The sequence below is a fragment of the Phormidesmis sp. 146-33 genome (genome assembly GCF_052939515.1).
Genome location: NZ_JBJPHU010000003.1, coordinates 56,945 through 114,615, shown reverse-complemented (window position 1 = coordinate 114,615; position 57,671 = coordinate 56,945). Strand labels below are relative to the sequence as shown.

The window sequence follows — 57,671 nt, the reverse complement described above, 5'->3', positions numbered from 1 at the left end:
TGCCTTTGCGAGCATAAAATTTGTCTCCGTCTTGCCAGACTCGATAGCGGTTTTTTTCTAATAGCTGAAGGGCACGATCGCTCAATGTTCCTTCAAATTCGGCACTCAGGGCAAACTTGCTGAATTGGCGGGGCTGTGTGTAAAACTTGCTGGTGTTGCGAGTAAACCATCTCAGGGCGGGTAGCTGACGCACAAAGGTACAGGCTGTCAAACTAGAGCCAAACAAAATCAACAGCGCCAAATACCACCAGGTGCGATAGACGTGATCAAAGCCAGCCGTGAGCAGCACCTTCCAGGTCAAGAAGCCAAACAGGGCGGGGTGTTCGGGGTAGTTTGATTGGTAAAATTCCAGGGATTGTCCCTGCTCGATCACAGTGCCTGCAATGCTGAAGACGGCGATCGCTAACAGCAAGACGATCGCTAACCTCAAATCTGCTAACAGCGGCAACAGTTCTTTTTTGAAGTAGCGTCTGGGCGGCCCCGATAGCTTGGTGAAAAAGGAAGTTTCTGTCGTCATTTTTATGAGAAGAATTTTATGAGAAGAAGTCTATTCTAGAAAGTAGGGAAAAAACGCCGAATCCGACCAGCAGCGCCCCACTAACGGGATTGATCCAGCCTGACCATTTTCGCAATTCCAAGATTTTTTTGATAGAAGCGGTGAAGGTTCCCGCTAACACTAAGGGCGCAACGTATCCCGCTGTGTAGCAAAGCAGTAAGCTTCCACCTAAAACGGGATCTTTTGTCGTCGCAATCCAGGTGAGCAGGGTGGCTAAAACGGGAGTGCTACAGGGAGACGCGACCAAACCGAACGTCAAGCCGATTAAGTACGATCGCACCCCTTTGGGCAGCTCTTCAGAAATCCAGTCGGTGGCTCCGATCGAGGGCAATCTCAACGGCAGCGCATTCAGCAAATTTAAGCCCATGATAATCGCGACAAGACTGACGGCGATCGGGAGTCCGATACCAATCTGGCCATACACCTGCCCAACGACTGTGGCAAAAATTCCCAGACCTGCCAGCGTAGTTGCCAGACCGAATGAAAACCAGAGTGACTGGGTAGCTGCCTGAAGCCGACTTTTGGTTTCGTAGCCGCCGATGTACCCGATCGTAATGGGCAACATGGACAGCGTACAAGGAGTCAGACTGGTGAGCAACCCCGCCCCAAAGATGATGCCAATGCTCACGGGAGTTATGTGATTTAACTGATTTGAGACGATCGTGTTGGCAAACTGAGATAGCTCGTAAAGTTGGGTTTGAATATCTAACATGGGAGCCGGGTGTAGAAGTGTGGGAGGGGCGGATTGCAGAAATCTCTTTGGCTTCGTGCTGAAGTCTTCTGCCCCCCAAGCTGCCAATTCTGGGGGACTTTGAGACAGGAATTTTTGCAGAAAGTGGACTAGTTGAATTAGAACAATCGACGGTTTAGTAAATTACTCTCATTCTACTGTCCGCCTCACGCCTCACGCCTCACTTAGCTCGCCGCGATCGCTCAGCCTTTTTAGGAAATGGAATCGTTTTAGAAGCAGGACGATCGGTGCGAGGCAAAGACACCACTTCCGCTTCACTGCTTTCTCGTGCGACTCGGATCAACAACGCCGCCGCCAGCAGACTAGCAATCATCGAACTGCCGCCATAGCTAAAGAGAGGAAACGGCAACCCTGTCGTGGGTAAAGCTCCCGTCGCGACCGCAATATTCAACAACGACTGACCGACCATCAGCACCATCACCCCGATCGCCACCAGTCTATGCACGATCGATCGCGCTTTTCGAGCCACCATCAGAGCAAACGTCGCATAGGTGAGCAGCAGTCCCATCAGCAAAATGCCGCCAATCAAGCCAAATTCTTCGGCAAACACAGCATAAATAAAGTCAGTGTATTGGATCGGTAGATAGAACAATTTTTGCTGAGATAAGCCAAACCCCGTACCAAACGTGCCGCCAGACCCAACCGCATACAGACTTTGAATCAACTGATAGCCGTCTCGCATCGGGTCAGCCCACGGATTGAGAAACGACATGATCCGTTTGCGCTGGTATTCTCGAAACGTCACGCTCACCATTGCCAAGAGCACTCCCGCTCCCGCTGTGCCACTCAAATAGAGGTAAGGCAACCCCGCCGCCAGCGCAATCAGCCATAGCGTCATGCCACAGAGCGCCGTTGTGCTCAAGTTTGGCTGAAGTAAGATCCCCACCAGCAGCACGCAGAAAATGCTGATCCAGGTCAAGCGCACTGCCCAAGAAAGCCGCTCCCACTGTCCAAAAATCCGCGCTCCTTGCAAAATCAGAAAGGGTTTGATCAATTCTGATGGCTGCATGAGAAAGGGCCCCAGCGGAATCCAGCGTGCTCCGCCATTGACCGACGTTCCGACTCCAGGCAGCAGCGTCACGACAATGCCCCCCAAAAAAATCAGCAGCAGCCAATCGGCAACGCCCAAAACATAGCGAAGGGGCACATGCACCAGCACGTTGAAGCCAATCATACCGATGGCGATCGCCAACATCTGCCGCTTTACGTAGTACAGTCCGTCTCCATACTCTGCATCGCCCACCGGATAGGAAGCCGAAAACATCACCGCCAACCCCACAAACAGCCAGAGAAAGGTCAACCATCGCAAAATTCGAGCTTCAAAGGCCCAATCTGCCGCAGTGGTATCTAAAAAAGGGATCAGTTGGCGCAATTTCACAGCGATCGTTCTCCCATCTAGTGATCTTTTGAGGGTCGAGTCTGAATTTTAGGGCTGAATCAGATTTCTAACTCAGTGTGAATTTTTAGAAAATCTAAACAAAAGTAAATTTGATGAAGTTGTTTCGCTTCGGTGTTTCGTCTTTTGTGCCCCAAGCTGCCAACTCTGAGGGACTTTTGGACAAGACTTCTAATTCAAAGTTCCTCATGGCTAGAGGGCTTTTTGAATTGACGACCCCTTGGCGGTATCTCGAAGCGCAGAACTTCATTCAATCTGCGTTAACTTCAAAACCCAAAACGGTTATCGGTTTCTCAGTTCTGCTTCGAGTTTGTCTACGTCGTCTCTGAGAAAAACGGTCAGCCGTCCCGAATAAGCCAGTCCCTCTGGAGTTTGGGCAATTTCTAGCCAATAGGCGTAGCGGCTTCCTTTGCGAAGTTCTCCCTGAAGTGCGGCGAGGAGCGGATTTTTTTGAGCGACGGCCTGCTGGATTGCAGTTTCGCTGGGGTAGGAATAGATTGGTTGGGCGCGATCGTAGTCCTGAAAAACCTCCAATCCATAGATCGCTCTCAGAGATTCCTGAAGCCGATTTTGAGTCACGCCGTTTAGCATGTCAAAGATTGTCAGCCGCTGACTGCGAATGATTCTGGCGTTAGGAGAAGACTTAATCCTCCCAGGCGGAAGCAGCGACGCTTCAAAGGTAAATCGTTGGGCCGCCGAAGCGCTTTTGGTGATCAAAAATTTCTCGCCTCGCCCCGGTCGCAAAGTCGGATTGGCCTTAATCCAGGCGGCCACCTCATCCGTCGTCTGTCCCGGTAGTGCCCTCGCGGGAGCAGCCACCAAACCCAACAGCACGATCGCCCACACCACAGATTTCAATCGATCGACCTTCATAAAAACTCCACCACAACAAGTCATCACTTTCCCCATTTCGAGACTCAAGACAAATCAACCTTTCATCCCTCATCCCTCATCCCTCATCCCTCATCCCTCATCCCTCATCCCTCATCCCTTTCTTCTACGGCTCGATCGCCACCTTCACCACTTTTCTCGCTTTCATGTCTTGAAACACCTGTTCTAAATTTTGAAGCGGTTGGCGATCGCTGATCAAAAGCTCAAACGGAATCGCCTCACTCGCAATCAGGGCCAGCGCCGATCGCACAAACTCTGGCGTATTGTGAAACACCCCTTTTAAGGTCAGTTCATTGTAGTGGAGTTGTTCGGTATTGACGGTAATTGTTGTGTCGCGAGGACAGCCCCCAAACAGATTCACGGTAGATCCCGGACGCGCACAAGCGATCGCCGTCTCCCACGCAGCCGGAACGCCCGTCGCCTCGATCACAATATCAGCGCCCCAGCCGTCGGTCAGATCTCGCACCAGACTCGGCACATCGACCTGTCGATAATTGAAAGTTTTTGCGGCTCCAAACTTTTCGGCAATCTGCAATCGAGGATCGCTACCGCCAAACACAAAGACTTCAGTCCGTTGAGCGAGAGCCGCCACAAACATCAGTCCGATCGCTCCATCTCCTAACAAAACAACTCGATCGCCGGATTTGGCATTCGATCGAGCGACTCCATGCAACACGCAAGCTAACGGTTCAGTCATCGCGGCCATCGCATCAGAGAGATTGTCTGGAATGGCTAAAAGATTTTGCTGAACGATCGGAGCAGGAATTTTCAAATACTTGGCAAAGGTGCCGTTGTTGAAGGTCAGATCGGTGCAGAGAGAATATTCTTGTCGCTGGCAAAAAAAGCACTTGAGACAGGGAGCCGAATTGTTGGCAACGACGCGATCGCCCACCTGCCAGCCCGATACGCCGTCTCCTAGCGCGACGATTTTCCCAGCCGCTTCATGACCAAACAACGTGGGTGGCTTGAGCATTTTGGCATGTCCGCCTCGTCGCCAAACCTTCAGATCCGTTCCACAGGTAGTCGCGGCTCCGACTTGCAGGATCACTTCTCCCGGTGCAGGCGTGGGATCAGGAACAGTCTCCAATCTCAGGTCTTCTTGACCGTACAGTAAAGCTGCTAACACGAGCGATCGACCTTCTTTACGCAATGTTCAAAAATCTTACTGGATCTTGCGCCAATTAGCTGATCTCCCTTGACCGAGCGTGAACCTAAGATCGGTGGCCAAATCTCAGTATATTTACCTGAAATGTCGCAACCTCAGTTTCAGATTTCTCTCTACGAAGAAGATTTTGCTTTATGGATTGAGCAAACAGCCGCCAGCTTGAAGAACGAAGCGTTTGATCAGGTAGATATTCCTCATATGATTGATGAACTCTCCGCTCTGGGACGCACCGAAAAGCGAGAACTCAGGAGCCGATTAGACTGCCTTCTAGTTCATCTTCTCAAGCGAGTCTTTGTGGATAGCAGTAGTAAAAATAGCGCGTGGGAACGAACGATCGCCGACCAGCGCAAACGACTCAAGTGGCTGATCGAAGATTCACCGAGTTTAATTTGCTACATTGACGAAATTTTTGCCGACGCTTACCAGGATGCGTTAGCCGAGGTGCAAAGCACGTATCGCAAGACTAGATTTCCTGATGAATGGGGGTGCGATCGCAGTGTGGAGACGCTACTTTCAGCCCAGTTTTGGCAAGATTAGATTTTGGCAAGCTTAAGAAATGCAGAATGAATTTAGCCTCTAAATTGACTGTTCATCACTCTGCAATCCTAAAGTGAATTCGATGGAGTTTTCTCGCTTCGTTGTTCAGCGCTTCTTGCCCCCCAACCCCCCAATTTTGGGGGACTTTGAGACAATAATTTCTCGTTCAAAGTCCCTCACTTGTGGGGGATTTAGGGGGCTGCGCGGATTGGTAACCGTAGCGAAGGATTACCATCGAATTCACGTAAATTGATGCGCTCCGTCAGCCTATTCGTAGATCCAGGAAAGGATTGTAGGCTGCCAGTTCACCAGTTCTTCTTCTTTAAACCAGAGTGCGATCTCACTTTGAGCCGTTTCGGGCGCATCCGATCCATGAATCAGGTTGCGACCAATGTTTGCGCCATAGTCACCCCGAATTGTGCCCGGTTCAGCCGTGAGCGGATTGGTTGCGCCGATCACTTTTCTTGCAGCCGCAATCACACCATCGCCTTCCCAAACCATCGCGACGACGGGGCCAGAGGTGATGAATTCAACCAGGCTGCCAAAAAAGGGACGTTCTTTATGCACTCCATAGTGCTGTTCTGCGAGTTCGCGGCTGACGTTCATAAACTTGAGGCCGACGAGGGTAAAGCCTTTTGTCTCAAAGCGACCAATGATTTCGCTAATCAGCTTGCGTTGTACACCGTCGGGCTTGATTGCTAGAAATGTCCGTTCCACAGAGGCGCTCCCAGGAGAGTAATTTTTACAAGATCAGATTAGCTTAGAACGGCGGCGATCGGGAGGGAGGAGGGAGGAGGGAGGAGGGAGGAGGGATGAGGATGAGGGAGGGCTGGCTTTAAAGTCTTCTAGAATTGGCAGCTTGGGGGGCAGAAGGCTTCGGCATCAAAGCGAAAAAGCCCATTATCGAGATCGATCGCTTTGAGTAACTCGCGAGGGGTCACTTATCTCGGAGATCGATCGCTGGAGAAAGGGGTTGCCGACGGCGACACGGGGAAGGCGATGCTTAAAACTACAGAGAATCTCCCAGGAAATGGTGCCGAGAGTCTTGGCCCAATCGTCCGCCAAAATCTGCTGGTTGCCATCTTGACCCAATAGCGTCACGACTTCGCCTTCTTGTAGAGCGGGAATGCTGCTCACATCCAACATAATCTGATCCATCGTGATCGAGCCGATTTGGGGCACCCGTTGACCTCGAACCAATACTGTCAAATGATTAGAAAGATTGCGAGGAATGCCGTCTGCGTAACCAATTCCGACTACAGCAATTTGCGTTTCTTTGTCAGCGACGAATCGATGCCCGTAGCTCACTCCGGTTCCTGGCTGAACGGTTTTGACCTGGGTGACTCGCGCTTTTACTTGCATGACAGGCTTGAGATCAATCTGACCTCTTAAATGGTCTGCGGGATAAAGTCCATAGATGACCAGTCCCGTTCTCACCAGGTCATAGTGCAGATTGGCATCGGTCAACGTGGCTGCTGAGTTGGCGAGATGTAGACGAGGGCGATGAGGATTGGGCGCAGGCGAAAACCCACAGGCTTGAATAGCAGTTTCGTAGCGCTGCTGTTGTTGCCGCATGATCGTGGGATCAGGGTCGTCAGCCGTGGCTAAATGAGAATAGATGCTGGCGATCGCCAAATTGGGTAATCGCTGTACCAACTGCACAAATTCAACTGACTGTTGCCACGGAGTGCCTAATCGAGACATGCCCGTATCTAACTTGATGTGAACGGGAAGCGGCGATCGCGACAGGTGACTCATCGCTTCGGCAAACACGAGGGCCTGCTTGGGCGTACACAGGGTGGGTTGAAGCTGCCAGTGAGCGATCGCTCGAATCTGTTCGGCTGTATGCGTTGCGCCCATGAGTAAAATCGGAGCGTTGATGCCCGCTTCTCGCAGCTCGATCCCTTCGGGAATGGTTGCGACTCCCAGCCAAGTGGCCCCACTTTGCAAAACGGTTTGAGCGACGGTGACGGCTCCGTGTCCATACGCATCGGCTTTGACGACGGCCATCAGCTCCGTCTGCGCCGCCAGCAATCCACGAATTTGCTGAATATTCTGTGAAAGCGCGACCAAATCAATCTCAACCCAGGCCCGCTCTCGCTGCATCAGAGCAATGCTGGAACTTTGATCCCAACTCAACATGACAGACTCCTCTTACACCACACACGATTTGATTTCTGCAATCGTACTTCTCCAAACTCTGAATGGTCTACCCACTCCACTCTGACTGTAAGACGCTTTTGTGAGAAATCTGGCAGTCTAAATCTGCAATCAGAGACAAAATAGAAGTTGAATCGGCGATCGCCATTTGTATAGAACGGGTAAATTTTTAAAGGCAGAACTTGTGTAACCAGCAAGAAATCTCCCCAATCTGGGAATCTTATGGGCAAGTAGGGGGCGATCTCTGCGTAAAATTGCGGGACTACCCCGCTTACTAAGTTAAAGACTTTAAAGATCATGGCCTGTTTAATCTCCGCATACTGAGGCAAACTGTAAACACTTGACAGGGGCGCATCGAATACACGGTACGGGACAAAACGCTACATGGAACTGATCGACCAGCAATACGCCAGAGATGGGGTAGGACGAAAATTTCTACGATGGATTAATCTTCGTCCAGAAGAAAGCGAACGCACGTTGCTCATGTTTGCGTTCTATACTACGACGGCGATCGGTCTGATGTGGCTCGAAGCCAGCGCCGTTGGACTCTTTCTCGAACAGTATGGTGCAGCCAATCTGCCGATCATCTATATTGCCAGTTCTGGAATTAGCGTCGGGCTAGGCTTTCTTTATTCGTGGCTACAAAAATATCTGTCACTGAGGCGAGTCATTGTCCTGATTGCGCTGTTGATGGCGCTACCGTTGTTGTTGTTGCAGTTTGGGCTGAGTTTTCCGGCGGGTGCGGCGATTAGTGGCATTATCGTTCTCAAAACGACGGTATTGTTGCTGCGACTGTGGCTAGAGGCGATTTATGTCTTGAATGACCTGAATGCGTCAATCACCGCCAATCAGCTTTTTAACATTCGAGAAATTAAGCGGACGTATCCCTTGATCAGCAGTGGGGTACTGGTCGCCGATATTGTCAGTGGTTTTTCATTGCCGTTTGTGTTGGCGGCGTTGCCTCGCGATCGCGGCATTCCCACCGTCATTGTGCTCTCATTTGTGATGATGCTGATCGGCGCAGGCATCTTGTCTTACCTGTGTCAAACCTACCAGCAGTCCTTTCCCGCTTCTCGACGCAGAAGAGACGATCGCCAGGTCGAAAATCGTCAGGAAGTTCGCGGTAAGATGCGGCGCTATGTCGGGCTGCTGGTTGTCTTTTTTATCATGGCGCAGGTGCTGTTGTTGCTGGTCGATTTTCAGTTTCTCAGCCAGCTTGAAAGACAACCCGAATTTTCTGCCCAAAGTGAGAAGATCGCCAGCTTTCTCTCCGTATTTAATGGCGCGCTGGGGATTTGTGAACTGATCGCTCAATGGCTGTTCTCAAGTCGCGTGATCGAGGCGGTGGGAGTGTTTCAGACGGTGATGGCCCTGCCTGTTGTCGTCGTACTAATGACGATCGGCATCGTGATTTGTGAAATCGTCGCGTCGGCACCCCTACCGATCTTTTTGGGACTGGTGATGCGTAAGTTTTTATACGAACTGCTGCACTACACCCTGTTTGCCAGTGTGAGTCCTGTGTTGTTTCAGCCAGTGCCCGAAGCCGTGCGGGGAGGACTCCAGGCTAATATTCGCGGCATTGCGGAACCGATCGCCACGGGTGCCACGGGCGTTGTTTTATTCTGGCTGGTCTGGTTGACGGAGCAAGGTGAAACGGAGCGGCAGTGGCAAAATTTGATTTTTGGGGTAATGATTCTCCTGGCGGTGGGCTGGTGGGTGGCAATCTACTTGCTCAAACAGGATTACGTCAAGCTACTCGTCTTTAGCGCCGGACGGGGACAACTCAGCGGATCAGATGTAGACTTACGAGAACTCAAACGCGCCGTGATCGAGGCACTAGACAAGCCCGGAGTCGAAGCGGACAAGCGATCGTGCATTGAGCTTCTCAGCCAGATCGATCCCAAAAACGTCGGTGAAGTGCTGGCTCCCTTATTAGACAAGCTCACGCCCAGCTTGCAGCAAAAAAGCCTGGAGGTGATGATCGCGCATCCCAGTCTGTCTCATCTGCCCTCGGTCAAAGATCTGATCACCCAAAAGCCTGCCCCCGAAGTCATGGCCGTCGCGCTGCGCTATATCTGGCTCACCGATGAAAATCCGGATATTCGTCAACTGCGATCGTACCTTCATCCCCAAATCGACCCGATCATTCGCGGCACGGCTGCGTCTCTCATGCTCAAGCAGGGCACCCCCACCCAAAAAGCGGAAGCGACGAATGCGTTGCGGCTAATGTTGACTCACAAGCACAAACAAGAGCGGGTGATGGGCTGTCGGGCGCTGGGTGAGGCGGTTTATTTGCAGGCGTTGCGGCTTTACATCCCCAATTTGTTACAGGATAAATCGCTGCCTGTGAGATGTGCGGTGCTGGAAGCGATCGGAGCCACCCGCTTAGAGGAATACTATCCGTCGCTGTTGAGAGGTCTGAGCTACAAATCGACGCGCAATGCTGCCCAGAGTGCCTTGGTGAAGCTGGAAAACGATGCCTTAACGATGTTGGTCAGTCTGGCCGAAGATGTCCACCAACCCAATCTGGTTCGTTCTCACGCCTGGAGCGCGATCGGGCAAATTGGTACCAGAGAAGCGATCGAGATTCTCATTGCCCACCTCAAAACCTCCTGGGGAGAAACGCGCCGCAATATTTTGAGAATTCTGCTAAAAATTCCTTTAGAAAAAGGGATCGAGGCGGTGCTGGATCGGCTGGGACGGCGAGGTGTAGAGCAGTTGATCGATCAGGAAATCATGTTTATCGGTCAGATCTATGCGGCACTGGTCGATTTGACTCCAGAACGGGCGCGCGGACAGGAAGCAGATCTGTTGAGGCGATCGCTGCGAGATCTTCCCAGTGATGGCATCGATCGACTCTTTTTGTTGATGAAATTTCTCTACTCGCTCAACTCGATTCAGGTGGCTTCTTTTAACCTTCAGTCTGGCTCAAAGTCTAATATGGCCCAGGGTTTAGAGATTTTAGACAACACCTTAGACATTCCCAGCAAACGTGCGCTGTTAGCGATTTTGGACAGCAACCGAGATGTAGACAAGCTGCAAAGTCTAGCGGGAATTGTGGGCTATGAGCCGATGAATCCGCACAATCGCCTTCGCTATCTGCTAGATTTGCGTCACTTTTTATCAGACTGGTCGCTGGCCTGCTGTTTTCATCTGGCGCGTCAGTCTCGTTGGAGCCTTACCAGTGAGCAGATTCTCGCCTGTCTCAATCATCCCAAAGGCTTTGTGCGCGAGGCGGTTTTGTCTTATTTACAGCTTGCCTCTCCCAGTGCGCTGATCCGAATTTTGCCTATGTTAGAAAATGACCCGGATCGTTTAGTCGCCAGCCAGGTCAAACAAATGATGGAAGGGCTAAATCTAGGGCAAATTCCCATCCGACGATTTCAAGACGACGACGATATGCCCAGTACGGCGGAATTGGAGCCTCTGTAATGAGGGATGAGGGAGGAGGGAGGAGGGATGCATCGTCTTGGACAGGTATGATTTTGAGGCAGGGAATCAGGGATGAATAATCAGCAGACAACGATGATGAATGGCCAAACGATCGTAGACAAGCTTTATGTGCATTACTGGATCAACAAGCGGCTAATCTCTAAACCGATCGCCCTACTTCATCCCTCATCCCTCATCCCTCATCCCTTCCTCATCCCTCATCCCTTCCTCCTCCCACTGTCATGCTAAATAGCTTTGAACGTCTGCTACTGGTTCGAGGAGTCCCCATCTTTCAGGAATTGCGGGATGATTTTCTCGTGCGGTTGGCTTCGATTATGGATGAGCGCTGCTTTAATGCCAAAGAGGTGATTATTACTCAAGGGCAGGAGGGGCGATCGCTCTACATCGTGGCGCAGGGCATGGTAAAGGTACATATTGGCGAACAAGAATTGGTGCAGTTAAAGAAGGGGCACTTTTTTGGGGAGATGTCGCTGTTTGATGCGGAGCCTCGGTCTGCGTCGGTGACGGCTTTAGAGCGGTGTGATTGTCTTGTCTTGACCCAACAGCAGTTATATGAAGCGATCGACGAAACTCCCGGTATCGCCCTGAATATTATTCGCATTCTCTCTCGTCGCATTCGCGAACTCAATCTCAAACTCAACGCCAAAGATCACGAATTGGGAATGCTCAAAAGCAAGCTGGATCAGGAGATTTATAACGAGCCTGCACCACGATCGCAAAAACTGAGATAGATGGGGCAATTTTCAAGAGGGATTAGGTCTCAGGAATATCCTTTGAGTAAAATCAGCCTACAAGGAGCAACTTTTATCCCTACATCAGAGCAAAAAACGCAGTGCTTCACTCTAGGTTGCTGGTTTACTAAACTTTACTTACAGGCATATGAACACAAAGCTGATCCATTACTCAATTGCTGGAATTCTTGCAGGAACCATCACACTTTTGAGTGGAACTGTATATGCTCAAGAAGTGCCCAATCTTAAAAAAGAAATGCCCTACGCACAGGCAAGAGAACTGTTGATCAATAAAGGATGGCGAGCGATCGAGATTCCAATCCTCCAACGTGGCGATCAACTCTTTGGTGCAACAAAGTACATCGTCAAGGAGCTTGGTTATAACGAAGTCGTTGATTGCTCAGGAACCGGAATGGGATTCTGTCGCTTTGAGTTTGAGGGGCCTGATGGACGCAAATTAATTGTCATCACAGTTGATAACCAGAAAAAACAGCAACCGATCGTATATCGCTGGTCAATTGAAGCGCACGACAAAGCGATCGACTAGTTCCAGTTTTTCGGTAAATCCAATCAACCCAAAGATCAGGTCAGGAGTTTTACTTTATCGGCGATCGTAACCAGCGTTCCACAAGTTTGAGGCTTGCTTCAGTACTGAGGCTCAGATAGAAACGAACCTCTGTGGTTGGCCATTGTTGCCCCTCTAATGTGAAGAGTAGATATGTAGATTAATCTCTGGAGAATGTGAATCACCGAGTCCGTGCCCCTTTCAGCCAAACTCAGTATAATCCCCATAAACCACTGCATCTTAACAGACTCTTAACAAAACTCACTTAGATAGCAAGACTATCGCCAAATTGAATAAGCTTTGTTATGGTATGCAGTACAGTAAGTTGCAGGCTCTACCCAAACGCTCGATCGAGGATTATTCTCGATTTTGTAATCTTGGCATCTTTACGAAATTTTGCGTAAGTGTATACATAGTGAGGCTAATACACCAAATTACGCAGATTAGGGCTTAAGCGACCCAGCAAAGTTGTGGAGTCATAGTTGTGGAGTCATAACTATTTCAGGCATTAGGAATTGTTCTGGCAATCTAGGCAGGAACTAGAGCAATCATCAATGCGAGCAACAAAAGGGCATCTCTCCAGATAGCACAAGATTATCTACCAGACTTTATCAACTCTCCTAAATCTACAGTTCGTGTGATCTAGCGAGTTCTATCTAAGTGCAATTATCAAAGGGCAAGCGTAGTGGTTATCAATCGAGCCATTGCGATCGTAAAAAGCAATCCGAAGTGTAATGCTATGTCATTATAATCATCCTGATTGCGCTTTTATAACTTGCTAATGTTATTTGCATGACGAATAGAAAAGGGTGTTTCACCAGATAAAAGTCATCTATTTTTGGCTTTTTGACGGTCAAGGATCAAGCTGTACCAATCGAGGTTTTAGCTGATGAAGAATCCAACTTCTAAACAACGCTCTACTTCTATTTTTTCCAAACTTCTCAGGCTCAATTTCTCTTATTTTTTCTTAAGCCGCATTGCATTATTACCAGGAAGAATTAAACGATATATCTTCTTTAGCAACGATATTATTATCTTTGTTGTTGCGATTTATATTGCTCTAAGCTTACGCTTTGAAGACTCCTCCGTTAAAGAACAAATTGCGCTTTACTCTTCGACGATCGTTCTGGCGATTCCTGTTAAATTCTGCATCTTTTATCTGACAGGCATGTATCACTCCCTGCTGCGTCACACCGGAGTCGAAATCTTTGGTTTGGCACTCAAAGCCGTGGTGATCAGTGAAGGAGCCTTGACCGCGACCTGTGCAGTGCTGCAATTTAGACCCCTGCCGCGATCGGTGCAAATCATCTCTGCGCTGGTGACCTGGGTGCTTGTCGTTGGCATCCGCTTTTTGATGAATCACCTCCTCAACCGGGTCGAGGCTCCCACTCCCACTAAATCCCCCACTGCTCCCATTTCGCCACAGCCCCAACGCCTGATCATCTATGGTGCAGGAGCCGCTGGATCTCAAATCTTCCAGGCCTTGTTGCGGGAGCATACTTATGATGTCATCGCATTTGTAGACGACAATGCAGCAGTTCAGGGGCGCTTGGTTAATGGGCTGCGGATTTATCACCCCGACCAGTTGCCAACCTTGGTGCCTCGCTACGAGATCAAAATGGTGCTGTTGGCGGTTCCTTCTGCCACCCCGCAAGACAAGCGTCGCATTTTAGAATCACTCAAGGGGTTGTCGATCGAAGTCAAAACCCTGCCGACCGTTGCCGAAATTCTCACCGGAAAGGTGTCGATCAAACAGATCCGAAATGTAGACATCGCTGACTTGTTGGGGCGTGAAGAAGTGCTGCCTGACCCCGGATTGTTGGGCGTAAACATTACAGGAAAATCAGTCCTGGTCACAGGGGCCGGCGGATCGATCGGCTCAGAACTGTGTCGCCAAATTGCTCAACAAAATCCTAAAGTACTGGTTTTGTATGAGTTGAATGAGTTTGCGCTGTATTCGATCGACATTGAACTCGCAGAAGCCTATCCTCAGATTCCTCGTGCGGCCTGTCTGGGGTCTGTCACCGACGCAGAACGGCTCGAAGAAGTCTTGACCCAATACGAGGTTGAGACCGTCTACCATGCGGCCGCCTACAAACATGTTCCGCTCGTCGAAGCCAACTCTGCTCAAGGCATCATTAATAATGTCTACGGCACCCTTACCGCCGCTCGTACCGCCAACAAATGTAAAGCCAGTACGTTTGTGTTGATCTCGACCGACAAGGCCGTGCGCCCGACGAATGTCATGGGAGCCACCAAGCGATCGGCCGAACTCGTCCTCCAGGCGTTAGCGGCTCAACCCAAAACCTACACGCGCTTTGTCATGGTGCGATTTGGCAACGTCTTGGGCAGCAATGGGTCGGTAGTTCCTCGATTTCGCAAGCAGATTGCAGAAGGCAAACCGATCACGCTGACGCATCCTGATATCACCCGCTATTTTATGTCTATTCCCGAAGCGTCGAGGCTTGTGATCCAGGCGGGGGCAATGGGCAAAGGAGGCGAAGTCTTTTTGCTAGAGATGGGAGAGCCAGTCAAGATCTACGATCTGGCCACCCAAATGATCGAATTGAGCGGTCTGGTGCCGGGTGAAGATATTGAGATTTTGCTGACGGGTTTGCGTCCAGGCGAAAAGCTTTATGAAGAACTTTTGATCTCAGGCGAGAATGCGATCGAAACCGACCATCCCAAAATCTACGCAGCTAGAGAAAACATGATTCCCTGGCGAGAGCTTGAGCCACTTTTGAACAAGTTATTTCTCGCCGCAAACCAAAAAGACACACTAGCGATTCGATCCATTCTCAAAACTCTGGTGCCTGAGTACAAACCTCAACAGCACAATGCCCTAGTTATGAAGCAGGGATGAAGTTGCAAAACGATTCAAAATTCAAGCCGGATCTGACTCCTCACCCCTTCCTCCGCAAAACCACGACCGATCGCCGAAAAATTCATGTAGTTTCCATGACGCTACGCGATCCGTCCTGATACATTCACTAACCTTCTGTATCAGTATTCAAGACTTTTAAGAACAAATCGTCATTCACCTGCCGATTCTGATCCGATGCTCACACTCGTTCACTTTTTGATGGCTACCGATCTGGCGGAAAATTCTGGACTCTGGACTCTGGACTTTGAACTTTATACCCAATCAATTTGTTAATGCGACAGATCCTTCGCCCCCTAAATCCCCCATTCTGGGGGACTTTGAGAATCCGAGACTTCTTTGGCTTGAAGTCACCCACACGGGGGGGATTTAGGTTGCTCTCCCAGATCTGTAGCGCTCAAAGATCAATTTGGTATTAGACAAATCAAAGCTTTCGTCTTCTGTCTAAGGTCTTCCGTCTAGCGTCTTCCCACCGTCTTCCAACGTGCCCGCTGTCGTCGCCATCACTCAGAGAATGGATGTAGCGCATCCGGTTCGACCGTTCTGTGGTTTATGAGGTTTTTTTATGCGTGTTTCAGTTATCGCACTTGGCGCTATTACGGCTCTATTTGCCCACGAACTTATTGGTAACGATGCCGTTACTCCCAGCGCCACGTCTTCTACCGCTAAACCCGGCAACAAAGACGCAGCCAAGCCTACAGCGCCTCCTCAGCTCCCCCAGGCGATCGCTCAACCAGAAACACTGCCCTCGCAGACATCCGCAAGGTCGGCTGGTGACAAAACTCTAGATCTTCTCCCCGCAGACCTGGCCCTCAGTGACTCCGCTAATCTGGGTAACGCGATCGATCTGCCGCCTCCCCTCAAAATTTCTGCAATGCCCTCCGTCGATCGCTCGATCAGTGTTGACCAGTTGCCGCTAGATGCGATCGTGTCGGCCTCGGTGCAGTCTGACAGCAAGCCTGCGCCCGCCAAACCACCCACCCCAGCAAAACAGCCTGTCGCGACAAAACAGCCCGTCGCCGCAAAGTCTCAAGCTGGGCTGACGGATATTCAGAATCATCCCGCACGATCGGCGATTCTCTCTCTCGTCAAGCAAGGCGTGGTGAAGGGCTTTCCAGATGGCACTTTTCGCCCCGATCGTCAGGTGACTGATGGTGAATTCAAAGGCATGATGCAAAAAGGACTGCAAAAAAGTCGAGAAAGCGTCGAAGCGTTGGATACACCGTCTAATGTCGTGTCCCGCGCTGATGCTGCCCAATTTGTCTACCAAAAAATAATAGCTCGCTCCAGTGCAGCCGCTTCTAACGCCATGCCGCCAGCCCCAACCCTGGTTGCCTCATCTAGCGCTGCCCAAGCGGTTCAATCCAGACCGCCCCAGACCTCCCCTCAAATGAGCACTGTCAGCATTGCCTCGTCTAGCGTTGCTCAGGCGGCTCAACCCAAACTCCCTCAGCTATCGCCTGGAATTGACCCCAATCAGCCGTCCAATATGACTTCGCCACCTTCTCTGATGGCCGCCGCCTCAAGCGATGAGTCTTATACCCTGGGGGCAGGCGACAAAATTAAGGTCGATGTGTTCAATGTCCCTGAGTACAGCAAGGATTACCAGGTTTTAGTCAACGGAACGCTCAACCTGTTTCGGATTGGCAGCGTTTCTGTAGAAGGAATGACCCTCAAACAGGCAGAAGCGGCGATCGCGGCAAGATACAGCAAGTTAGTCAGAAAAGCGCTGATTGATGTGACGCTATCGGCACCTCGCCCCTTAAACATTGCGGTTGCAGGGGAAATTGGCCGTCCTGGCTCTTATACGATGCCGTCTGACAATGGGAAGTTTCCCACGATTACGCGCCTGATTCAGCAAGCGGGCGGTATGACTCAAGCGGCAAATCCCCGTCGAGTGGTGGTGACCCGTCCGCAGCGATCGGGCAGCAATCAAACCTTTGACGTTAACCTCTGGGAGCTATTTCAAACTGGAAACCTGAGCCAAGACGTGACTCTGCGCGATGGCGATACGGTATTTATTCCTGCGGCGACGGCGATCAACCTAGCGGAGTCTTCTCAGTTGGCGGCGGCTAACTTTGCGACCGATAAAACTCAGCCTCTAAACATTGCTGTGGTCGGGGAAGTCGCTCGTCCTGGGCCTTATGTGTTGACCAAAACAGGAGGAATGCCAACCATTACTCAGGCCGTTCAGCAGGCGGGCGGCATTACTCAAATGTCCAATATTCGTCAGGTTGAAGTGCGTCGAGCGACGCGATCGGGCAACCCTCAAGTCATCAAAATTGACCTCTGGCAGCTTTTGCGCTCCGGAGATTTAAGTCAAGACCTGATTTTACAGCAAGGAGATACGATTTCGATTCCGACTGCGACGGCTTTCAACCCAGCGGATGCGGCCCTTCTAGGCTCACCTAGCTTTGCTCCAGTCTCGATCAAAGTCAATGTTGTAGGCGAAGTCGTCAGACCTGGAGCAGTAGACGTACCGCCGAATACGCCATTAAATCAAGCGCTCTTAGCCGCAGGCGGATTTAATCGAGATGCGCGCAAGGCGACTGTAGAACTGATTCGTCTCAACCCTGACGGCACGGTTTCTCGTCAAGCAGTCCCCATCAATCTGGCACAAGGGATCGATGCGAAGGGCAATCCGATTCTTCGTAACAACGACATTATTGTGGTCGATCGCTCTGGGCGGGCAAAGGTCACCGACACTCTAGACTCAGTTCTGGGGATTGTTCAGCGGATTCTGCCGTTTGGCGGTTTGCTGCGGTTTTAGACAAGAAGGCTCGTTTTCGCTCTCTGGTTCCAGCCATTCATTCATTTTCGAGAAGTCGCGGCTCGCTGATCAACACGGTGAGAATCGTGACAGCATCCGATACAGGTCTACGCAGGTACTCTCATGGATACTCAGTCAAACTCATCCCACAATCCCGCTGAGGGTAACGGCAAGCTGCTCTCGATTCCTGATTATCTGATTCAGCCCAGCCTTAGAGATGAGGAAGAAGACATCGGCTCTCAACACCTGTTTGGGTTGCTGCGGCGCAGAGCGCTGGTCATTGCGGGGGTAGCCGTTGTCGCCATCAGTATTGTTTCAGTTATGGTGGGCAAGCAGACTCCTCAGTTTAAGGGCGAATTTCAACTTCTTGTCGAACCGATTACGGCTCAAAGTCTGGATCAGGTGACTCAAGAGGGAAACCAAACGACCCAAAACAATGGTCTGGACTATCCCACGCAGATCCAGGTGCTCTTGAGTCCCAAGACGTTGGAGCCGATCGTTAAGCAGATTCAGGCGCAGTACCCTGAGATTGATTACGATACTCTGATGGGGGGACTCTCGATCGAACAGCCCAAAGATACCAAAATCATCTCAGTCTCTTATGTAGACTTACAGGGCGATCGCGGCGGAGACATTCTCACCAAGCTCTCTCAAGGCTATTTGCGCTACAGCCAACAAGAGCGACAGTCAAACCTGCGCGAAGGGATTAAGTTTGTGGACGGTCGGATTTCCCAAACGCAACGGCGAGTAGACAACCTTCAGCGAGATCTGCAAAACTTTCGCGAAAAAAATAATTTTGTTGACCCAGAGACGCAGGTTGGACAAGTTTCGGGTCAACTCAACGGTCTGCAACAACAGCGCCTCGAAACTGAAAAGTTATTGGCTGAGACACAAAGATCTTTTGAAAATTTGCAGGGCGGATCGGGCGCGGTCGCAGCGTTGGCAGCCGATCCAGCTTATCAAAGTGTAGTCGGTCAGTTACGGGAGATCGATAGCAAGATTGCGATCGAGACTGCCCGCTTTCAAGATGACACGCCTGAGATTGATGCCTTACGGACTCAACGGCGAAATCTACTTCCCGTCCTGCGGCAAGAAGCCCGTCGAGTGTTGACCAATAAGATTGCGGATATCAATACTCAATTGTCGATTCTCCAGGCTCGGCAACAGTCCAATACCAATGCTCAACGGGCTTTAGATCAGCAAGGAAAGCGCCTCCCGATGGTGGCCCGTCTCTACACCGATTTGCAGCGCGATCTGACGGTGGCAACAGACAGTCTAAAGCGCCTTTTGGAGGTTCGAGAATCGCTCCAGATTCAAGCTTCTCAGCGAGATGTCCCCTGGCAACTGATTGTGCCTCCCAAACTGCCCCTGTCTCGTGAAGATACGCGAGCGCGAACGCTGTTTATTGGCGTGCTGGCAAGCTTACTGTTGGGCGTGGCGATCGCTTTGATTGTGGAACGGATGGATACGACCATCAACACGATCGATGACTTGAAGAAACAAGCTAAACTGCCGCTCTTGGGCAATATTCCTTACAATGCCGAGCTTCGCACTGCCAAAATTGCGACCATCATTCCTCAGCTACTTCAGTTAAACAGTCTGGGCAAAATCTTTAATGGTCAGTCGCAGTCACGCTCTTATACGCATCAGGTTTTTCCAGAAGCCTTTCGCTCTCTTCACACCAACATTCGGCTCATTCGGTCAGAGGCTCCGATTCTCTCTCTGGTGATTGGTTCAGCGATGCCAGGAAATGGAAAGTCTACGATCGCGACCCATCTGGCTCAGGCCGCCGCCGCAATGGGACAACGGGTTTTGTTAGTCGATGCTGACCTACGCAATCCTCAACTTAACAATCTGCTTGACTTACCCGAAGCGATCGGACTGAGTGATCTCATTGCTACAGACCTGCACCCCGAACAAGTGATTCGTCCGGTTTACCAGGTGAGTCCCGCTTTAGTGGGCGGAGGGGAGACACTACCAGAGCCAACCGCCGAACAAAACCTTTACGTGGTTACCTCTGGGCAAATTCCAGTAGACCCCACTAAGCTGCTTGCGTCGCAAAAGATGCAGCAATTAGTAAATTATTTTGAAACCGTGTTTGACTTAGTAATCTATGACACGCCGCCACTATTATCTTTAGCAGACAGCAGCCTTTTGGCAACTCATACCGATGGGATGATTTTGGTGGTTGATTTGGGTCAAACCGATCGACCTGAGATCGCTCAAACCCTAGACACTCTGAAAACGGCTCGTATTCCAATTTTAGGAATGGTTGCCAATCATTCTAAGTAAATCACTCTAAGTAATTGTGGATTTAATAAAATCGACGATCGCGTAGGGTCTGTTGGGCCATGCGAAATGCACCAATTCCGATCGTTGGCGGTGCATTTCGCTATGGTTCAAGACACCCTACAAAGTTCAATATTGCTGAATTCTCATTCCTTGGTGAGTCACTGTCTGTCAGATTCCCCCTAGTCTCTGAAAAGGCGGAAACCCGATGCAATTGGCGATTCGCTACACAACGTCACTTTGCGATCGACTGACCAGTGCTAGTACATTTCTAGTAGGATGGGCATTTCTAGTAGGATGAGTATTGCCTACAAACCCCCTTTTGTCTTCTAACAAGTCTGAAGAACGTGCTTTTGTGCCCCGATTTGATCAGAAGGCAGAGCGTTAAAACCGCAGCTACTAAAATAAATCCGCCGTCACGAATTATAAATTTCAGATAAAGGTCACTAACTCAAGGATTGCAGACAGTGTTCACTCTACAAATTCTCAGGCTGTTTGAAACTATTTGCACTCTAAAAGCCGTTTCAGTATTCTATTTTTCTGTAAAGGAATAGTACATTATCGCCTATTTCAAGCTTTTCAGACCCCATTCTTCTGTGAAGCCTTCATGAAGACTGCGGATTCTACGGATTTTGCTAGTTAGTGGTATTGAGCATCACAGTGTGCGAACTGTCACATGATAGAGCGTTTCAAATATGAGGTCTTCATATCACTTAACCCTAACTCACGCGATCCAAAACTGAATAAAGTATATCAACTCTTGTGGAGTGGGCTTCGACGGTCTTTTTGATCTCAGTCTCTCCCACCGTAACCTTTGTTTCGTCGCATTTCGCGGCTCAGGAGGTCGAATTGCAGAAAAGGTGTGATCGTAATCGAAAGCGCTCTAAGCGACGGGCGATCTATTGCCCGGTACATGGCTGTCATCTACACAGCGTTAGTCAAAAATATTCTCTGTTTGCCGATCGAGCCGAACAGCTTCAACAGCGCGGAGTGGGACGAAAAGCCGCCTTAATGTCAATGGCCGCCCACACGACCGTTTCTCTTAATGGAGAATGGCTGGAGGCTTTCTGGTGTGACGAGTGTCAACGAAACGAATGGTATCACGTCCAAAAACAGAATCACACCTATCAAGTCGCGCCTGCACCTGCTGAACTATGGCAGCAAGCGATCGGCGTAACTGATCCTCAAGGAAATCCATCCGTTGGGCAGTTTACCCGTCAGCAGTCTCGAACACTGCGATTTGATGGGGTAAAAGACTTTCGGTTTATGAGTTAACCAGCTATGCGGATGAAATCACGACAACTTTCTAGCCAGCGCGAATTGGTCATTCAATCAGGAAAGACTGAAAAGCACTATTGGCAAGACCTATGGCGGTATCGAGAACTGTTTTATTTTCTGGCATGGCGCGATATTTTGGTGCGCTACAAGCAGACTGCGATCGGCATGGCGTGGGCGTTGATTCGTCCTTTTATCACCATGATCGTGTTCAGTGTTATTTTTGGCAATCTGGCAAAACTGCCTTCCGAAGGCACAACGCCTTATCCCATTCTGGTGTTTTCTGGAATGTTGCCCTGGCAATTTTTTGCGGCTGCGCTCACCCAAACTAGCAACAGCTTGGTCGGAAATGCAGGCTTGATTTCTAAGATTTATTTTCCGCGTTTGATTGTTCCAACCAGCGCGATCGTGGTCAGCTTTGTAGACTTCCTCGTGTCGGGAATGGTGCTGCTCGGACTGATGGCCTGGTATAAGTTTGTTCCAAGTTGGCAGATTATCACGCTGCCCTTTTTTACGCTGATTGCCGCCGCGACTGCGCTGGGCATCGGACTGTGGTTTGCCTCCCTCAACGTCAAATATCGAGACATTGGGCAATTGCTCCCTTTTATTGTGCAGTTGGGCACCTATATTTCGCCCGTTGGCTACAGTAGCAGCGTTATTCCCGAAAAATGGCGCTTGCTGTATTCGCTCAACCCGATGGTGGGCGTGATTGATGGCTTTCGGTGGGCAATTTTGGGTAACCAAACCCCGCTTTATTTACCAGGGCTAGGGTTGTCGCTGGGATTGGTGATTTTGCTGCTCGTGACTGGAATATGGCATTTCCGAAAAGTCGAGCGCGTTTTTGCTGACATCATTTAATGTGAACTTGTGCCGATTCATCGAATAGGAGTAGAAAGCGTGTCTAACACGGTAATTCAAGTTGAGAATTTGGCAAAACGATATATCATTTCTCACCAGAGCAAGAAGTCAGGTTCTTATGGCACGCTGAGAGACTCGATAGTGGATGGCACCCGGTCGATCGCGCGTCAGATCTTTAAATCCTCTGAAGCTCGGCGCTTAAACGCTAAACGAGAAGAATTTTGGGCCCTGCAAGATGTCTCCTTTGAAATCAAGCAAGGAGAATGTGTCGGCTTTATTGGGCGCAACGGCGCGGGCAAATCTACGCTGTTAAAACTACTCAGCCGGATTACAGAACCGACTCGCGGCTCAATTCGGATTGCGGGACGAGTAGCCAGCCTTTTAGAAGTGGGGACAGGCTTTCACGGCGAACTCAGCGGACGCGAAAATATCTACTTGAATGGGGCGATTCTCGGCATGAGCAAAGCCGAAATTACCCGCAAGTTTGATGAGATTGTCGCGTTTGCTGAAGTAGAAAAGTTTATTGACACTCCCGTAAAGCGCTACTCTTCGGGAATGTATGTTCGGCTGGCGTTTGCAGTGGCAGCCCATCTAGAGCCAGAGATTTTGATCATTGATGAAGTATTAGCCGTTGGAGATACCCAGTTTCAGAAAAAGTGTCTGGGAAAAATGGAAGATGTGGGCAGAGATGGGCGCACCGTCCTCTTTGTGAGCCACAACATGAACACCGTCGAATCTCTATGTACGCGGGGCATTGTGTTGAGCCAGGGCACCGTCCAAGTAGATGGAGATGTCCCAACAGCAATCAATGCTCACCTGGAAACCTCTCGCCAACTGACACGGGAAATTGCGCTAGCAGACCGCCGCGATCGTCATGGGTCAGGTAGAGTCCAGATGACCAGTTTTCGGGTGTTGAATAGCGCTGGTAAGCCTGTCACCCGTTTAGAATCTGGTCAAGACTACGATTTAGAAGTGGGCTATCACAATCACACGGGCGGCGTTTTACAGGATGTGATTGCTAGTTTCGATTTTCTCGATGACAAAGGCAACACGGTTCTCTTGTTTAGAACAAACTTCACCAACAGCAATCTGGTATTAGAACCAGATAGAGGATACATTCGCTGCCGGATTCGCAATCTGCCGCTGGCAAACTATCTCTATCAATTCTCAGTTTATCTGGCCTACCGCGACTCAGAAGTGCTGGACTACATTCCAGATGCCGCTTTTGTCGAGGTCGAAGGGGGTGACTTCTTTGGGACGGGGCACCATGCAAACTCCAAGCGCTGCAAGATCTTGTCTAAGTCAGATTGGCAAAGTCTGTCGGTTTATGCGGCTCAACAGTCGATCGTTCAGCACAGTTAGACGTGTCGTTCGCTCATCAACGAATGTAGCGAGGCTCAACTTTGAAGATCTAAACAAGAATTTGAGGACAATTACAGTGGTCTTAATCATATCAACAAAGTATTTCCCGCATTCTTGAGTAACTATAGAGGTAGCAAATACTGCCTTCAAGAGGCTTCAGGTGCATCAGTACTTCAAGGGTGCTTTCTAAGCTCACTCTTAATCCTCTAAAAGTTACTGATGAATACAACACAGTTAAGCACCACTCCCCTCACCACTAATCAAACGACAACATCCCAGTCCTCAAGCCTTTTGACCACTCAAAGTAGCCTCACCGCTAGTAGCGCACCGGGCACTGGACTGAGAGCCGAATACTTTGATAATCGAGACTTTACTAACCTGAAAGTAACCCGCACTGATGCAACGGTTAACTTTAACTGGGGGTTTGGGTCTCCCGATCGCACGATTGCAGCCGATACGTTTTCGGTGCGCTGGATGGGACAGATCAAGTCCCGCTTTAGTGAAACCTATACGTTTTCTACGACTTCAGATGATGGGGTACGACTGTGGGTTAACAATCAACTCGTCATTGATCGCTGGGGAAGTTCTAACGCCACAATTGAAAATCGAGGAACCATCACACTACAGGCGGGACAACTTTATGACATCCGTTTAGATTATGTTGAGAGTGGGGGCAATGCGCGATCGACGCTGAGTTGGGCCAGTGCGTCTCAGGTGCGAGAAGTGGTGCCTCAGTCTCAACTCTATACGCCTACTCCCGAAAGTCTGGGTAACGGACTAAAAGGTGACTACTTTGACAATATCGATTTTACTAACCTTAAAGTCAGCCGCACTGACCCAACCGTTAACTTTAATTGGGGGACGAGTTCTCCGAATGCGGCGATCGCGCCTGATACTTTCTCGGTGCGTTGGAGCGGACAAATTCAAGCACTTTTTAATGAAACTTATACCTTCCAAACGACGGCAGATGACGGGGTGAGGCTGTGGGTCAACAATCAGTTGATTATTAATAACTGGGTTGATCGCACCGCTCCAGTCACGACTAGCGGCACGATTGCTCTCCGGGCTAATCAACGATATGACATTCGTCTAGAGTACTACGAACAGCGCAATACAGCTTCGGTACGGCTCAACTGGTCTAGTCCAACACAAGGGTCGGAGGTGATCTCCCAGTCGCGCCTGTTTAGCAATGTGGCTAACGGCACCGCTGCAAACGATACCCTGAATGGAAATGACAGTGACAACATCCTTCGAGGTCTGGCAGGCAATGATACTTTGCGGGGTAATGGGGGCAACGATACGCTGATTGGTGGTACGGGCAATGACATTCTCGACGGGGGAGCAGGCACTGATACAGCCAGTTATGCAGACTCAATCAACAGTGTTGTCGTTAACCTGGAGAGCGGACTTGCCAACCGGACTGCTCGCCTCATGCCGCTAGGAGATTCGATTACCTACGGAGTGAGTGCAATGTATGCCACACCAGAGCCGCTGACGGGAGGATATCGTTCTGTGTTGTGGAGTAACTTCCAGCGCGACAGATTGGCGATCGACTTTGTTGGCTCTCGATCGGATGGCTACGACGGTTCTGGGACTCTGAGCGATCGCGATCATGAAGGGCATCCTGGAGACACGATCGACGTAATCACCTCCAGAATCGGAACCTTCCTGAACACAGGTCAGCCAGATGTCGTGATGCTAATGCTAGGAACGAACAATGCTTGGGGGTCAGATACCCCGGCTCAGATGGCGACAAAGTTAGGTGTGCTGATCGATCGCATTACCAGCAGTTCGCCTGATGTCACGGTGTTAGTTAGTTCGATTCCGCCTGTGCGTCCAGAAACCTCTTTTGGGGGTGCAGTCACGGCTCAGAAAGCGATCAACTATAACAACCTGATTCCAAATGTGATTGCGACTCGACAGGCAGCGGGTCAGCGGGTCAGATTTGTCGATATGCGGGCTTTGCTCACGGTGAATGATATTACAGCCCCGCCTCTGGATGTCGGTCTTCACCCCAACGTGAACGGCTACAGCAAGATTGGTAATGCCTGGTATAGCAAGCTGTTGAGCGAAGTCGGCACTTCTCAAGGCACGTTTAGCGTTGATCAAGACAGTTTGATCAGCATTGAAAATGTGGTTGGCTCGGCATTGAATGACACCTTAATTGGGAATGCAGGCGTAAATCAGTTGGATGGGGGACTGGGGAACGATCGCCTGGTCGGAGGCGGTGGTTTTGATCAGTTAACGGGTGGCGGTGGCAATGATACCTTTGTCTATCGCAACCTGACAGAAGGCGGAGATCTCATTACTGATTTCACGGCAACTGATACGTTCGAGATTTCAGCCGTCGGATTTGGTAGCGGGCTGGTTGCAGGGGTGAGTCTCAGTTTGAGTGCGGCGGCAACGGGTGTGCTCGTCAATGGGAATGTTGCTCTCGGTAACGGCCCTACCTTCTTGTACAGTAATGGGGTGTTGCGGTTTGATGCTGATGGACGTGGTGCAGGCAGTGAAGTGACGATCGCGACCTTGCAGAATGCTCCAACAACATTAAGTATCAGTCAACTTCGGATTGTCTAGACGGTCAATCTACTAATACCAAATTGATCTTTGAGTGCTACAGATCTGGGAGAGCAACCTAAATCCCCCACTTGTAGAGGACTTCAAGCCAAAGCAGTCTCGGATTCTCAAAGTCCCCCAGAATGGGGGATTTAGGGGGCGAAGGATCTGTAGCATTCACAAATTGATTTGGTATAACTCCCTAAAGGGCTGTTTTTTGTCTGAACCTGGTTTCAAGGCGAAAGCAGCCCTAAAAATTATGTGGATTCGAGTGGTGCCTTTCGCGAAGCTCAACCCATCCTACAAACAATTCTTTTAATTCACGATCCTCAAATCGTCACCCACTAAGGTTGTCTACACTATGTCAAATCATCCCATTAGAGTGTTTATTGGTTCCGGAGAAGCTAGCTTACTTGAACGAAAAGTTTTAATCTACTCCCTGCGGAAACACGTTCAGCAACCTCTTGACATCTATGTACTCAACGGGACGCATAACGCAGTCGAGTTGAATGATCAGGAACCGTTTTTGGCTCCGATGTCTCTGCGCGTCAAATATCGCAACGCGACTGAATTTAGCTTGTACCGCTATCTCATTCCCCAACTGTGTAACTTCCAGGGTAAGGCAATTTATCTCGACTCAGACATGATTTGTCTCCGAGATATTCAGGAGTTGTTTGATACGCCCTTAAACGGCTGTGACTTCCTGGCAAAAAAAGAAAGCTACTCCCATTTGGAAGCCGGACTATGGGGACTGAGTGTGATGTTGATCGATTGCGATCGCTGCCGCTTTGATTTGGAAACGATCGTGAACGAGCTGGATCAAAACCTCTACGCTTACAGCGATTTTTCTTGTATGAGTCCAAAGTTTCTGGCTCATCATCCTTACCAGGTTGGCGAATTAGATGCTCAGTGGAATGTGTTTGATTACTGGGATGACCACACAAAACTCATCCATTACACCAACTTATTGACGCAACCCTGGAAACATCCCAATCACCCCTATGGAGACCTGTGGTTTCAGTATCTCAATGAAGCAATGACAGCAGGCATCGCCACCGAGCGAGACATTGAACTGAGCCTGGTGCGCTCCTACGTTCGTCAAACGATTCGCGAAGGAAACGCGCCCAAGCAAAGCCTAAAATCCACCATCAAGCCTGTGCTACGCCAGCTTAAGCAGACCCTGCAATCGTCCAACAAGCGCTGATTTATCATGCAATCCACGATTCCAACTTCACCCGCTCAGTTCTCCCAAGTACAAACCCTTTTACAACTAGAAGCAGACGCAATTTCTCATACAGCAAAACAACTCAATTCAGAGATTGTTGACCAGGCAATGAATTTGCTTCTCAACTGTCGAGGTAAGGTTGTCCTATCGGGGGTCGGAAAATCTGGGATTGTTGCCCAAAAGATTGCCGCCACCTTTAATAGCATTGGCACAATGGCGGTTTATCTCCATCCCTGTGATGCTTTGCATGGAGACCTGGGGATTGTGACGGCTCAGGATGTCGGGATTGTGCTGAGTAATAGTGGAGAAACGGAAGAACTGATTGCAATGCTTCCCCACTTAAAACATCGACAAGTGCCTGTCATTGCGATTCTAGGAAACCTTGGTTCGACCTTAGCTCAACACTCTGATGTAGTGCTAGATGCAAGTGTCGATCGCGAAGCCTGCCCTCTCAATCTTGCGCCCACAACCAGTACCACAGTAGCGCTGGCGATCGGGGATGCTTTGGCGATGAGTCTGATGTCGATCAAAGGAATCACGCCCGAAGACTTTGCCTTCAACCACCCCGCCGGACGCTTAGGTAAACGCTTGACCCTGACGGTCAAAGATTTGATGCATCATAACAGCCCCACACTGCTGCCTCAAGCTTCCTGGTTAGAGGTTTTGAAGGCGGTGAGTCAGGGCGGGTTAGGCGCGGTCAATATTGTCAATTCTCAAAACAACTTACTAGGGCTGATTACCGATGGTGATTTGCGGCGCTGGGTACTCAAGACTCCGGCCACTCAACTCGAAGCCTTGACAGCCGATACGCTCATGACAACCCAACCGATCGCCGTCACCCCCGATGTACTCGCCTATGATGCGCTCAAGCTAATGGAAGAACGCCCCTCTCAAATCTCAGTGTTGCCCGTTGTGGATGCTGACCAGCGATGTTTGGGACTATTGCGGCTACATGATTTGTTCCACAGCGGTTTGTAATTGCCGATTGCTACAGACGCTAAAAGTTACAGCATGAATGCCCCGGTAAATTCTATTCAGTGGGCTTCAACGATTTGCGCCAGAAGTCTAGTTTATGTTTGCGGAGTTGCTACCTCAATGAAGATACTTGCTGTTATTCCAGCCCGATATGCCTCCCAGCGGTTTCCTGGTAAGCCTTTAGTGTTACTTGACGATCGCCCAATGGTGCAGTGGATTTATGAAGCAGCCAGCCGTTGTCAGGCGTTTAGCAAAGTAGTCGTTGCAACCGACGATCAGAGGATTGCGGACTGTGTGCGGCAGTTTGGTGGAGCCGTAGAAATGACGAGCAGCCATCACCAGACAGGCACCGATCGAGTAGCGGAAGTGGCGCAGCGCTATGATGAAATGTCCGTTGTGGTCAATGTGCAGGGCGATCAACCCTTTGTTACGCCAGAAATGCTGGCTCAGTTGGTTAGTCCCTATTTGCAGGGCAAAACCCCCGACATGACGACGCTGGCTTGTCCGCTCGATCACGAAGCTGGATACACAGATCCTAATACCGTAAAAGTTGTTTGCGATCGCCACGGACGCGCCTTATATTTCTCTCGTGCTGCCATTCCGCATTACCGTTACGCAGGCACAGCCCCCGTGTTTCATCATCTCGGACTGTATGCGTTTCGTCGAGATTTCTTAGCCACCTATGCCCAACTCACCCCAACGCCGCTAGAACACTGTGAAGCCCTAGAGCAACTGCGCGTCTTAGAACATGGCTACGCGATTCAGGTCAGTCAAACTGAACGCATGATTTTGGAAATCAACACGCCCGAAGATTTAGTACAAGCCAAACGATTGATTGCTCAACCTGCTTAAAACACTGTTCTGAAAGATTGTGCTGCGATCGTCCCCTCTAACCTGTGTGACCAAGCATTTCAACTCATGAAAGTCTCCGTTCTGATTAATAACTACAACTATCAGCCCTATGTGGTTGATGCAATTGAGAGTGTACTCAATCAGTCTGTGCCTGCTGATGAAATCATTGTGGTGGATGATAAATCAACGGATCAATCGGCTCAACTGCTACAAGAAAAGTTTGGCAATCATGAGCGAGTCAAGCTGATTCTCAAAGATCAAAACGAGGGACAGCTTGCTAGTTTTCAGTCGGGTTTCGCTGCGGCTCAAGGCGACATTATCTGCTTTTTGGATGCGGATGATCTGTATCAAGAAAACTACATTGCGGAGATCATCAAGGCTTACAAAGAGCGTCCGACCTGTGATTTTCTATTTTGTAGTGCCGAGTTGTTTGGCAACGAACAGCGGGTTGTTAAATGCTACGAAACCGATCGTGACCTGGGCTATTCAAAGATCACAACACTGTGTAAACGAACGTGGATTGGGCATCGGACTTCTACGCTCTCAGTCCGCAGGCAAGTGTTAGAGCAATTGTTTCCCATCCCTTACTTAGAAGATTGGCGGCTGCGGGCAGATGATTGTTTGGTGTTTGGCGCGTCGATCGTGGGTGCTCACAAATTTTACTTAGTCGAGCCGTTGGTTAAGTACCGGGTGCATGGCAACAACGGCCACTATGGGCAGGTACAGAAACGAACTCCAGAGTACTTACAGAAGTATGAAGCGGCGCTCGATCGCTTATTCACCTTTCTTGCAAAACAAATCAATCATCCCAACAATCTTTGTGAACAGGCGGCGGTTGAATTTAGAACAATCCCTCATCCATCCGCTCAAGAACTCCAAACAGTGAACGCGGTGATTCGAGGCTGCAAAACGTCTCGCCTCAAACGGCTTACCATGCGGCTTTCTGTACAATCTCACTTTCTAATGCATAGGCTTTCTTAAAGCGCTGGTGGTGCAGCTTATGGAGAGATATGGCAATCCTAGAAAAATTATGAGATGCAACTCCTGGTTGACTGACAAAACTCCTGAAGCCCCCGTTTTTTGTAGGTTGGTGTTGAGCAACGCGAAACCCAACAGTCGCCTCTCTCACGTTGGGTTTCACCGAGTTCAACCCAACCTACTGGAAAAGATCTGTCAGTCAATCAGGATGCAACTCTCATTGAGATTAACTAGAAGCCTATCCCATTCTGACAACTGAAGTAGGACTGCTGTGGAATGAGAATTCTTTATGATGGACAAAGCTACGCATTACAACGATCGGGAGGCATTAATCGATACTTCGACAACATTATTCGACGATTACCCCAAGATTGCCATCCGACGCTCACCGCACCTCACCACGCTTCCACTGAGCATTATCCAACTCATCCAAAATTAAAAATTTACCGCTGTCCTGACTTCAATTCGTCTAGACTCGTCTCCAAGCTTGACTCATACTACTTTCGCTTCTTAAATTCTATTCGGCGTTTCGATTGCTTTCATCCGACGTACTATACAACGCTTCTTCAGCGTGATTTTAGCAGCTACTCCTGTCCGATCGTTCTCACAGTGCATGACTTCGTTCATGAGATTTTTGCGGCGACGATCGACCCAACTGGCGAGAAAGCGGCGGTCAAACGCAAAGCAATTCTTTCAGCCCAAGCCCTTATTTGCGTCTCTGAAAACACTAAAAAGGACTTACTGAATTTCTACCCTGTTGCTGAAGAAAAGGTCTTTGTTACTCACCACGCCTCTGACATCAACCACACCCTAGCATACGGATCTGAAGCGGTTCCTGAGCGACCCTACTATCTCTATGTGGGAAGTCGCAAAATTGATTATAAGAACTTTGATGGATTGCTTCGCGCCTTCTCTAAAGCTTTCTACGATCAGCCCGATGTTGCGCTTTGCGTGGTGGGTAATCCATTGAATGACGAGGAGTGGAAGCTCATTCATGACTTGAATTTGGCAGAAAAAGTAGAAGTCTATCAACAAGTGAATGATACTCACTTAGCAAAGCTCTACCGCTGTAGTATCGCCTTTATCTATCCTTCTCTCTACGAAGGATTTGGTATCCCGCTACTAGAAGCGATGGCTTGTGAAACTGCGGTCATTGCTTCTAATACGTCTTGTTTTCCGGAGGTCGTTGGGGACGCGGGTATTTTATTCAATCCGAGGTCAATTGCTGACCTGGCAGAAATCTTGAAGTCTTTTCTGACTGAAGTTGAAGCGAGAAAACGCTTGATTGAACGAGGAACCCAAAGAGTCAAAGCTTTTAGTTGGGACACAGCAGCGTCCAGAACTCTAGAAATTTATCGTAGCACCATTTAGCTCTTAGCCATGACAGATTTAGTCGTACAAACTCAATCCTCCACTGGGCGGCGCTGCCCTAAGTTAAGTGACCTTCCCGCTCCACCACTGGGAAAAACGGGCTGGCCTTGGACTGAAGAAAGCACTCAACTCCCTGATCACCTTCCTGATGGTCGTTCCTATCCGCTGATTACGATCGTTACCCCTTCCTACCAACAAGGAGCGTTTATCGAAGCGACGATTCGCTCAATTTTGCTGCAAGGTTATCCAAACCTGGAATACATCATCATGGATGGCGGCAGTCAGGATGAGACGGTTGAAGTCATTCGCAAGTATGAGGCATTTATCCAACAGTGGGTCAGCGAACCCGATCGAGGGCAATCCCATGCGATCAATAAGGGCTGGGCAGTCGCACAAGGGGATATCCTGCACTACTTAAACTCAGATGACTTGTTGTTGCCTGGGGCACTGGCTACGGTTGCTCACACGTTTACAGCCAATGAGACGGTTCAAGCGGTATCGGGCATTTGCTCAGTTCAAGACTTGCCGCTACTCCAGGAATTGCGAATTAAAGAGCCACGAGATTTTAATCTAGAACATTTCCTCATGGGAGTCGAAGGCCCCGGACAACCTGCTGTGTTTCTCACTAAAGAAATTGCTGCTAAAGTCGGGGAATTTGATGAAAGCTTACACTACACAATGGACAGAGAATACTGGACTCGTATCAGCCTGCTCTGCCCAGACATTCACGCCATCAAGTTAGATGAACGACTAGCAATCTTTCGATGGCGATCGGAGTGTAAATCAGCGCAAGGCTCTATCGCATTTGCAGAAAGAGTTCAATTGCTGGAGAAGATCTTTTCAAGAGCAGATCTCCCTGAACATGTGAAGCAAATGAAGCGACGGGCTTATACAGTGACGCTCTGGCCGATCGCTCAAAGCTTTAAACAAGAAAAGTTGATCAAAGAAGCCCTGGTCTACTCGTTGAAAAGTTTGTATTGGAATCCGAAGCTTTTGAAAGCCATGCCCCAGTTCTTTCGTGAACTACTGTCCAGTCAGTCTGCATGATTTCTGAAGGATTGGTGATCAATGCAACAGCTAACTGCTAACACAACAGATTTTCATCTAATTGGGTCACTGTAATTTAGGTAGACTTGGTTGAATTAACCATAGCCTTAAGCTGTCCTGATCCGCTTTCCAAACGGAAATTTCTATCAAGTCTACCCAGCATTCAGTCGTTATCCTTTGCAGTATCAATTGCAGTGTTAATCATCCTAAACTGCAACGAATCGTGAAAGCGCCTATTTTTCAGTATCCTGTAAACTTGTAAGTCCGATGCCCAAACCGAAACAACTGTTCATTCGTTCGTTCCCTCTGCCGCTGGCTGCATTTGAGCTAGACAAACCGGAACTACAGAACTTAATTGCCTGCCCCAATCCACCTATAGAAGCGCTGCAAGCAGGTCGAGCGATCGCGGTGCCTACCGGAGAGTTTGATGCTGGAATTATTCTAGAACAACTTCCCCCTGATTTTCAACCTGAAATTGTTGAACTATCCATTAGAGATCCCAGCTTCTTACCAGTGGGATTAGAAAAATTTAGCTGCCCCAAGGTGATGAAACTTGGAGATACGTTTCATTGGGGAGATGGCTCGTTGAGCAACATGGTTCACTACTGCCAGGTTTTACAATGCGATTACCATTGGGTGTATCAAGGAGTTCAGCATTTACATTTCTTTGTGGAAGCAGGTCTCAAAAATGTGTTTTGGCTGCCCGGAACTGCCTATATCGATCACTATGTCCCGGCTAAAAGTGAGCAGAAAATATACGACATCATTTTTCGAGGATCTGAGTCTGGGCTACATATACATCGTAGTCGCTTACTCAGATTTTTGGAGCAGTCTAAGGTGTCGATCGACGTTCAAAGCAAGCCCTATCTTGAATGCCTGGAAGACTATACAAAATCTCATATCGTCTTTAACTGTAGTTTGAATGGTGATCTAAATCGCCGGGTATTTGAAGTTTTAATGGCAGGCGGTTTCCTCCTCACTGACCGTCTTAGCCCTCAATCTGGTTTATTTCAACTCTTTGAAGAGGGCAAGCATTTGGAGTGTTACGGCAGCGAGGCTGAGTTGCTAGAGAAGGTAAATTTCTACTTACAGCATCCAGAAAAAGCTGCCCAAATTGCCGCTGCGGGACAACAAAAACTACTGAGTTGTTACAGCCAAACAACTACACAAGAGATGTTCTATCACTATGTCCTCACTGGTCAACTAGAAAGCCCCTTTAACCTTGAGCATGACTGCCGCATCCAAAAAGACAATTTATTCAGAAATCATCAAGCTTTGAACGTCTGTCTTAAAGTTTACGAGTTAATTCAAGAATTACAACGTTTAAACGCTCGAATTAAATTATTGTACTGGAGAGGTATCCACAAAGAACTCGTTTCAGATTTAGCCGATCTTCCTCGTGTTGATTTTACCTATGCTAACTCTGCGCCAGCAATGGCAGATACCGCTACCTGGTGCATTCGAGCCGGAGTCCATGAACAAGTTGATCTGAAACCTTTACCCTTAGATACAGAGGTGGATCAGACATTTGAAATCGTGATTGTTGACCTACCCACCCTACTCGAAACTCAACATCTCTGGGAACTAAAATCTTTAGTCGCAAAGTCTGGATTCTTAATCATTGTGGGGACTGACCTCAAACTAACACGGCTGCTTAAGTCACAGATACGCACACTAGGCTTTCAACCGATTACCCTGAGTGTCGAAACGACCAAAGGTTCACACGATAAATTAGGCTTTGGAGCCTGCCTGATCTACCAAAAATCCGCAGCCTCACCTGATGATCTGTCCACCTCAACAAGCCTGACTTTCAACACGATCAGTCGCCAAACTCAAGTCCGTGAGCAGTTAAAATCTTTTCCGCTGGTGCATCAAGTTCATCGTTTTGTGCGTCAAGCTCTATCCCATTGACCTTAACTCCCTGATGACTTCTCCCACGGCTCAAAATCACTCAACTTCAAACAAAAGCAGCGCGGGATCGTGGCTTGATCCCCTGGCTGCGCTTAAGGTTCTCCTCTTTGTAGTCGTCCTTTTGGGCGTGTACTTTCGGTTTTCTTATCTGGGCGATCGCGTCTACTGGCACGATGAGGCCCACACGCTATTGAGAGCTTCGGGGCATACGATTGCTGAACTAACTCACACCCTATTTAAGGGTCAGGTGATTTCGTCCAGCCAACTCTACCCTTTTCAGCAAATTCAACCCGACAAAAGCTGGATTGATACTATCATCAGCACTGCCACCGAAGACCATCCCCTGACTCCGCTCTACTACGTTCTGGTGCATTTTTGGATGTCCTGGTTTGGCAATTCATTGGTTGCGGTTCGCAGTCTCTCAGTGTTGCTCAACCTTTTGGCGTTTCCCTGTTTGTATTGGCTCAGTTTAGAACTATTTGGCAGTCGTCTTGCAGGGTGGATAGCAGTCGGTCTATTTGCTATCTCGCCGTTGCAGGTTTACTATGCCCCCGAAGTTCGCGCTTACAGTCTTTGGATTGTTCTAGTTTTGCTGCTACATCTGGCATTGCTGCGAGCCATGAAGCAGCAAACGCCGCAAAGTTGGGGACTCTATGCTGGCGCGATCGCGCTCGTGCTGTACACAAACCTCTTTTCCTGCCTGATCATGCTGGGTCATGGCATCTACGTGATCTGTATTGAGCGGTTTCGAGTCAATCGGCGGACGATCGCTTATGGAGTGGCTTCAGCGATCGGCTTGCTGGCGTTTGCTCCGTGGCTATTTGCGCTGTTTACTCATTTAGATCAGATGCGAGTCGCGACTGCCTGGATGAATCGATCCTTGCCGCTCCCAGAATTAGCGAAAGCCTGGGCTAACAATCTTCAGCAGCCATTTCTTGCTGAGGGAGCGATTCCAGGGAGATTACGAGGACTGGCTTTACCGGGTGTAATCGGACTCGTGGGCTACGCAATGTTTGTTTTATACCGTCAGACAGCCCCGCGTACCTGGTGGTTTATCACGGTGATGATTATCCCGCCGCCCTTGTTTCTAATTTTGCAGGATTTGCTGGCAGGCGGCATTCGATCGACCAATAGCCGCTATTTTTTGCCCTGTTATCTAGGAATTCAGCTTGCGATCGCTTATCTCATTTCATCTCACTTTTCGACAGAGCGGGCGAGCCTGTGGAAACAGCGACGATGGAAGCTGATTGTGGCGCTACTGTTTACCGTTGGCTCTCTTTCCTGCTCGATTCAAGTCAAAAAGGGGAACTACAGCAGCTACCGTCCCGTCGCAGACATTATCAACCAGTTTCAGCAACCCCTGATTGTTAGCCATGAGATTTCTTATGGGGGGGGTGGCACGATCGGCGATATTTTAGCCCTCAACCACTTGCTAAAGCCAGAAGTCAAGTTTCAGTTGGTGATTGATCCGGTCATTCCCAACATTCCTAAATCCTTTAAAACGCTCCTCTTGTACAAACCTTCGCCCAAGTTCAGACAAGAGCTTGGAAAGACCTACAAACTACAAAATCTTCATGCTGACGGGCTTTGGCGATTAAACCCTAGGTAGCTGTTCTATTTCAGTTGTAAGAATTCGGGAGTTAGCGGTTAGTGGCTACTGATAAGTCGTTAATTCATAGCTAAGAACGAATATTTCAAGATCCTTAAGACTGATTTAGGACTGCTGTAGTTGACCTTACGATACTCAGGATTGACAGCCTTGATGCTCTACTTGCTGTGTCTTCCTAGTGCCCTTAACCGATATGTTCTCAGAGTCAGATATCGATCTTTCAGTTGTTATCCCCTGTTACAACGAAGGAGCCAATGTTGATTACTTGTTTGAGCGGTTGTTTGCTTCTCTCGATAAGCTGAATGTAAAGTACGAGATTGTTTGTGTCAATGATGGCAGTAAAGATGACACCCTAGAGCGGTTGATAGCGTATCATCGCGACCACCCAACCGTCAAAGTGGTGAATCTCTCTCGCAATTTTGGCAAAGAGTTAGCGCTGAGTGCCGGGCTGGACTATACCAATGGAGCGACGATCGTCCCGATCGATGCCGACTTGCAAGATCCACCCGAACTAATCGAGGAAATGCTGGATAAATGGCGCGAGGGCTACGATGTCGTCTACGCCATCCGGCGATCGCGGCAGGGTGAAAGTTGGCTAAAACGGCTGACCGCAAACCTGTTTTACCGGGTGATCAGTGGCATCAGCAATGTTTATATTCCCCGCAATACGGGAGATTTTCGCTTGCTCGATCGCCGCGTGGTCGATGTGATCAAACAAATGCCAGAACGCACCCGCTTTATGAAGGGGCTGTTTGCCTGGGTCGGCTTTAAACAAAGCCATATTTATTACGATCGCCCCCAACGTCACCAGGGAAAGACCACCTGGAATTATTGGCGGCTCTGGAATTTTGCCCTGGATGGCATTACGTCCTTTAGCCTGGTGCCACTCAAAGTATGGAGCTATCTCGGCTTTATGATGTCTGTTTTGGCGCTCTTCTATGCGGCTTACCTGATAGTTCGCACGTTGATTTTGGGCATTGATGTTCCTGGTTATACCTCCCTGATGGTAGTAGTGCTGTTTTTAGGGGGAATGCAGTTCATTATGCTGGGCATCTTTGGCGAATATTTGGGACGCATCTTTGAAGAAGTCAAAGGCAGACCGCTTTATTTAGTTCGGGATCTCTATGGCTTTGAAACCCAGTCGCCGATCGAGTCTTCGATTGTTCACCATCGGCGTTAGCAGTTGATCTCAGTGCCCCGTCTGATCAGGATGAACGCGAAACTGAAGCGATCAAGAGTCATGCTCACCGTTGTCTGCCTGATCGCCACAATACTGACCCTATCTGGGTTGAGCAGCATTTCACCTCCTCCGTTACAAAGCTGGCTTGAGCGGGCTGGCATTTGGGCACCCGTCGTCTATGTAGGAGTATGCACGATCGCAACAGCCTTGCTCTCATACCAAAATGATCTTTGAGTGCTACAGATCTGGGAGAGCAACCTAGATCCCCCACTTGTGGGGAACTTCAAGCCAAAGCAGTCTCGGATTCTCAAAGTCCCTCAGACTGGGGAATTTAGGGGGCGAAGGATCTGTAGCATTCACAAATTGCTTTGGGATTACCCTCTACTGTTTTGCCGCTAATAGGCGCGCTAGGTTTGACGGGATTGTTGGTCATAGCGCAGTGTGGTATCGGCAGCGGCGCTGAAGCGCGATCGAGCCTTATTTTATTGTCAGTTCGATGAATGTCTCGCGTCGCTTGCAGACTCGGAAACGCTCCCTAAACCCTCCACTCGTAAGGAACTTTGAACCAAAAATTTTGTCTTCAAGCTGGGTTAGTGACAGAGTTGCGGATTAGCGATCGAGCAACAGGTTTCTTTAACAACAAAAATTCATTCCCTGGATACAACCTGACTCATTAAGTAAAGCAATCACTCAAAGTATGCAGTGGAAAATTTTGGCAGGGGTTCGGTTTTTTCTGGCGTGGATTGTCCTTTGCAATCATTTGCGGTGGTTTTTGCCAGCAGATAATATTCTTCTAAATTTTAGCGAACTGGATGCCTTTACAGCCGTTCTGGGCTTCTTGCTCCTGTCGGGTTATTCCATTGCCCATTCCCTGATGAAAGGCTCCAAGGGGTTTTACAAACGGCGAATTTTTAGAGTCTATCCACTCTATATATTGTCTATCTTCGTCTCACTCGTGCCCTTTGCTCTGCTGGGTTCGCCGATTCAATCTCCGACTGCTGAAGTGTTTCTCAGACCGCTCTGGCGAGAAGTGGTTGCTAATTTCTTCTTTCTCCAGGGTTATCTTTCAGCGCCCCTTAGCTCCAACGCCATTCTCTGGACTCTAAGCATTGAGGTGCTTTGCTACTTAGTTGCTCCATTTTTGCTAAAACTCAAGTCTAAATACCTGCTTGGCTTAATCGGAATCTCAGCAATCTCATACGCAGCTTATCCTCGCTTAGGGTTACCCTATTACTCTCATTTGATGTATGGGGTAGGGTTTTTGATACTGCTCTGGGTATGGCTTTTGGGATTTATTTACGCCCGTGAGGTTAAGCATAGAGAACTGTTAGGTCACTTGATTTTGGTGTTAGGTACTGTGTTAATTGGAGTTAATGATCTCCATCCGCTGGCTCCTTTGACCTATGGGCTAACGGTTTTAGCACTAATCTATGCTGAATCAATTAAACTACCTCTGGCGTTTGCGAATGCGGTAGAGTATCTGGGCGAGCTATCTTATCCCCTGTTCCTGTTTCATTTACCCACGCTGATCATTGCTACATCTTTTCTAAAAATCTACAACTCCGTGGCGCTGGTTGGTTTGACGTTCGCGGTTTCCATGTTGTTTTACCATGTAGTGGATGTCCCGTTGCGACGAAAGCCCGCTAAACCCGTTCCAAGTTCTTCCCATTAATCCAAGAGGCAGCCTGAAGCATGAAGAGTACTCAAGTGACAGATACAGTCGTGATCGGTGAAGGCCATCCTCTGACTTTGATCAGCGGGCCCTGCGTGATTGAGTCTGAAGACTTTACGCTAAAAATGGCAGATGCCATCCGAACTGTGTGCGATCGCCTCCAGATTCCGTTTATTTTTAAGTCCTCGTTTGACAAAGCGAACCGGACTTCTGTCGATTCCTTCCGAGGACAGCCCCTAGAAGAGGGATTGGCGGTGTTACAGAAGGTCAAAGACAAAATTGGCGTTCCCGTTCTCACTGATATTCACGAAAGCTATCAGGCGGCGATCGTCGCAGAAGTCGCAGATGTGCTACAAATTCCGGCCTTTCTCTGTCGTCAAACTGATTTGCTCTTGGCAGCAGCAGCAACAGGGCGCACGGTCAACGTTAAAAAAGGGCAGTTTCTAGCACCGTGGGACATGAAGAATGTAGTGCGGAAGCTAGAAGCAGGAGGAGCAGACAAAATTTTGCTGACCGAGCGAGGCACGAGCTTTGGCTATAACGCCCTTGTGGTTGACTTTCGAGGCTTGCCCCAACTGCGATCGTTTGGCTATCCCGTTGTATTTGATGCGACCCACAGTGTACAGATGCCCGGAGGTCAAGGCAATAAGTCGGGCGGGCAGCGTCAGTTTGTGCCTTATCTGTCGAGAGCAGCGGTGGCAGTGGGAGTTGATGCCTTATTTATGGAAGTCCACGAAAACCCGGATGCGGCTCCTAGTGACGGCCCCAACATGGTGCCCCTGGCGCAGCTAGAACCTTTGTTAAAACAGTTGTTGAGCATTCGAGAAAGCTTGACCACAGACGCGATCGACTTGGAATAATCAGAGGATTTATGGCTTATCTCACTGAATCTGAACTACAGGCGCGGCTGGCTCATATCAAACTGCTGGCACTGGATGTCGATGGAGTCCTCACGGATGGCGGCTTGTACTACACCGAAACTGGAGAAGAATTAAAAAAATTTAATGTCAAAGACGGTCTGGGCATTCAGCGTGTCATGCAAGCAGGTATTCAGGTCGCGATCGTTTCGGCCAGTGCTTCTCAGGCGACGCTGTATCGAGCCAAACGATTGGGCGTTGAGCAGGTGTTTGTCGGCGTAAAAGACAAGTTGGCAACCTTGAACGCTCTGTGTCAAAAACTCGATCTATCACTCCAGCAAGTGGCTTACATGGGGGATGATCTGGTCGATTTGGGCGTGATGCAGGCGGTGGGTTGTCCGCTGACGGTGGCAGATGCGATGTCCGAAAATCGAGCAGTGGCTATTTATGTGACGCAAAAGTCCGGAGGACAGGGAGCCGTGCGCGAAGTTTGTGATGCCCTCTTAGTCGCGACGATCGATCGCACTGAACACGAATCGACATGAGTGCCATTCATTCTTCTCAACCATTCAACCGCATTATCACCTGTCAAGGCAGCATTCAACTCGTAACCGCTCTGAGCGTCATGCGGCACCGAGAACGCACACAACCGGAGGCTAAAAACTACGCCAACTATCTTGTGATTTATGATTTGTTTGCTCCAGCAGGACAAAACGAGCAGTTTGTCGCCTTTGTCAAACAGATGGCAATGTCAGTTTGCGAGTGGGCAGCGATCGTGTATCTCACCCCAGACACCTTGCAATCGATTTCTCAACGACTGGAGTATACGTCACCGCAAACCATCTTTGATCAAGTTCATCAATTGATCGGCATAAAGACGGCTGATGAAATTCATCTTTGTCGCAACTGGCAATTTGGCAATCAACTGTTACTCAATGCTTATCAGGCGGCTGAGAAAGTCTGCTATGGCGACAGTGTAGGACTTTATTTTTCGGAAACTTCGCCGATCGTGCGAACGGCTGCCCTTCCTAAACAACCGTCTGCCCCACTATCTGCGGCGACTCGATTTCGACGATTTTGGCGACGACAAGCCGGACAAGCCCTTCAGCAAATCCGTCAACAACTCAACCTGAGAACTGTTCTGCAAATCATTCCTTTTGACATCGGTTACTTTGTCTTACCAGACATTTTGGGAGAAGTTCCGCCGATGCCAACGGTTACGATCGAGCGCACCTTTCTACTAGAGGTTTTTGCTCAATTAGCTAACCTTGCAGATGCAGAATATGTGCGCCAATTTCAAGTAAAGACCGCGGGAGCTACGATCGCGTTTTTACTCACCTCCAATCTATCCGAAGCGCAGCGTCTGTCTCAAGCACAGGAGATCGCGGGCTATCGTCAGTTTTTACAATCCCAGGGCAATCAGTCTCGCATATTGGTGATCAAACCTCACCCTAGAGACGATATTAACAAGCTATATGCCCTGCGATCGACGCTCACGGATCTCTTTGACGAGATTGTAATTTTGGCAGAACCAGAGCTATTTTTCTTGCCGTTTGAAGTGTTCTTTTTGGCGGCTTGCTCACAGATCGATCTCCTAACTGATGTCCAGGTGTTTGCGGTGAGTTCTGCTTGCCTATCACTGAAGTTGCTCTTTGATGTTCCGAGCTTTGTGGGCTTTGGGCCCGATTTAACGCTAAGTCTGTTTAGACCAGAAGCGGCCCAGGCTCGAATCGAGCATGAACAAGCTTTGAGAACAGCGCTTCAGAAGCTGACCTTTGACAGCCCACGAGTGACCGCTATCCCCTAAATACCCGCTATGACCTGTAGTCCTATTACCCATTCTCAAGATGTCACCCTGGTTAAGACCTTCCATGCCAAAGAGTTAATACCAGGCTGGCAACAGAGTTTTCAAATTGATATTACAGACGAACTGCAAGGGCACCAAGAAATTCACCTTTACGAATGCAATCAGACCAAGCTCAAGTTTTTTACTCCAATGGAGGTGGTTGGCTCTGGTAAGCTATATGCTCAGTTGCAGCAATTTGATTGGTACTACATGCCCGACAAATGGGAGCATCAGATTGCATTAAGCCAACTCACCAAAGGGCAAAAGATTTTAGAGATTGGTACGGGGTCTGGTCACTTTGTCAAACGTGCGATCGCCGCTGGTTTGCAGGCTCAAGGAATCGATCTCAATGCGGTCGCTGTAGAAGCTGCACAACGCCAAAACTTGCCTGTAGAACGACTGGATCTCGAAGAGGCAGTCCGTCTTTATGCAAACACTTTTGATGCGGTGTGTAGTTTTCAAGTCTTGGAGCATGTGCCCAATCCCGATGAGTTTATTCGCTGGTCATTAGAATTGCTCAAACCAGGCGGGATGTTGATCTACTGTGTGCCCAATTCAGAAAGTTATATCAAACATCAAGAGATGCACCTGCTGAATATGCCCCCGCATCATATGCTGTGGTGGTCTGATGCAGCCTTCAAATCTCTAGAGAAAGTATTCCCGGTTCAATTGGAGAAAGTAGCCTATGAGCCGCTAACAGACTATCATGTGCCGCACTATCTCAGTATCTATGAAGGACTGCTCAAACGGCACCTTCCCTTTAGCAGGGTAGTCATGAATCGTCACACGCTGCCCTGGTGCGAACGATTGCTCAATCTGGGCTTGCGAAAATTGATCACCGGACACAGCCTGTACGTTCAGTTTCGCAAAGCTTAACCGACTCGTGAAACAACTTCCTCAATCCTAAAATTTTGAGAGACTCCTACTCTTTGCTTTATACGCTATGAAACTAGATCAGGTGTTGTTTTCTAAAGCTAACCGAACGCTGCACATGTCGCCTCTGCAAGTGATGGTGGCGATCGCCGTTGTGATGGCTGGAGTCTCTCTATATATTTCTCAAGAACGCATGTTCTATGGTTGGGACAGTACGGCTTATGTAGACCTGATCGACCAAAAGCTGACCGCCCTCAAAGAATCTCCGCTACTAGCAGTGGCTAAAACCTGGTTGTCTAGCAGTCAGGACTATAGTGATTATCCAACCCTGCTGTTATTACCGTTCAGAGGTTTATTTGGAGAATCTCGCCTGACCTATATTTTAAGTACCGCATTCGTTTACCTATTACCCCTAGCCTTAACCTTATCGACAATCGCCAATCAACTGCTGCCTAAACATCGGCGGCTTGCCTCCTGGTCGAGCTTGGTGGTAACCTTCACAACGCCTGTATTTTGGATTCCTACTCTGCGGGGCTATGTGGATGCGGGAGGTACACTGTTGATTGCCCTGTCCGTCCTGACTTATCTACGTGATCCCAAGTTGCAGCAGCGTTGGCAAGTGTTGGTAATCGGCAGCTTGTTAGGATTTGTTCCCTTGTTTCGCCGCCACTTTCTCTATGCCAGTCTAGTGTTTTTTGCGGCGATGATAGTACAAGCTTTACTGGATGGATTACAGGACTGGCGATCGACATCCCCCCAGACAACCCAGGCTTTGATCAAGCGCTTACGACAGATTGGCTTCACTGCGATCGTCAGTCTGATGACAATCCTGCTATTAGGATTGCCCTTTGTGATGCGACTTCTCCAAACTAACTTCACTAGCCTCTATGCTTCTTACGAGTTCCCGCTTCAGGAGAGTTTGCAAGCATATGGAAATCTTTACGGCTGGATTGCTGTTTTGGGGGCTGCTTTGGGCTATGCAGTCGGTTGGAAGATGCAGATTCTGGCGCGTCCAGCCATGACATTTGTAGCAACCTTTTATAGTTTAACCTTTTTGCTGTGGGTGACTAAGGTCAAGCAAATCGGGGTGCATTATACAAGTCACTTTACGCCCCTGATTGTTTTGGGATGGGTTGCTTTAGTGGTTAGTATGGTCTTGACGCTGCGACGGCGATCGCGACTCTTCATGCTGACAGGCAGCGCGCTCTATCTCAGCTTGAATGTATACTTTGGCTTCATGCCTGCCCCAACCGAAACACTTGCTTCTATCTCCCCAATTCTGGGATGGGGGACTAACCTCAGTCGGCTCTTTGCTGCAAACAGCCCACCCTTGAGACAGCCTGACTATGATGAACTGGTGCGCCTGGTCAAAGAATTAAAGATTCTCGCCCCTAATCAAGAAGCCATCTATGTTGGTGGCGCAGCCGCAGAGTTTAATCGGAGTGTGCTGAAAAATGGGGATTCGATCGTTCATCAACAATCCAGTCTCAACTTTTTGCCCACAGAAGACATTGATTCAAGAGATCGGTATCCCCTCGAACGGCTTCTACAAGCTGATTATGTCGTAGTCACTGACCCCTTCAAACATCATCTCTTGGCAGCCGAGCAGGATATTGTGAAAGTGGTGACGGACATCTTTCAGGAACGGTGGAAATTCTCTCAGGATTTTGTTAAGTTACCTGCCGAATTTCGACTCACTGATGGCGCAAAAGTATCTCTCTATCGTCGGATAAAACCAACCACTTTACCAACTGCGATCGCCACGCTGAAACAACTACAACAAACGATTAATCCCCCTCCGGGCGGGCAAGCAAATTGGGTAATGTTAGATCAGCGACCTGGGCACATCGCGTGGGGCAAGGCAGGAAATTACCAGATCCGCTCCGATCGCAAGCATCCAACAGAATCCGGAACGTTTCTCTACATCAACTCGCTGGAGAAGTCTCAGGCGAAGGTAACCGGAAAGATTGCTAACCCAGGCTCCCAATGTCCCGGAACAGAACTTCGGTTGGATGTGATTAATGCTCAAGGTCAGACGCTCAACACCGTGAAGACCACACATCTACCAGGCACGGCTGACAATTTTCAACTCACTGCGTCCACACCTCCCTCAACTTATTTACAACTAAGACTGTCCCACTTAGCTCCGTTACCAGTAGTCAAGCAACAGTGTCAATTGCGTTTGAGCCATCTCACCCTGGCAACTACCAGCCAATAGTCAGTACACCTCCTGCATGAATAGAATTTTGATGTCACCTGCTCTTAGGTCTGGCTCCGTTTGGGTCGGCTTGTGCCCCCTAAATCCCCCATTCTAGGGGACTTTGAAACCGCAAGTTTTGGCTCAAAGTCCCTCACTTGTGGGGGATTTAGGGGGCGTTTCCGGATTCGCGCAGAAAGTCTAGTGTTCGGCAGGTGTAAACCGGACATCACAGTGATTTTGGTAGGTTTCAGCATCACTGCACAACCCGTCCTGTCATCAAGGACTTTGAACCGGAAACCTTGTCTCTTTGTTGAAGACTGACATTAATACAGAGTAATTAAAATCATCTATGAAGTAACCATGACGTTAACTATTGGCTTCATCCTCCTCACCCACAACAAGCCCCACCAAATTGTCAGGCTGGTTAACACACTCAATCGCATGTTTGACCAGCCTACGATCGTCTGTCATCATGATTTCTCAAAAAGTGACCTTCCGACCGATCAACTCACGGGGAATGTTTCGCTTGTAAATCCTCATTTGCAGACGGGTTGGGGCAAATTCTCAGTATTAGAAGCTGCATTACAGGCACTCTCATCAATGTATGAAGCTTCGACTCCACCTGATTGGTTTGTGTTGCTGAGTGGGGCAGATTATCCAATAAAGCCAGCAAAGCAAATATTGTCTGATCTGGCTTCAAGTTCATATGATGTTTATATTCGTCATACAGAAATTAAGTACAACGATTATGACACTCCCTGGCAGAAGTTATGCTACGAGCGTTACTGTTCTATACAATTTCGCACGCTATCTCTAAATAGAGAACTCCACTTAACTAAGCGAAAAATAGCCTTAAAGCATCCATTCATCACTGATCCTTTTCTCCCATTTTCAAAAAATTTTCGCTGCTTTGCTGGAGAACATTGGTTTTGTGCTAATCGAAAAGCAGCAGAGTATCTGATTGAATTTCATCGAGCGAAACCTGCTTTAGCGTCCCATTACCGTAGGTTAGATTCTTACACGATCGCTCCAGAGGAATCCTATTACCATTCGATATTTTGTAACGCGCCTCATCTCAACGTTTCTCAAAATCACTGGCGCTATATCGATTGGTCAACAAAAGCTTGCCACCCAAAGACGCTGCTGTTTGAAGATCTGCCCAAAATTCAGGCATCATCGGCGCACTTCGCCAGAAAATTTGATGTTGATACAGATGCCAAAATTCTAAATGAACTTGATGCCGTTGTCGGGTAACGGACTGATTCGCTTGAAGCAATGAAGCTAGTCGTTAAGGGTTGAATGGGGTATTAATTTTATGAACGTCCTGCAAATCAATCAATCAGACATTTCAGGAGGGGCAGCGATCGCTAGTTATCGGCTACATCAAGGCTTGCTGCGTCAGGGAATTGAGTCGCGACTGCTAGTAGGTCACGCCGTGTTAGAAGATGCCGCGATCGCCACCGTCCCTCGTCACCCCAAAGTCGAACGGCAGCTTCAGCGCATCACTGAGAAACTAGGACTCCACTATCTGAATTTGACCGCAACAGGCAACATCGCGCAGCATCCATTTTATGCGGCAGCGGATGTGTTGAACTTTCACAACTTGCACAATAATTACTTCAACTATCTAGCAATTCCTAAGCTCGTCGCTCATAAGCCTGCGGTTTTGGCGCTGCATGATATGTGGAGTTTTACCGGGCACTGTACTTACAGCTATGACTGCGATCGCTGGCAGCGAGGTTGTGGGCACTGTCCCTATCCCGAAACTTATCCGGCGATCGCCCGTGACAACACTCATCTAGAATGGCGCTTGAAACAATGGAGCTACCACAACGCTAATTTAACCGTGGTTGCGCCAAGTCGCTGGCTGGCTGATTTAGCGCGGCGAAGCTTGTTGGGTAAGTTTCCCATTCACCACATTCCTTATGGGATTGATACAGAGATTTATCAGCCCCTCGATCCAGCAGAGTGCCGCAATCAATTAAATTTGCCTCTAGGGAAAGCAGTCCTGTTGTTTGTGGCAGAAAGTTTGCAAGATTCGCGCAAAGGGGGCGACCTGCTGGTAGCAGCATTGGCAGCATTACCCGCTTCGCTCAAGACAGAAGTTGTCTTACTGACATTGGGTAACTCTGATGGGTTGCAAACAGACAGCTTGGGAATTTCGTCACTCAACCTAGGCTATGTCCGCGACGATCACCAGAAAGCGATCGCTTATTCGGCTGCTGATTTATTTATCTTCCCAACTCGTGCAGATAATTTGCCGCTGGTATTACAGGAAAGTTTGGCCTGCGGCACTCCGATGGTTTCCTTTAAGATTGGAGGGGTTCCAGAGATAGTCAGACCAGGAATCACGGGCTATTTGGCACAGGCTGAAGAGGCTGAAGATCTCAAAAATGGAATTGTGCAGTTGTTAGAAAACTCAGAACTTCGCGATCGCATGAAACAAAACTGTCGCACGATCGCTCTCCAGGAATATTCTCTAACCCATCAATCTAAACGCTACGCCGATCTCTATCAACAGGTGTTACAGAACTTTGTAACCCGCTAGAGATCTTTGATTTGCGGTCTGCTAAATATTCCCTGTAACTCCAGACTCATCGATATCTTGAAGTCTACATCTTGAACACTAGCTCTTGAAGTCTACTCATTAATGACTTAAATTTTGCCTCAGCTTATGATTAGCGTAATTACTCCAGTTTACAACGGTGAAAAGTTTATTGAGTCTTGCCTTGAGGCGGTGATTCAACAGGATTGTGCTGCGATCGAACACATTATTGTGGACGGTGGCTCTACCGATCAGACTATAGAGATTGTTCAACAATACGCTCAACGTCACACTCATATTCGCTGGATCTCTGAACCCGATCGCGGACAATCAGATGCCATGAATAAAGGTATTAACCTTGCTAAGGGCGAGATCATTGCCGTTCTCAATGTGGATGACTACTATGAACCCCAGGTCTTAAATCAAGTGCTGGAACAGTTCAAGACGCTTCCCAATCCCAGCTTTCTAGCCGGAAATTGCAACATTTGGGACGATGCGGGGCACTTAGTTGACGTAAATCGACCTACGAAACTGCGCTTGTTTGATTTAGTCACCGGGGTGAATGTTCATCCTTATCCCTGCAATCCGTCTGCTTACTTTTATCATGCATCTCTACATCAACAAGTCGGGCCATACAAACTCGACGAACATTATGCAATGGATTTAGAGTTCATTTTGCGGGCGGTGCGGGTTGCGACTGTCAAATATGTAGAGGTGACCTGGGGCAATTTTCGTCGAATTGAAGGAACAAAAACCCACAGCGATATGCAGAAGGGTGTCATGCATCGTCGGGTAGTGCAATTGCTAAAAGAACATCGTCAGTTTCTGAGTCCGATCGAACAAACCCAACTTTGGCTGCGAGATCAATGGCTCAGAATTCAGTTTTTCTCAACTCAACCTCAACGACTCATTCACCTTTGCCAAACAAAACTGTCAAAAGGATACTCTGAGCTATGAATCTGACCATTAGTGTCCTGATTCGGACAAAAAATGAGGCACCTTACATTGGGGAGGCATTACGGCTCGTTACCCAACAGTCTTACCCGCCCACAGAGGTGATTGTTGTAGATTCCGGTTCTACAGACGGGACGGTTGAAATTATCAAACAACATCCTCATGTCAAGCTAATCGAAATGCCTGCCGCTGAGTTTACTTTTGGTCGATCGCTCAATTTAGGGCTGGCGGCAACTGAGGCAGATGTGGTGGCGATGCTGAGTGCCCATGCGTTTCCTTGCGATCGCGACTGGCTCAAATATCTAGTTGCTCATTTTGAAGTGCCCCAGGTAGCTGGAGTCTATGGGAGGCAAGTTGCTCAACCGGATGCCTGGCCGCCTGTGGTGCGAGAGTATCTAGATTTCTATGGGGCAACCCAAAAGCTACAAAGCAATCCAGACGATCGCCGCGACCATGTGTTTTCTAATGCTAATGCAGCAGTTCGTCGAAGTAGCTGGGCTAGAGCTACCTTTGATGAAACGCTTTCGGGCTGTGAGGATCAAGCCTGGGCATGGGAGATGTTAAAGCTGGGATACCACATCATCTACGAACCACAATCTGCCGTTTACCACTCACACAATGAGCCGCTGCCGCAGGTTTATCGTCGTAGCTATCGAGAAGCACTCGCTCTCAAACTGCTCTATGCCACCGAGTTGCAGCCTCGAACGGCGCTGGGTTTGTGGGGGCGATCGGTGTTAGCCGACATCCGATTTATCGTGGCCAATCGTCAAAATTATTGGTGGCTATTTCAGGTGCCCTTTTATCGGCTTTCCTCAACCTACGGCGCACTAAAGCCAACTCTCCAGCAAACCTGGTGGGCGACATTCCTGCCTTAAAGTAGCGCGATGAACGTCTTCGCTTACCAGTTCAGGAAGAGGAGATTTAGTCTGAAAGTCTCCCACAGTTGGCAGTTTGGGGGCAGAAGCGCTAAACAACACAGCGAAAAACTTTCATCGAATTTACAGTAAACAACCAGGCGAAGCATCATCCAACTCATATTGAAGTCGATCGTCACAAGTTCTACAGACTTTTACCTGAATTAGAATGCGTTTATTATTTATTTCTTCCTCGCTTCAGCGCGGGGGTGTTGAAGAATATTCATTGACGATCGCGACTGCCGCAGTCCAGCAAGGATGGGACGTTCATGTGGCATTTCCGCAGGTGCCTGAGATGTCTACTTTGGTACAAGACTTTCAAGCAAGAGGCATCCAGTATCATCCGCTAAACATTCTGGAGCGGAAAGTTTACCCAATACGGTTGCTGGATTACATCGCTAACTTTTTGATGACCCTGTTGTTGTTGATCAAGCTAAGACCCGACCTAGTTCAGATCAATCTAGCTGGCTACAACGCTTGTTTCAACAGCATTTTGGCTTGTGGCTGGCTAAAAACTCCCACAATGGTTGTATTTCACCTATTTCCAGAAGTGGCATCTTTCCCCAACCTCAAGCTAAAGCTATACGCCTGGGCCAGATCGCGAAATCAGCAGTGGATCGGTGTGTCAAACTATAATCGCAAACAAATTTGCACCTCTTTTCAGGCAGACCCAGAAACAGTGCGGGCTATCTACAACGGCTCCAAAGTGGTTTCTCAAATCACTGGAACAAATGAAGCGGGGTTGGCATTACAACAACAGATTCGGGCTGAGTTAAAGTTGCCTGAGACTAGCCAATTGGCATTAACAGTAGGACGCTTGGCTGACCAGAAGGGCTATGTAGACTTGATTCCAGCCATTCCCCATCTAATTCAAGAATTTCCCCATCTGCATTTTATTTGGATTGGTGATGGCGAAAAGCGAGAAGCCCTGGTTGAGCAAGTACAAGCGTATGGAGTGGTCGATCGCGTTCATTTCTTAGGCTATCGGGCTGATGTGCCCCGGTTTTTGCAAGCCGCAGATCTATTTGTGTTTCCCAGTCGCTTTGAGGGGCAACCCTTTGCGATCCTAGAGGCGATGGCTTATGGAATTCCGATCGTCGCTTCTAATGCCTGTGGGATTCCCGAACTGATTGTCGATCGGATACACGGGCGCTTGTTTCGTAAAGGGGATAGCTGTGATTTATTAGAAACCTTGCGCTGGGCACTGCGGCATCCTGAATCCATGCAAACAATGGCAGAACAGGCACAAATTCAGGCTCAAAACTTTTCAGAAGAGAAGATGGTGCGAGAAACGCTGCTGTTACTCCAAGATTTGAGCGGAGATCCAACGCCTCTTTCTCAGACAGGTGCCAATAGACCTCCTGCGTGAATAGAATTTTCGATGTCACCTCCTGCTTAGGTCTTGCTCCGTTTGGGTCGGCTTGTGCCCCCTAAATCCCCCATTCTGGGGGACTATGAAACCGCAAGTCTTGGCTCAAAGTCCCTCACTTGTGGGGGATTTAGGGGGCGTTTCCGGATTCGCGCAGCAGGTCTAATCAAATTCTGAAAGCCTAGTCGCCTAACTCAGAATGCTGATGTAAAGTCTTCCAGAATTAGGAGTTTGCAGCAGAAGATCTTAACAACGCAGCGATGAAACTTGATCTCTTCGAGTTACCCGTAAGGGGTCGAGCTGACCTTGAAATTTGCTTCGATCCTCCAGTCACAAAAGCAGGAGATAAGCCATGATTAAGAACATCAAGCCCAAAGTTAAAGATCTCATTCAATGGCCCCTGGCCCTGTTGCGAAAGCATAGTTTGACCTCCATGCCCAGCGCAACAGAACGCTTGCGTCATACTCAAAAACTTGGCTTTTCTCCCAAAGTTATTTTTGATGGGGGCGCATTTAAGGGGACGTGGAGCGCGACGATCGCTGACATTTTTCCTCAAGCACAAATTGTACTAATGGAGCCAAATCCGTCTCTACAAGCCGAGATCAGCAGCACACTCGCTCACATTAAGCCTGCGGTAGCTCTCCAAAACTTGGCTCTGGGCGCTGCACCCGGAGAGAGTTCTTTTAACATTTGGGGAGATGCCGACAAGGCCGCCAGCGCCTCTTTGCTCAATCACACTCAAGGACAGGCCAATCAAACCGTTCAAGTCAAAGTAGATACCTTAGATAACATTGCTACCAGACTCAATCTATTTCCAAATCTAGTAAAGCTCGATCTGCAAGGCGGAGAATTACCAGCCTTAAAGGGCGGAAGTCAAGTGCTGAATGCAGCCGAACTATTTGTGATTGAATTTGGTTGTCTAGAAGCGTATGTCGATCGCACAACGCCAAAAGACTTGATGGAAATCATGTATGACCATAACTACTGTCTATATGACATTGTTGAGTGCCACTATCGACCCTATGATGGTGCGCTCACGGGTGGAGATTTTATCTTTGTGAAAAACGATAGCGAGTTGCGGCGCTACAAGGGCTGGAAGTAGACAAGCTGATGCAATTGGACTTCACCATTCAGGCTCCAAGCAAGGGATACGCACACAGGACAAAATGATGAACACCCAAACCCTATTGCGACTAGCTAAATCTTCTACTGCAACCGTTTTAGACAATTTGTGGAAATGGCATCCGCCGATCTGTGAAAACGTGAAGGAATGGGCGAGAAGTCAGCCTGACCGTACAGCGCAAATCCTGCATCAAGACATTGTTAAAGCCAGTAGAATCCATCGATCGCCGCCGAAAACAGTGGATACAGACATTCATCCGCTCTTTTTATCTCAACTCAGCAATCAGGCAGCCGAAAAGTACTTAGTGCAGATTCACCAGGCTAAGCTACTGGGCAAACACGGCGTTGTGGTTTTGCCGGACGGCAGCTATACCGCAGAGCCACTCATGGGTAGCCAATCGCTTCAGCATCAGTCTGACTACTACAGCTACTTAAGACAGCAAACCTACTCTCACCAAAGAAAGGCTGGCAAATACTATTCTCTGCTGCAACTAAATGCTGCCTACGGGAACTACTATCACTGGATGCATGATGTGCTGCAAAAGCTGTATTGCATTCTCGATCGACTGCCACAGGAGACTCAGTTTGTAGTACCCAATGGGTTGAAAGCATGGCAATACGAAGCGCTGGCGACGATCGGACTTAATCAAGATCGGCTCGTGATTCACCCAGGGCGAGAAATCTGGGAACTAGAAACCCTTTACTTTTCGCCTCCAAATACCGTTTGGGGTTGGGATCTGCCTGGTGCGAATGAGTGGGTACGATCGGCATTCTACAAACGGTTTAATCTGCAAGCTGAAGCGCTAGATCGTAAAAAGCTGATTTTGATTAGCCGCGCCAAGGCAAAAGGTCGCAAAATTACTAACGAATCAGCCGTCGAAGCGCTACTCAGACAGTATGGGTTTCAGACGTATTTTCTAGAAACAATGAGTCTTCAGGAACAAGTTCAGCTTTTCTCTGAAGCCAAGGCGATCGTCGCCCCACATGGAGCCGGATTAACCAATTTAATGTTTGCCCAGCCATCGACCCAGGTGTTGGAATTTTTTGAACCTAGTAAGATTTCTAGTCTTTGCTTCTGGTCGATGAGCAACTGTTTGCAGCAGGATTATTGGTGTCTGTTTGGGGAGACGATCAAAAATTCAGAGTATCCTCAACACCCCAACATTTTTGTTCCGATCCAAACGTTAGAGAAAACGATGCAGTCTTTTCTAGAATCAGCCTGATGAATATCCTCGTAGATAGTTTTTTTGCTGCTGATGCCGATGGGCATGGGGGCAATCACAGAACCGCCCAAATCGCTGAATTAATTGCAGAAGCGGGCATCGAAATCACCAACTTAGACCGCAAAATCGTGCAGAAAAAGCTCGATCGACTCCTGGCGGGCCTTCAGTCGATCCTCAATCCCAGCACGCTGCGGTTTATCAATCAGCATCAGCTAAAAATTAGCAAATCGCCTGTCTCACTTGCCTTTTGCGGATTTCAGCGCCAACTTTACCAAAAGGCACTTCAGCAACACACGGGTGCCAAAGTCATGGTGTGGGAAGCGACCAAAAACTATGTTGCGCCCTACGTGGCTGATGAGCGTCACTTCAAAATCGTCGGCGTACCTCAAAACCTGGAGGCGTTGGTCACCGGACAAAATGCTTTTTTTGAAAGTTTTGATATCGAAGCGCAGGCCCTCGCCAAGGCTGACATCGTGTTTTGTATCGCCCGCGAAGAAGAATGGCTTTTGAGGCTCAAAGGGGTCAATGCCCATTTCCTACCTTACTATCCGCCTGCAAAGCTCTTTGAGCGCCTCTTGAGCCTGCGTGAAGCCAGAACGAGAGAACAGCCATCCCGCTTTTTAATTTTGGGAAATGCTAAAAATCCTCCCACCAAAGCTGGCATGATCGAGCAACTTAACTGGCTGCAAGAAGTCCGTAAAACGCTGGAATTTCAGGTAGATATCGTGGGTTTTGGGACGGATGAATTGTTAAGTTATTGTAATCATTCTGATTTCTTCCTGCACGGCGCAGTTGAGCTAGAGAAACTAAATGAGTTGATGCTTCGGGCAAAAGCGGCTCTGATTCATCAGCAAGCTGGAGCCGGAGCGATTACTCGCATTCCTGAAATGTTGATTGCTGGCATTCCTGTAATTGCCAATGGCAACGCTTGCCGGAGTGCGTTCACCTATGCTGGCGTGTATTGCTATGACGATCGGTTTGAACTGACAGATCTCATGGCAAAAACTTTGGAGCGTCCTGAAGTGTTGCCTCGTCCAGTGAAAGCAGAGAAACGCTTTATTAACTGCTTGCTCGAACTCGCCCACTAACGAGATTGCGACAAGCAACCCTTTTGCAGTAGACCCCCAAGAGATCAGAAACAATGAAGGTATTGGTAACAGGCTCAAATGGTTTGATTGGTTCCGAAGCGGTGGAGTACTACGATCGCCAAGGACATCAGGTGATCGGGGTTGACAACAACATGCGGGCAGAGTTTTTTGGCGCGCAGGGCGACACCACCTGGAATCTGCAACGGTTACAGTCCAAAACGCGCAGCTTTCAGCCTTACAGCATTGATATTCGCGATCGCGATCGCTTGTTTGACCTCTTCCAGTCCCACTCTTTTGATCTGATTATTCACTGTGCGGCTCAACCGTCTCACGACAAAGCGTGTCAGATTCCTTTGCTCGATTTTGAAGTCAATGCTCTGGGTACGGTGAATTTGCTAGAAGCTACGCGCCAATTTTGCCCAGAGGCGGTGTTTATTCACATCAGCACCAACAAAGTGTATGGCGACTCGCCTAACGAAGTGCCCCGCGTTGAGCTAGAAAAACGCTACGATTACGCCAACCCAGACGACTACCACGGGATTGCCGAAACCCAACGCATCGATCGCTGTCTACATTCCTTGTTTGGCGCGTCCAAAGCGGCGGCGGATGTCGTCGCTCAAGAGTACGGTCGCTATTTTGGTATGAAGGTCGGCATCTTTCGCGGCGGCTGTCTGACCGGCCCTTCTCACTCTGGCGTTGAGCTACACGGCTTTTTGTCTTACCTGGTCAAAGTCGCCATCACAGGCGGCACTTACAAGGTGTTTGGCTACAAGGGCAAACAGGTGCGCGACAACATTCACAGCTACGATGTGATCCAAGCCTTTGAAGCCTTCCGCAACAACCCCAAGCCAGGAGAAGTGTATAACCTGGGCGGCGGCCGTGATAACAGCGTGTCTATTCTAGAATCGTTTGACTTGATCGAACAGCTCACGGGCAAGCGCGTCAATTGGGTTTATGTCGATCAAAATCGAATTGGCGATCACATCTGCTACATGTCTGACCTGCGAAAGCTCAAGAGCCATTTTCCAGAGTGGAGCATTACGCGCAGCCTGACGGATATTTTTCAGGAAATCATTGCGGCCGAGGCAGCCAAATATGCAGCAGTTAGATAGTCCCCGATCGGCGATCGACCCATCGACTCAAAAGTTAGACACGCCCAAACTACTGTTATTTGACCTGGCAGCCAGTGGGCACCATCCAGTCTATATCCAATATCTAGTGCGGGATTGGGTTGAGCAACAGCGCCCCGGAACGCTGCATGTGGTCGTGTCTCCGCAGTTTTTCGATCGTCACGCCGACATTACTGCGCTGGCTTACGAAACGTCGGACAGTCGAGTTCAGTTTACAGCCATTTCCGAGCGTGAATTTGCCCAGTTTGAGCAACAAAAATCTCTGCTTTCTAAGTCGTTTGCTGAATGGCATCTCTTGTGTAACTATGCCAGCCAACTCCAGGCGACTCAAGCACTGTTGATGTATTTCGATACTTGCCAAATTCCCTTGGTGGCGGGGCGGCGCGCTCCCTGTCCGATCGCGGGCATTTATTTCAGACCCACTTTTCATTACAGTCGCTTTGCAGACTATCACCCAACCTGGCAAGATACGCTGCGACAGTGGCGACAAAAGCGATTACTCACCCTGATTCTCCGCAATCCTCAGCTAAAGACTTTGTTTTCGCTCGATGCCTTCGCGGTTCCCCAGATTCAGCAATGTAATCCTAGGGTCAAAGTCCTGCCGCTGGCTGATCCCGTTCAGCCCCATCACCCCCAGCCTGAAGCAACTGCACAACTGAGACAGGATTTGGGAATTGCACCCGATCGCCAGGTTTTATTGCTGTTTGGCGAACTCAATCGGCGCAAAGGAATCTATCAGATTTTGACGGCAATGTCAGCGCTCCCTTCAGAACTGGGGCAGCAGATTTGCTTACTGTTAGCGGGGCCACTGCCCCTAGCGGATAAACCCGCGATCGTCGCTCAGATCCAGCAGCTACAGCAAACGACGTCAGTTCAGGTAATCCTCAATGATCAATACATCAAAGGCGACGCAGTACAACGCTACTTTGAACTGGCGGATAACGTGCTGGCAACCTATCAGCGACATGTGGGCATGAGTTCTATTTTGTTGCACGCGGCGGCGGCGCAAAAACCAGTCTTGTCTACAGACTATGGGCTGATGGGAGAGCTAGTCCGCCATTACGAATTAGGGTTGGTCGTCGATGCCAGCCAGCCAGAGGCGATCGCTCAAGGGGTGACTGACTGGTTACAAGGGAGCGATCGTCTCAAGCACAATGCTGCCAAAATGCAGGAATTTGTTAATCAAAACCTGGCTGGGCAATTTGTTGACACCATCCTGCAAACGCTACTGTCTGTTTAGATCTACCTGACGCAGAAATCTTATGAAGCTACTATCGAAATTAAGTGCTGTATTACTCAGTCTCTATCTTCATGGCTTGACTTTCTATTTCTGCATTACTGGGTTTTCTGCGGGTCTTCAGTCTAGTGCGCTCACAGCAGCCTATCAGCTTACCTTAGTCGGAATCCCGCTTGTCATTGCCCTATTTGTCAAAGACTGTCGTGAAAAACTGCTGCGGCTAGAACCGATCGATTTGCTGTATCTCCTGTTTGTGATCCTCTTTCTATATGACCTGCGAGAAGGCAGATTTGCGGCTGAATTTCCAGAAAATCTTGTAATCTATTTTTCTTTGTACTGGACTTCTCTAGCAGTTGCGCGAAGTTTGACGCTCAAACAATTTAAGCTGGTTTGCCAGGTCTCCAATCTGATTACGATCCTGACTTCCTCGATTATTCTGGCTCAGGTGATTACCGGAACTGCAAACTGGGCCGATCACGGTCGGCGACTGGTGGCTGGCGCAAGTAACAATCCCATCATTTTGGGGTACACCGGAGCCTATGCTTTTCTGACCAGTCTAATTTTGGCAATGCGTGCTAAGTATCCCTGGAATCTGGTTTGGCTAGTAGTAAGCTTACCTGGGCTATCGGTTTGTCTCTCTACAGGCACTCGTAGCGCCCTATTGTCTATCTTTTTGGGGGGTGCCTTCGTGGCGATTTACAGCTTAAAAGTTTTGGCTCGCTCTAACAAAAGCTTGTCCAGGGTAGTGTTGAATGGATTTATTGTAGTTACCTTAGTGTTCTCGTTTTCCCTGGCGAGCGAATCGTTTGTTCCGGCCGCGCGAGGGGGCGGCCCATCAGAAAAAGCATCCCCTATTACTGTGGCGCTGGAGTCTGGTTTAGAACGAGTTAGTTCCTTCACTCAAATATTGACTGGCGGCGGCAGCCAAGATCGTTCTACACAGCAGAGAGAAGTTCTCTATCAGACTGCCTGGGAAGGGTTTATGCAAAATCCGATGACAGGGAATGGGTTGTACTCTGCTCACGCCGCACACAATGCGTTTCTCCAGGTTTCAACTGAGTTTGGACTGTTAGGGGTTGTGACCTTTGTGGTGCCGTTTATATACATCTTCTACCGCATGATTCAAGTCATCTTTATCATGAAGCCTGATGTGCGGAGAGTGATCAAGTCTTTTCCTACACCAGAGCAGTTTTTGAACAGTGATTACGCCACAATTTCTAGCTTTTGTATTGTGATATTTGCTCAAGCAGTCTGTATGTTTTCATTCCACGGCGATCCTTACAGAAGCTTTTTACCG

General features: G+C 48.9%; 47 protein-coding genes (2 of these 47 running past the window's edge). 40 read left to right on the top strand and 7 right to left on the bottom strand.

From position 1 onward, the window contains the following. The 5 genes from ACJ2PR_RS02470 to ACJ2PR_RS02450 all read right to left on the bottom strand — a co-directional run. On the bottom strand, nucleotides 1–517 hold the beginning of the coding sequence (locus ACJ2PR_RS02470) for a cytochrome c biogenesis protein (protein WP_446875777.1). Its footprint begins 869 nt before the window's first position; 517 of the gene's 1,386 nt are visible here — the first part of the coding sequence; the start codon lies at nucleotides 515–517; its stop codon lies off the left edge, out of view. 16 nt (nucleotides 518–533) lie between these two features. Beyond that, on the bottom strand, nucleotides 534–1,268 hold the full coding sequence (locus tag ACJ2PR_RS02465; RefSeq protein ID WP_446875776.1) for a cytochrome c biogenesis protein CcdA: 735 nt from the start codon (nucleotides 1,266–1,268) through the stop codon (nucleotides 534–536). Nucleotides 1,269–1,467: 199 nt separating this feature from the next. Further along, nucleotides 1,468–2,685 (bottom strand): FtsW/RodA/SpoVE family cell cycle protein, encoded by a 1,218-nt coding sequence (locus ACJ2PR_RS02460; protein WP_446859146.1) that lies wholly within the window; start codon nucleotides 2,683–2,685, stop codon nucleotides 1,468–1,470. 300 nt (nucleotides 2,686–2,985) lie between these two features. Next, entirely contained in the window at nucleotides 2,986–3,576 is a 591-nt protein-coding gene (locus ACJ2PR_RS02455) for a hypothetical protein (protein WP_446859145.1), read from the bottom strand. A 124-nt stretch (nucleotides 3,577–3,700) separates the two neighbouring features. After that, complete coding sequence (locus ACJ2PR_RS02450) at nucleotides 3,701–4,744, bottom strand: zinc-dependent alcohol dehydrogenase (protein WP_446875775.1); 1,044 nt, start codon at nucleotides 4,742–4,744, stop codon at nucleotides 3,701–3,703. Between the two features lie 99 nt (nucleotides 4,745–4,843). Here ACJ2PR_RS02450 and ACJ2PR_RS02445 point away from each other — a divergent pair, with 99 nt between their 5' ends. After that, complete coding sequence (locus tag ACJ2PR_RS02445) at nucleotides 4,844–5,296, top strand: DUF29 domain-containing protein (RefSeq protein ID WP_446875774.1); 453 nt, start codon at nucleotides 4,844–4,846, stop codon at nucleotides 5,294–5,296. Between the two features lie 267 nt (nucleotides 5,297–5,563). Here the strand turns inward: ACJ2PR_RS02445 and ndk are convergent, their stop codons facing one another. Together ndk and alr are read right to left on the bottom strand one after the other, a co-directional pair. Further along, nucleotides 5,564–6,013, bottom strand: a complete 450-nt coding sequence (gene ndk, locus ACJ2PR_RS02440) for a nucleoside-diphosphate kinase (protein WP_446875773.1) — start codon at nucleotides 6,011–6,013, stop codon at nucleotides 5,564–5,566. A gap of 183 nt (nucleotides 6,014–6,196) precedes the next feature. Continuing rightward, nucleotides 6,197–7,438 (bottom strand): alanine racemase, encoded by a 1,242-nt coding sequence (alr, locus tag ACJ2PR_RS02435; protein WP_446875772.1) that lies wholly within the window; start codon nucleotides 7,436–7,438, stop codon nucleotides 6,197–6,199. Between the two features lie 402 nt (nucleotides 7,439–7,840). On the opposite strand from alr, the gene ACJ2PR_RS02430 reads away from it, so the two are divergent. From ACJ2PR_RS02430 to ACJ2PR_RS02240, 39 genes are all read left to right on the top strand, one after another. Next, nucleotides 7,841–10,888 carry an Npt1/Npt2 family nucleotide transporter gene (locus tag ACJ2PR_RS02430; protein ID WP_446875771.1) on the top strand — a complete coding sequence of 1,016 codons (3,048 nt, stop codon included), beginning with the start codon at nucleotides 7,841–7,843 and terminating at the stop codon, nucleotides 10,886–10,888. 72 nt (nucleotides 10,889–10,960) lie between these two features. Next, nucleotides 10,961–11,137, top strand: a complete 177-nt coding sequence (locus ACJ2PR_RS02425) for a hypothetical protein (RefSeq protein ID WP_446875770.1) — start codon at nucleotides 10,961–10,963, stop codon at nucleotides 11,135–11,137. Further along, on the top strand, nucleotides 11,131–11,640 hold the full coding sequence (locus ACJ2PR_RS02420) for a cyclic nucleotide-binding domain-containing protein (protein ID WP_446859138.1): 510 nt from the start codon (nucleotides 11,131–11,133) through the stop codon (nucleotides 11,638–11,640). Before ACJ2PR_RS02425 ends, ACJ2PR_RS02420 begins: the two co-directional genes overlap by 7 nt. A gap of 148 nt (nucleotides 11,641–11,788) precedes the next feature. Beyond that, entirely contained in the window at nucleotides 11,789–12,187 is a 399-nt protein-coding gene (locus tag ACJ2PR_RS02415) for a hypothetical protein (RefSeq protein WP_446867331.1), read from the top strand. A 907-nt stretch (nucleotides 12,188–13,094) separates the two neighbouring features. Next, entirely contained in the window at nucleotides 13,095–15,068 is a 1,974-nt protein-coding gene (locus tag ACJ2PR_RS02410) for a polysaccharide biosynthesis protein (protein ID WP_446859136.1), read from the top strand. Then, the gene (locus tag ACJ2PR_RS02405) at nucleotides 15,065–15,187 is read left to right on the top strand and encodes a hypothetical protein (RefSeq protein WP_446867332.1); all 123 of its coding nucleotides are present in this window, start codon (nucleotides 15,065–15,067) and stop codon (nucleotides 15,185–15,187) included. Before ACJ2PR_RS02410 ends, ACJ2PR_RS02405 begins: the two co-directional genes overlap by 4 nt. Nucleotides 15,188–15,651: 464 nt before the next feature. Continuing rightward, the gene (locus tag ACJ2PR_RS02400; RefSeq protein WP_446875769.1) at nucleotides 15,652–17,856 is read left to right on the top strand and encodes an SLBB domain-containing protein; all 2,205 of its coding nucleotides are present in this window, start codon (nucleotides 15,652–15,654) and stop codon (nucleotides 17,854–17,856) included. 123 nt (nucleotides 17,857–17,979) lie between these two features. Further along, complete coding sequence (locus ACJ2PR_RS02395; RefSeq protein WP_446875768.1) at nucleotides 17,980–20,148, top strand: GumC family protein; 2,169 nt, start codon at nucleotides 17,980–17,982, stop codon at nucleotides 20,146–20,148. A gap of 846 nt (nucleotides 20,149–20,994) precedes the next feature. Next, nucleotides 20,995–21,420: a hypothetical protein gene (locus tag ACJ2PR_RS02390; RefSeq protein ID WP_446859132.1), complete on the top strand. Its 426-nt coding sequence runs from the start codon at nucleotides 20,995–20,997 to the stop codon at nucleotides 21,418–21,420. A gap of 12 nt (nucleotides 21,421–21,432) precedes the next feature. After that, nucleotides 21,433–22,278 carry an ABC transporter permease gene (locus ACJ2PR_RS02385; RefSeq protein WP_446859131.1) on the top strand — a complete coding sequence of 282 codons (846 nt, stop codon included), beginning with the start codon at nucleotides 21,433–21,435 and terminating at the stop codon, nucleotides 22,276–22,278. 39 nt (nucleotides 22,279–22,317) lie between these two features. Further along, nucleotides 22,318–23,640, top strand: coding sequence for an ABC transporter ATP-binding protein (locus tag ACJ2PR_RS02380; RefSeq protein WP_446875767.1), 1,323 nt, complete (start codon nucleotides 22,318–22,320; stop codon nucleotides 23,638–23,640). Nucleotides 23,641–23,859: 219 nt separating this feature from the next. Then, nucleotides 23,860–26,217 carry a PA14 domain-containing protein gene (locus ACJ2PR_RS02375; RefSeq protein ID WP_446875766.1) on the top strand — a complete coding sequence of 786 codons (2,358 nt, stop codon included), beginning with the start codon at nucleotides 23,860–23,862 and terminating at the stop codon, nucleotides 26,215–26,217. Between the two features lie 340 nt (nucleotides 26,218–26,557). After that, nucleotides 26,558–27,400 (top strand): glycosyltransferase, encoded by an 843-nt coding sequence (locus tag ACJ2PR_RS02370; protein WP_446875765.1) that lies wholly within the window; start codon nucleotides 26,558–26,560, stop codon nucleotides 27,398–27,400. 6 nt (nucleotides 27,401–27,406) lie between these two features. Then, a complete protein-coding gene (locus tag ACJ2PR_RS02365) occupies nucleotides 27,407–28,399 on the top strand; it encodes a KpsF/GutQ family sugar-phosphate isomerase (RefSeq protein ID WP_446859127.1) in 993 nt (330 codons plus the stop codon). 117 nt (nucleotides 28,400–28,516) lie between these two features. Then, nucleotides 28,517–29,248 carry a 3-deoxy-manno-octulosonate cytidylyltransferase gene (kdsB, locus tag ACJ2PR_RS02360; RefSeq protein WP_446859126.1) on the top strand — a complete coding sequence of 244 codons (732 nt, stop codon included), beginning with the start codon at nucleotides 28,517–28,519 and terminating at the stop codon, nucleotides 29,246–29,248. Between the two features lie 66 nt (nucleotides 29,249–29,314). Next, nucleotides 29,315–30,229: a glycosyltransferase family 2 protein gene (locus ACJ2PR_RS02355; RefSeq protein WP_446875764.1), complete on the top strand. Its 915-nt coding sequence runs from the start codon at nucleotides 29,315–29,317 to the stop codon at nucleotides 30,227–30,229. Nucleotides 30,230–30,502: 273 nt separating this feature from the next. Next, complete coding sequence (locus ACJ2PR_RS02350; RefSeq protein WP_446875763.1) at nucleotides 30,503–31,597, top strand: glycosyltransferase family 4 protein; 1,095 nt, start codon at nucleotides 30,503–30,505, stop codon at nucleotides 31,595–31,597. Nucleotides 31,598–31,606: 9 nt separating this feature from the next. Beyond that, nucleotides 31,607–32,644, top strand: a complete 1,038-nt coding sequence (locus tag ACJ2PR_RS02345; protein ID WP_446875762.1) for a glycosyltransferase family 2 protein — start codon at nucleotides 31,607–31,609, stop codon at nucleotides 32,642–32,644. Nucleotides 32,645–32,911: 267 nt separating this feature from the next. Continuing rightward, nucleotides 32,912–34,555 (top strand): glycosyltransferase family protein, encoded by a 1,644-nt coding sequence (locus ACJ2PR_RS02340; protein WP_446875761.1) that lies wholly within the window; start codon nucleotides 32,912–32,914, stop codon nucleotides 34,553–34,555. A 13-nt stretch (nucleotides 34,556–34,568) separates the two neighbouring features. Further along, the gene (locus ACJ2PR_RS02335; protein WP_446875760.1) at nucleotides 34,569–36,164 is read left to right on the top strand and encodes a glycosyltransferase family 39 protein; all 1,596 of its coding nucleotides are present in this window, start codon (nucleotides 34,569–34,571) and stop codon (nucleotides 36,162–36,164) included. Between the two features lie 178 nt (nucleotides 36,165–36,342). After that, complete coding sequence (locus ACJ2PR_RS02330; RefSeq protein WP_446859120.1) at nucleotides 36,343–37,344, top strand: glycosyltransferase family 2 protein; 1,002 nt, start codon at nucleotides 36,343–36,345, stop codon at nucleotides 37,342–37,344. A gap of 30 nt (nucleotides 37,345–37,374) precedes the next feature. Beyond that, nucleotides 37,375–37,578, top strand: a complete 204-nt coding sequence (locus ACJ2PR_RS02325) for a hypothetical protein (RefSeq protein ID WP_446875759.1) — start codon at nucleotides 37,375–37,377, stop codon at nucleotides 37,576–37,578. A 463-nt stretch (nucleotides 37,579–38,041) separates the two neighbouring features. Continuing rightward, entirely contained in the window at nucleotides 38,042–39,016 is a 975-nt protein-coding gene (locus ACJ2PR_RS02320; RefSeq protein WP_446875758.1) for an acyltransferase family protein, read from the top strand. Between the two features lie 20 nt (nucleotides 39,017–39,036). Continuing rightward, the gene (gene kdsA / locus ACJ2PR_RS02315) at nucleotides 39,037–39,876 is read left to right on the top strand and encodes a 3-deoxy-8-phosphooctulonate synthase (RefSeq protein ID WP_446859117.1); all 840 of its coding nucleotides are present in this window, start codon (nucleotides 39,037–39,039) and stop codon (nucleotides 39,874–39,876) included. A gap of 11 nt (nucleotides 39,877–39,887) precedes the next feature. After that, complete coding sequence (locus tag ACJ2PR_RS02310; protein ID WP_446875757.1) at nucleotides 39,888–40,418, top strand: KdsC family phosphatase; 531 nt, start codon at nucleotides 39,888–39,890, stop codon at nucleotides 40,416–40,418. Next, complete coding sequence (locus ACJ2PR_RS02305) at nucleotides 40,415–41,680, top strand: polysialyltransferase family glycosyltransferase (protein WP_446875756.1); 1,266 nt, start codon at nucleotides 40,415–40,417, stop codon at nucleotides 41,678–41,680. Before ACJ2PR_RS02310 ends, ACJ2PR_RS02305 begins: the two co-directional genes overlap by 4 nt. A gap of 9 nt (nucleotides 41,681–41,689) precedes the next feature. Next, nucleotides 41,690–42,595, top strand: a complete 906-nt coding sequence (locus tag ACJ2PR_RS02300) for a class I SAM-dependent methyltransferase (RefSeq protein WP_446875755.1) — start codon at nucleotides 41,690–41,692, stop codon at nucleotides 42,593–42,595. Nucleotides 42,596–42,662: 67 nt separating this feature from the next. Next, nucleotides 42,663–44,810: a hypothetical protein gene (locus ACJ2PR_RS02295; protein ID WP_446875754.1), complete on the top strand. Its 2,148-nt coding sequence runs from the start codon at nucleotides 42,663–42,665 to the stop codon at nucleotides 44,808–44,810. Between the two features lie 342 nt (nucleotides 44,811–45,152). After that, nucleotides 45,153–46,046: a beta-1,6-N-acetylglucosaminyltransferase gene (locus ACJ2PR_RS02290; RefSeq protein ID WP_446875753.1), complete on the top strand. Its 894-nt coding sequence runs from the start codon at nucleotides 45,153–45,155 to the stop codon at nucleotides 46,044–46,046. A gap of 61 nt (nucleotides 46,047–46,107) precedes the next feature. Further along, nucleotides 46,108–47,340 carry a glycosyltransferase family 4 protein gene (locus tag ACJ2PR_RS02285; RefSeq protein ID WP_446859111.1) on the top strand — a complete coding sequence of 411 codons (1,233 nt, stop codon included), beginning with the start codon at nucleotides 46,108–46,110 and terminating at the stop codon, nucleotides 47,338–47,340. A gap of 126 nt (nucleotides 47,341–47,466) precedes the next feature. Further along, a complete protein-coding gene (locus ACJ2PR_RS02280; protein ID WP_446867351.1) occupies nucleotides 47,467–48,294 on the top strand; it encodes a glycosyltransferase family 2 protein in 828 nt (275 codons plus the stop codon). Next, entirely contained in the window at nucleotides 48,291–49,166 is an 876-nt protein-coding gene (locus tag ACJ2PR_RS02275) for a glycosyltransferase (protein ID WP_446867352.1), read from the top strand. Before ACJ2PR_RS02280 ends, ACJ2PR_RS02275 begins: the two co-directional genes overlap by 4 nt. 208 nt (nucleotides 49,167–49,374) lie before the next feature. Next, nucleotides 49,375–50,574: a glycosyltransferase family 4 protein gene (locus ACJ2PR_RS02270; protein WP_446867353.1), complete on the top strand. Its 1,200-nt coding sequence runs from the start codon at nucleotides 49,375–49,377 to the stop codon at nucleotides 50,572–50,574. A gap of 352 nt (nucleotides 50,575–50,926) precedes the next feature. Then, the gene (locus tag ACJ2PR_RS02265) at nucleotides 50,927–51,676 is read left to right on the top strand and encodes an FkbM family methyltransferase (RefSeq protein WP_446875752.1); all 750 of its coding nucleotides are present in this window, start codon (nucleotides 50,927–50,929) and stop codon (nucleotides 51,674–51,676) included. A gap of 67 nt (nucleotides 51,677–51,743) precedes the next feature. Next, complete coding sequence (locus tag ACJ2PR_RS02260; protein ID WP_446875751.1) at nucleotides 51,744–52,919, top strand: glycosyltransferase family 61 protein; 1,176 nt, start codon at nucleotides 51,744–51,746, stop codon at nucleotides 52,917–52,919. After that, on the top strand, nucleotides 52,919–54,007 hold the full coding sequence (locus ACJ2PR_RS02255) for a hypothetical protein (protein WP_446875750.1): 1,089 nt from the start codon (nucleotides 52,919–52,921) through the stop codon (nucleotides 54,005–54,007). Before ACJ2PR_RS02260 ends, ACJ2PR_RS02255 begins: the two co-directional genes overlap by 1 nt. Nucleotides 54,008–54,060: 53 nt before the next feature. Then, nucleotides 54,061–55,119, top strand: coding sequence for an NAD-dependent epimerase/dehydratase family protein (locus ACJ2PR_RS02250; RefSeq protein ID WP_446859104.1), 1,059 nt, complete (start codon nucleotides 54,061–54,063; stop codon nucleotides 55,117–55,119). After that, complete coding sequence (locus ACJ2PR_RS02245) at nucleotides 55,103–56,377, top strand: glycosyltransferase (RefSeq protein ID WP_446875749.1); 1,275 nt, start codon at nucleotides 55,103–55,105, stop codon at nucleotides 56,375–56,377. The genes ACJ2PR_RS02250 and ACJ2PR_RS02245 overlap by 17 nt, the downstream gene beginning before the upstream one ends. Nucleotides 56,378–56,399: 22 nt before the next feature. Beyond that, a protein-coding gene (locus tag ACJ2PR_RS02240) for an O-antigen ligase family protein (protein ID WP_446859102.1) crosses the window boundary here: on the top strand, nucleotides 56,400–57,671 show its 5' portion. It continues 81 nt past the right edge of the window; only the first 1,272 of its 1,353 coding nucleotides appear in the window; the start codon lies at nucleotides 56,400–56,402; its stop codon lies beyond the right edge, outside the window.

What these genes read in the sequence shown, in the direction of transcription:
- ACJ2PR_RS02270 (WP_446867353.1), top strand. Translation starts at nt 49,375, where the DNA reads ATGCGTTTATTATTTATTTCTTCCTCGCTTCAGCGCGGGGGTGTTGAA.
- ACJ2PR_RS02320 (WP_446875758.1), top strand. Translation starts at nt 38,042, where the DNA reads ATGCAGTGGAAAATTTTGGCAGGGGTTCGGTTTTTTCTGGCGTGGATT.
- ACJ2PR_RS02275 (WP_446867352.1), top strand. Translation starts at nt 48,291, where the DNA reads ATGAATCTGACCATTAGTGTCCTGATTCGGACAAAAAATGAGGCACCT.
- ACJ2PR_RS02395 (WP_446875768.1), top strand. Translation starts at nt 17,980, where the DNA reads ATGGATACTCAGTCAAACTCATCCCACAATCCCGCTGAGGGTAACGGC.
- ACJ2PR_RS02325 (WP_446875759.1), top strand. Translation starts at nt 37,375, where the DNA reads ATGAACGCGAAACTGAAGCGATCAAGAGTCATGCTCACCGTTGTCTGC.
- ACJ2PR_RS02310 (WP_446875757.1), top strand. Translation starts at nt 39,888, where the DNA reads ATGGCTTATCTCACTGAATCTGAACTACAGGCGCGGCTGGCTCATATC.
- ACJ2PR_RS02305 (WP_446875756.1), top strand. Translation starts at nt 40,415, where the DNA reads ATGAGTGCCATTCATTCTTCTCAACCATTCAACCGCATTATCACCTGT.
- ACJ2PR_RS02290 (WP_446875753.1), top strand. Translation starts at nt 45,153, where the DNA reads ATGACGTTAACTATTGGCTTCATCCTCCTCACCCACAACAAGCCCCAC.
- ACJ2PR_RS02400 (WP_446875769.1), top strand. Translation starts at nt 15,652, where the DNA reads ATGCGTGTTTCAGTTATCGCACTTGGCGCTATTACGGCTCTATTTGCC.
- alr (WP_446875772.1), bottom strand. Translation starts at nt 7,438, where the DNA reads ATGTTGAGTTGGGATCAAAGTTCCAGCATTGCTCTGATGCAGCGAGAG.
- ACJ2PR_RS02335 (WP_446875760.1), top strand. Translation starts at nt 34,569, where the DNA reads ATGACTTCTCCCACGGCTCAAAATCACTCAACTTCAAACAAAAGCAGC.
- kdsB (WP_446859126.1), top strand. Translation starts at nt 28,517, where the DNA reads ATGAAGATACTTGCTGTTATTCCAGCCCGATATGCCTCCCAGCGGTTT.
- ACJ2PR_RS02265 (WP_446875752.1), top strand. Translation starts at nt 50,927, where the DNA reads ATGATTAAGAACATCAAGCCCAAAGTTAAAGATCTCATTCAATGGCCC.
- ACJ2PR_RS02350 (WP_446875763.1), top strand. Translation starts at nt 30,503, where the DNA reads ATGAGAATTCTTTATGATGGACAAAGCTACGCATTACAACGATCGGGA.
- ACJ2PR_RS02455 (WP_446859145.1), bottom strand. Translation starts at nt 3,576, where the DNA reads ATGAAGGTCGATCGATTGAAATCTGTGGTGTGGGCGATCGTGCTGTTG.
- ACJ2PR_RS02345 (WP_446875762.1), top strand. Translation starts at nt 31,607, where the DNA reads ATGACAGATTTAGTCGTACAAACTCAATCCTCCACTGGGCGGCGCTGC.
- kdsA (WP_446859117.1), top strand. Translation starts at nt 39,037, where the DNA reads ATGAAGAGTACTCAAGTGACAGATACAGTCGTGATCGGTGAAGGCCAT.
- ACJ2PR_RS02385 (WP_446859131.1), top strand. Translation starts at nt 21,433, where the DNA reads ATGAAATCACGACAACTTTCTAGCCAGCGCGAATTGGTCATTCAATCA.
- ACJ2PR_RS02415 (WP_446867331.1), top strand. Translation starts at nt 11,789, where the DNA reads ATGAACACAAAGCTGATCCATTACTCAATTGCTGGAATTCTTGCAGGA.
- ACJ2PR_RS02445 (WP_446875774.1), top strand. Translation starts at nt 4,844, where the DNA reads ATGTCGCAACCTCAGTTTCAGATTTCTCTCTACGAAGAAGATTTTGCT.
- ACJ2PR_RS02410 (WP_446859136.1), top strand. Translation starts at nt 13,095, where the DNA reads ATGAAGAATCCAACTTCTAAACAACGCTCTACTTCTATTTTTTCCAAA.
- ACJ2PR_RS02250 (WP_446859104.1), top strand. Translation starts at nt 54,061, where the DNA reads ATGAAGGTATTGGTAACAGGCTCAAATGGTTTGATTGGTTCCGAAGCG.
- ACJ2PR_RS02430 (WP_446875771.1), top strand. Translation starts at nt 7,841, where the DNA reads ATGGAACTGATCGACCAGCAATACGCCAGAGATGGGGTAGGACGAAAA.
- ACJ2PR_RS02255 (WP_446875750.1), top strand. Translation starts at nt 52,919, where the DNA reads ATGAATATCCTCGTAGATAGTTTTTTTGCTGCTGATGCCGATGGGCAT.
- ACJ2PR_RS02280 (WP_446867351.1), top strand. Translation starts at nt 47,467, where the DNA reads ATGATTAGCGTAATTACTCCAGTTTACAACGGTGAAAAGTTTATTGAG.
- ACJ2PR_RS02355 (WP_446875764.1), top strand. Translation starts at nt 29,315, where the DNA reads ATGAAAGTCTCCGTTCTGATTAATAACTACAACTATCAGCCCTATGTG.
- ACJ2PR_RS02365 (WP_446859127.1), top strand. Translation starts at nt 27,407, where the DNA reads ATGCAATCCACGATTCCAACTTCACCCGCTCAGTTCTCCCAAGTACAA.
- ACJ2PR_RS02370 (WP_446875765.1), top strand. Translation starts at nt 26,558, where the DNA reads ATGTCAAATCATCCCATTAGAGTGTTTATTGGTTCCGGAGAAGCTAGC.
- ACJ2PR_RS02405 (WP_446867332.1), top strand. Translation starts at nt 15,065, where the DNA reads ATGAAGTTGCAAAACGATTCAAAATTCAAGCCGGATCTGACTCCTCAC.
- ACJ2PR_RS02300 (WP_446875755.1), top strand. Translation starts at nt 41,690, where the DNA reads ATGACCTGTAGTCCTATTACCCATTCTCAAGATGTCACCCTGGTTAAG.
- ACJ2PR_RS02420 (WP_446859138.1), top strand. Translation starts at nt 11,131, where the DNA reads ATGCTAAATAGCTTTGAACGTCTGCTACTGGTTCGAGGAGTCCCCATC.
- ACJ2PR_RS02375 (WP_446875766.1), top strand. Translation starts at nt 23,860, where the DNA reads ATGAATACAACACAGTTAAGCACCACTCCCCTCACCACTAATCAAACG.
- ACJ2PR_RS02425 (WP_446875770.1), top strand. Translation starts at nt 10,961, where the DNA reads ATGAATAATCAGCAGACAACGATGATGAATGGCCAAACGATCGTAGAC.
- ACJ2PR_RS02245 (WP_446875749.1), top strand. Translation starts at nt 55,103, where the DNA reads ATGCAGCAGTTAGATAGTCCCCGATCGGCGATCGACCCATCGACTCAA.
- ACJ2PR_RS02260 (WP_446875751.1), top strand. Translation starts at nt 51,744, where the DNA reads ATGAACACCCAAACCCTATTGCGACTAGCTAAATCTTCTACTGCAACC.
- ACJ2PR_RS02465 (WP_446875776.1), bottom strand. Translation starts at nt 1,268, where the DNA reads ATGTTAGATATTCAAACCCAACTTTACGAGCTATCTCAGTTTGCCAAC.
- ACJ2PR_RS02340 (WP_446875761.1), top strand. Translation starts at nt 32,912, where the DNA reads ATGCCCAAACCGAAACAACTGTTCATTCGTTCGTTCCCTCTGCCGCTG.
- ACJ2PR_RS02295 (WP_446875754.1), top strand. Translation starts at nt 42,663, where the DNA reads ATGAAACTAGATCAGGTGTTGTTTTCTAAAGCTAACCGAACGCTGCAC.
- ACJ2PR_RS02285 (WP_446859111.1), top strand. Translation starts at nt 46,108, where the DNA reads ATGAACGTCCTGCAAATCAATCAATCAGACATTTCAGGAGGGGCAGCG.